We start from the raw sequence: 57,671 nt of genomic DNA on the forward strand, positions 1-57,671 counted from the left end.
AGGCAAATGTGCCTAATTTCGGGGTTTTTTGTTTGCTCAAAGATAGTGATAATAGCTTTTCCGTCAAAGAAATAGAGTATTTCGGAATTTCCCTAAATAAACCCTTTAAATAGTATAATAATTTATTATTCTTGTGTTTTAATGAACTTATTTGCTGAAAAAAATTCATAAGTCAAAAATAATAAATTATCGAAGAAAATCATCACACAACAGTTCATCAAGCTTTTTTACCATTCCCTGAATGGGAAAACTTTGTGATACAAATTGTTTGGCTTTTTGACCAATCTGAAAAATATCCTTTCTTTTATTTATGACGTTTTCTAAAGCCAAGAAAAGTTCTTGCGTATTTTCAGGATTTACCGTGTAACCATTCACGCCCGGATGGATAATTTCCGAAATGCCATTGACATTTGTTGACACTACAACCAATCCATGCGCCATAGCTTCAAGCACTGCATTGGGCATCCCTTCATAGAGGGATGAAAAAACAAAAACATCGGCACCTTCCAACAGGGGATGGATGTTATCAAAAAATCCTAGTAAGATAAAATTTTTGCTGATACCTAATTGATTGATTTGCCGCTTAAGTTTTTTTTCCAATTTTCCTTGACCGGCCAGGAAGAAATAGGCGTTGGAATGTTTTTTTATTATTTGAGCCGCCGCGTCTATAAGATATTTAAAGCCTTTTTGTTTGGCCAGTCGCCCTGTAGTCAATATTATCAGGGGATTTTTTTCGTTGGCCGGTAAGTATCGGGAATAATCGAATGGTTCTATGTTTTGCGGGATTTCTTCTACTCCGTTATAAACGACCTTCACAAAATCAGGTTCTACCGGAAGAAAAGAATCATAAACTTCCTTAATACTGTATGTATTTGTAATTATTCCGTGGCAAAACGTTTTTACCGACCATTTATACCACCATTTATTTTTTAACTGTTGCAATCCTTGGCGGGCATAAACTTTAGCTTCGGAACCGATAATTTTAAGAGCCAACGAAGCCACTCTCCAGTCTTTGTTTTGGCATCCAATAATAACATCGGGATTAAATGATTTAAAGAAGCGGCAAAACTTTATGCAGGCAATAAAATCCAGGTCAGAATTGTTGTCAATTTCTTTTACATGAATCTGTTGTTGTTTGGCCTTTTGTGCCAATCGGGATTTTTTTCGGCAAATAGCCACTACATTATGACCTAAAGAGATAAGCCCGGAGGCGGCCATAATCATCCATTTTTCTCCTCCCCCCCATTTGTTTTTTCCAATTGAGTTGATAAAAACAATGTTCATCCGGGCAAAACATTTTTGTTTTGTATTTTATTTAAAACCATTTCGGGGGTGATGCGCATCATGCAAGCAAAATCTTTACGGTGACAGGGTTTATTCCCAAAAACCGAACAGGGCCGGCATTCCAAGTCAATTTGTACAGCATCTTCGGGCGATTGTCCGTAACCATAAAATCCGGCATATGGATGGGTGGCACCCCAAATACTAACAACTCTGGTTCCAACCAGGCTGGCCAGATGCATGTTGGCCGAATCCATGGAAATCATCACATCGAGCTTAGCCATTAATTGTAACTCCTCCTCCAGATTTAATCTGCCTGCAAAAGTACATCCTTTTTTTAATTGCGAAGCCCATTTTTCCAGTGTTTTCTGCTCTTCTCCTCTTCCACCAAACAATATTAAGCTGTTGTTTCCATCGTCTAATTTTTGAATAAGCTGCTGCATTTTATCGGTTGGCCACATTTTCCATTTATGACGGGCAAATGGAGCTATGCCAATGAAAATTCCGCCATTATGGGGTAAAGGCGGAGAAACCAATGGTTCGGCCTTTTTATCAGATGCATCTTTACCCATTGGTTGCGTTACTCCAAAAATTTCTTTCCCGGGGAAAGGAATCAGATCAAAAGATAATCCGGCCCTCTGAAAGGTGTTTTGATATCTGGCAAAAGTTCCGGGGAGAGGATCAAATACCTTGTTGTGTTTCCGGGTTAAGGCTTTCTTTTCGTTGCGGCCTTTGTCTATTTTAACCGTTTTGATACCTGACAACCTGAAAAGAGTGGTTAAAACGTGAGTTCTGAGTACGCTATGAAGATCAATCACCGCGTCGAAGGGGCCATTTTTATTTAACTCCCTGAAGAGTCGAAAAAGGCCACGTAAACCTTTATGGCGACCATTCAAATCGACCGGGAAAAATTGAATATTGGGCAAAGGTTTTACCAGGTTTCCGGCAAATGGGCGCGAGACAAACAAAATTTCATATTCGGAATATTGTTTCGAAAATGACCACAGAACAGGAATTGTCATTGCTACGTCGCCCAGGGCGCTGAACCTGAAAACAAGAATTCTTTTTGATTGAGTCACAGGCTATGGTATTAAACAAGGTAAGCGATTACTTTTTTTGTTTGTACAGTACGGGGTTCAGCGACGGATCGTTGTACATTTTCATTTGTTTGTAGGTTTTCATGTACTTTTTACCCATTTCTATGTCGGCAATTAACTGGTCGATGGCCAGACTAAGATCTTCTCTTTGTTGAAGGAGTACCGATAATTTCATCCGGCATTTCTGGAGATGTTCGGCTGTGGCATCGGTACGTTCAACTTCCTGTTGCATATGATATATTTTAAGCGCCAGGATTGAGAGGCGATCGATGGCCCATGCCGGACTTTCGGTGTTGATGGTAGCGTCGGGCGCGACCGTGATATCTTTATATTTTTCTAAGAAAAAGTCATCAATCAATTCCACTAAATCGGTACGGTCTTGATTCGACCGGTCGATACGCCGTTTGATTTTTAATGCTTCTTCCGGCCGAATTTCCGGATCACGGATGATATCTTCAAGGTGCCATTGCACAGCATCGATCCAGTTTTTTTTGAAGAGCAGATATTCAATAGATCCTTCTTTATATGGATTTTGAGGGATAGCATCTACATCATCGAATTCATGGTAGTGCTCTGTTGTTTCGTTAAAAATCTTGTTGCAAATGGAGCTAATTGTCATAACTGATAATTTTTAGGAAAGCAGAATCCCTATATAGGCTGTAAAATATTGCTTCCCGGTTAATTGTTTACAAAAATAGGGAAAGTATGGACAATTAACAGTAAAAGTGGAAGGAAAAATAAATGACCGGCAAACAGGGTTTAACAATATAGAGACAGAAATGAACAGGCAAAAGAAGTGATTAGTCATTAGTCATTAGTCAACAGTGGGTTAGTGTTAAATAACTAACGACTAACCACTAATGACTACTTTTAAGAAACAATATATCAATGAAGTAAATAAAATCTATACGAATGTAACGAGTATGACTACAAAGGGTTGTGTGCCATATAGCACCTCAATGGGAAGTTTTTACCTATTCCTGGGCACGGGTGAATATCGATCTTTATTGTGCCGTTTATTTTTCATAGTGAATAATTTTCTGAATTCTTTTTTTTGGTTTTCGTCGCAAAGTTGGTAAATGTCCAGAAAATGATTCCAGTTGGCTTTTTGAATCATTCCGTTGATTAGGGTCATTTCCCTGAAGATGGAATCTGCTTTTTGTGATTCAAAGTCGGGGCTAATGATGAGAGAAATATATTCATCTCTGAGAAGCTTATATTGTTGATCAAATTTGCGCAATCGGGTAAAATGCTGTTTTTGCATTTTTTCGAATTCCTGAATTTGGGTTTCAGAAAAACCCAATCTTTTTATCAGAAAATTGCCCGGTCTGGAAAAGGTTGTTTCCTTTTTGGCCAAAGGTCTCTCATTTTGAGGTCTGTCTTGAGTCCATAACAATCCCCACGAGAAGATGTTTAAAACAATGAGAACAACAACGGCAACTAATATGTATCTATCTTTATTCTTCATTTGTAATAGTGGTTTCGAGTTCATCTACAGAAAAATAGTTTTGCCAATCGGATGCAGAGGTGAGCTGATAATTTTCCAGTATCTGCTCTATCTCTTGATCATCGATATAGCTGTTAGCAGGATCTTTGTAAAAGAATAGTGAGATATTGATGACGAACATTACCATTGCCGCCCATCCTACCAATTGACGTAAATAAGGGGAAAAGGTGTAGCTGTTTTGATTTTGAATTGCTGTCATAATTTTTTCATCCAAAGCAGCAGATCCACCATAATGGGGAGGATGAGTTAACTGATTCATTAAGCTTTCTACAAATAAATCTTGTTCTTTCTTCTTCATGACCGATTGTGATAATAGTTATAAAGTAATTCACGTAACCTCTTATTTGCCCTTGTAATAAGCGATTCAACGGCCGACTCGGAAGTGTTTAATATTGTACCGATTTCGGCATTGGAAAGCCCTTCGTTACGTGAAAGGATAAAGGCTTTTTGTTGACGTTCGGGCAATCGTGAAATAACAGTTGCCAATAATTCCGATAATTCTTTTTGTTCCATATTACTGGACGCATCCGAGTCGGTTGGTAACTGCCAGGTATTTTCATTATCTATGAAAAAATTTTTAAACCCTGACCATCTTTTTTTACGGGTCTTTGTTCGTATAAAATCAATACTTTTTTGCATAGATAAACGATAAAGCCATACATGAATTGGCACCTGCCCGTTAAATTTATCAATGCTTTGGTATACTTCCAAAAAAACATCCTGAGCCACCTCTTCGGCATCCTGTTCATTGCGGACAAATCCGAAGCAAGTATTTACCACCCTCGGCCGAAATCTGGCCAGGAGAGTGGTAAAGGCCTGTTCCCGCCTTTCTTTTAGACCTTTTATGAGTAAATCATCATTCAAAAACAGAAAGCTTTTTGCGTTTATGGCAGGATATTATTCTTCCACATTTTCGGGAATGGGTCTGTGAAATCTCTGAGGTTGTCTTGGCGGACGTTGGTGGAACCTTCTATTAAATCTTTCCGGACGATATCCGGGACGTCTGTGAAATCTAGAGTTTCCCCCTCGACCACTACGATTTTTTAGTTTTTTCTCAAATTCCTCATAAGTTTTAAGTTGTTCTTCAGTTAAAGTTGATTTAATGCCTTGGTTTAAAGCTTCTCGGTTTTCTTTCAGCTTTTCCCGGTGAGCCTTCAACTGTTCTTTAAAGGCTTCATTCTCTGCTTGCATCTCTTGTTGATGCTTTAGCATCAAATCTTTGATTTCGGCACTTTGTTTTTCAGTTAAATTTAATTTTTCGGCCATTAAATCAACTCTTTTTTGAATCATCTCTTCGGTGGTTGGTTTTTCTTTGTCCATTTCACCACCCTTGCGAGGTCTTTGAGCCGTTAAGGTAGTAAAACCAATAAAGATAAAAGCCAAAAAGAGTGTCAATCTTCTGATTCGAATAGTTTTCGATGATAAAATGAGCCGGGCGCTATTAGACCCCGAGTGTTTCTTGAGTTTGGAAATTGCTTGTTTCATCTTTCAAATATTTTAAATTAAACAATACTAATTGATGTTCTCTGTAATAAGTATCGACGAAAAAACAATTTCCCTGCGCTCAAATTGCAACTTTTTTCACCACAGTAGTTTTTGGGGATATATTTTGTTGATTTACCGGGTGGTTTGGTGAGCTAAGAATATTCGCTTTTTTGGTATAATTTTAAGTTTAGGTGAGATATCGGAGAAACTAAATTAATGGAAGTGCACAGGCAGAAGGCAGAAGAAGTCAATAGTCATTAGTCAACAGTCATTAGTGACTAGTGTTGATTAATTAACGACTAACCACTAATTACTAAATTTAAGTTCCATTCGGCTAATAGGATAGATAAACTTATATACGAATAAAAGTGTTTGTTTACAAATCGGCCTTATTTTCATCCGGTAGCTCATTCATAAGAATTACAGCGTGGTTATTATGACATTCAATAACCCCTTCCTTGCACGAAAAGAGGTGATCGTATCCATCTTTCCCAATAACTCTTACCTTTCCTCTAACCAAGGTCGAAATTACGGGGGCATGGTCGCGCAACAATACAAACCGGCCTTTGGCCCCCGGAACCTCTACTAGTCCTACAGGACCGTCATATAAAATTTTTTCAGGTGTGATTATTTCGAGATAGAGGTCATCCATAGCTAAATATTATTGTCTTGCTTCTTTCAACAACCTTTCACCTTTTTCAATGGCCTGTTCGATGGTACCAACCAGGTTAAAGGCCGCTTCAGGGTATTTGTCGGTTTCACCATCCATAATCATGTTAAAACCTTTAATGGTATCTTCAATAGAAACAAATTCACCTTTAATGCCTGTGAATTGTTCAGCCACATGGAATGGTTGGGACAGAAATCTTTGCACCCTTCTGGCTCGTGAAACAATTAATTTATCTTCTTCCGACAATTCCTCCATTCCAAGAATGGCGATGATATCCTGTAATTCTTTATACTTTTGAAGTATTGCTTTAACTCTCTGTGCCGTATTATAGTGTTCTTCCCCAACAATTTCAGGTGTCAGAATTCGAGACGTTGAATCCAGAGGATCTACGGCAGGATAAATACCCAGCTCGGCAATTTTACGGCTAAGAACGGTTGTGGCGTCTAAGTGGGTAAACGTGGTAGCAGGCGCGGGATCGGTAAGGTCGTCGGCCGGCACATATACTGCCTGTACCGAAGTTATGGATCCCGTATTGGTAGAGGTGATTCTTTCCTGAAGGGCACCCATTTCCGATGAAAGTGTGGGTTGATAACCTACTGCCGAAGGCATTCTTCCTAAAAGTGCAGACACTTCGGACCCGGCCTGGGTGAAACGAAATATGTTGTCGATGAAAAGGAGAATGTCATTTTTTCCTCCTTCTTTTGCTCCACTGTCACGGAATGTTTCGGCAATGGTTAAGGCCGACAAAGCTACTCGGGCACGTGCCCCGGGCGGTTCATTCATCTGACCAAAAACCATTGATACCTGTGAATTTTTTAAGGCATCCAGGTCTACTTTATCCAAATCCCAATGGCCCGCCTCCATGCTTTTTTTAAATTCTTCTCCATAATTTACGATGCCGGCTTCCACCATTTCCCGCAAAAGGTCATTCCCTTCGCGCGTGCGCTCACCAACGCCCCCAAAAACAGAAAAGCCATTATACCCTTTGGCAATGTTATTGATAAGTTCTTGAATAAGTACGGTTTTCCCTACTCCGGCACCACCAAACAGACCAATTTTTCCTCCTTTGGCATAAGGTTCAATAAGATCAATTACTTTAATGCCGGTGTAAAGAATTTCGGTTTCGGTGGATAGCGTGTCATACTTCGGCGCAGGTTTATGGATAGGACTACTTTGGTCGGTTTTTATCTCCGGCAGGCCGTCAATGGGCCGGCCTACTACATTCATTAATCGTCCTTTAACAATTTCGCCGGCCGGCATGCTAATGGGGTGTCCCGTAGCAATTACTTCCATCCCGCGCTTTAGTCCATCCGTAGAATCCATTGCAATGCAGCGGATAGTATGTTCGCCGATATGTTGCTCACATTCGAGAATTAAGACACTGTTGTCTTCCCTTTTTATTTCAAGAGCTTCATTGATTTTGGGAAGATGTTCGTCTTTTACATCAAAACTAACGTCAACAACAGGTCCGATTACTTGTGTGATGGTGCCTTTTATTTGAGTCATGACAAAATCTTTTTCAGTTTCGGTAATAAATGATACCCATCATCATCTGGAACGAGCCATCAATTTATGCACGAAATTTTCTATTTCTTGTTTCATTTCATGGTCTCCATTTATTTTTCCCAGATTTTCCAGCGACCGTGTAAAGTAATCGTCTCTTTTTTGGATTAATACTTCAGAAACACCGGCTTCCTGAAAGAGGCGAGTTACGGCATTGATTTTTTCATGGGCTTCATACTCTTTACGGTTTATCCAATGCAAAAGTTCCTTTTTAGAGGCTTTTTCCAATCTATTTAATGCAGAAATTAACAGGAATGTTTTTTTGTTATTTAGGATGTCGCTGCCGATTTTCTTTCCAAATGTTTCCTGGTCGCCAAAAACATCAAGCCAATCATCCTGAAGCTGGAAGGCCATGCCGATATCTAAACCAAACTTATATAAAAGTGCACAATCACGAAGACTGCCACCACCAAGAATGCCACCAATTTTCATACTTCCTCCTATTAAAACGGCGGTTTTCAGCCGGATCATATCGAGGTATCCTTCTTCTGTTACATCGCTGGTTTTTTCGAATTCCATATCAAATTGTTGGCCTTCACATACTTCTATTGCAGTTTTATTAAATACTTCCAACACTTGCGGCAGGACACCCACAGGGCTTTTGCTAATTAACTCGTAGGCTTTAATTAACATGGCATCTCCGGATAGTATGGCGGTATTATTATCCCATTTTTTATGCACGGTGGGATGGTTACGTCTGACATCCGATTGGTCCATGATGTCATCATGTAGAAGTGTGAAGTTGTGAAAGACTTCGATGCCCAGGGCTGGCATGAGCGCAGCGCTGTACTCACCAAATAGCGAGGCCGAAGCCAGACATAGAACAGGTCTTAGTCGCTTCCCGCCTAATGAAAGAATATATCTGACAGGGTCGTAAAGACCCTCCGGCCTTTTCATGCCACCAAGCATTTGAATCTGCTCATCTATTATTTGTCGATATTCTTCAATTTTCAACATGAGCTTCCATTTTTATTTCTTGCTCTTTAGGATCAATATTTTCAACCGGTTTCTTAATCTTTAACTCATCCATGTCAATATCTTCATCTTCGTCGTAGATGGTTAGCATAGGTTCTTTAAACGACTGGTTGGTAATAAGTCGTTCTAATCCGAGTAGCAGCGATGGCAATAATATGAGATTTGAAAAGAGTGCCACCAATAAGGTCAAAGCTACCAGGGCCCCTAATGCCACTGTTCCTCCAAAACTTGATACTGTAAATATACCAAAACCAAAGAAAAGAATCACGGAAGTATAGATCATACTTCGACCGGTTTCTTTCAAAGCCAGGACTGTTGCGGCCCGGATACTCCAATTGGTTTCCCCGAGTTCCTGCCGGTATTTGGAAAGAAAATGTATTGTATCATCTACCGAAATTCCAAAAGCAATGCTAAATACCAATATGGTTGAAGGCTTTATCGGTATATTAAATACCCCCATTAAGGCGGCGGTGGTTATCAACGGAACCAAATTGGGAATCAAAGATACCAGTACCATTCTTTTTGAGCGGAACATCCAGGACATAAAAGAGGCAATAAGCAGGATGGCCAATCCTAAGCTGATAAAAAGATTACGAACCAAGTATTCGGTTCCCTTAAAAAATACTACGCTTGAACCGGTGAGGGAGGTGACATATTTTGATGGTGTGAATACTGAATCAACTATTGCACCAATTTTGTTATTCAGTACTTCCATTTTGTTGGTGCCAACATCTGCCATCCTGAAGCTGATTCTGGTTTTTTGTCCGGTAGAGTCCACAAAGGAATTGACTACCCCCGGAATGGTTGTATTGCTTTGAGGTACATATGACATGATGAACTTATGTTCCATTGACCCGGGAAGCGAATAAAAACCGGGGTTCCCATTATAGAATGCCTGACGGGCAAATTTAACGACTTCAGCTATAGATAACCCTTTTGATATTTCCGGAAACTCTGTTAGCTTTTGTTGCAATGCATCAATTTTCCGTAAGTTTTGCGGCTGCATTACGCCTTTGGGTTTTTGTGTATCAATCATTATTTCCAAAGGCATCAGACCGCTAAAATGCTTCTCAAAAAAGTCAAGGTCTTTATATAGTGTATGGTCGTGCGGGATATCATCGAGCATGTATCCGGTAGTTTTCATTTGTGAAATGCCATATCCTCCAAAAATGATGAGTCCTAAGGCACCTGAGTAAACAACCTTTTTATGATTGAGAGAAATATGAACCAATTTATTGATAATTACTTCAAAAAACCGATTGTTCAGATGGCGGACATGCTTTTCGCGGGGATCGGAGAGAAAACTAAAGATGATAGGAATAAGCGTTAATGAGAGTATAAAAACTACCATGATGTTGATGGCAGCCATAATCCCAAATTCTATCAAGAGTTTACTGCTGGTAAAAACGAAGGTGGCGAAACCACTGGCTGTAGTCAGGTTGGTTAAAAATGTGGCATTGCCGATTTTCTGGATGACACGTTGCAATGATTTTATTTTGTTCCCGTGCTTTCGAAATTCATAGTGAAATTTGTTTAAGAAAAAAACCGAATTGGGAATGCCTATAACTATTATCAGAGGGGGAATCATACCGGTAAGGATGGTGATTTTGAATCCTGCCAATGCCTGAATTCCCAATGCCCAAATCACGGCCATGCCAACTACAAGCATGGAAAATATTACTACTTTAAATGACCTGAAAAACAAAAATATGATAACCGCCGTGATAGCCAGGGCCAGCCAAATAAACATATTAAGCTCTTTCTTTATCATTTCGGCCGTTTCGACACGTATATACGGCAGACCGGAAATATGGACCTTATTGCCTGTTGAAAGAGCATATGCGTTTGCACATTTTTTAATTTCATTTATTAGAGGCACTCTGGCTTCGCTTTCCAGCACTTCCCTGTCTAAGGTGATGGCCATTAAGTAACTATGCGTCTCGGGGTTGTAAATTAAATATTTGTAAAATGGTAGCGCATCGAATGTTTGGTAAAGAGAGTCAAGAACGGATTGATTGTTTATTTCCCGGAAAACAGGTGATAGTTCAAACTTTTTCTTTTGTAGGTTCTTTTTTAATGTAAAGGCATCAGACACAGAAAAAACTGAAGTGATACCATTTATCTTTTTTAAATTTTGGGTAAGCTGTTCCCAGGCACTAAAATGTTGTACCTCGAAAAAAGTGCTGTCCTGAATCCCAAGTACAATGAGATTTCCTTCATTGCCAAATTCTTTAATAAAATCCTGATAGTCCAGGCTTGCCGGATCATCTTCCGGCAACAAAGGTGCATATTGATATGACATCTCTATTTCCCGTGATTGAACCCCTAAAAATACTGTGAGTATGGTCAGAACAATCAGAATAGGGAATCTATTTCGAAGAATAAAACTGGCAGTACGAATCCACATAAATCAACCGGTTACCTCAACATTTCAAACAAACGGTGCGAATTTAGGAAAATTTCAGGAGTTTACGGCTCTTTTAAAACATCTGTTGTTTAAAGAGTCCGCGTTGCCTGTCTTGTTTCTTCCCAAAGTAAAAAGCAATATCCAAAAATGGCAGAAGTTTTAGAGAGTTGGGGCCTATATTACCAACCCCTAAAATATAACCGGCCGATACCGATAGGTTATTAACAGGAAAATATTCTAATGAAGATTGTTGCTCAAAGGTAAGGTTGGATGGAAAATCACCCGTCAGAAGCCTTATTTCGCCCCGGCCATATAGTTGTGTCACAATGTGCCAGTCGGCCCTAAACGAGAATGTGCCGAACCATCCGGTACCCGCATACGACATGCTCCGCGGCGTTTTGAAGAGATTATCTTCAAGATAAATTTCTTCGTCATCGAAGGGAATACCAAAATCCAATGCCAGGGATGCCGATAATATTAAATTGGGCTGATGGGGGTAACAAGACAATTTGTTGAAGAAAGGTTTGCTGATGATAATTTGATTTCGGAATGATACCACTCGCGGAACATTGGATACCGAGTCGGCAAGCAAAAAGTTTTTTTCATTATAAACCATTTTTAAGCCCGGCCAGGATGTATAAACACCATGCAGAGAGGATACCCATATTTTGCCTCTGCTTATTTCATTTTTTACAAAAATATTGGGTGCCCAGTAGTTTAAAATGGGGATGGTGGATAGTTCAAGGCCTTGTTTAATGCCATAGCGGGCAGGAGTGGTGACACTGATATTGCCTGCGTGGGGATACGAAGTTGCCGCAGTTGCTGCCGACCAAATGTAGTCATCTCTCATGTTCTCTCTTGATTGTCCGAAAGGCTGAAGTCGATTAAATTGATTTCCTTCACCCGCTTCCTGTTTTCTTTTTTCAAGGTCTTTGGTGGCTTTTTCAACCTGGCTTTTCTTTCTAAACGGCCATATCTGGGCTTGTGACCTGTCCGGCAGCGTGAAACATATTAAAATTAATACTATTAAATAATGCTTTACCATCAATTTAAGGGAATTTAAACCTAAACATTGTTAAAAATAATAAATTATCTCCCTTTTGGTCAAAGATATATGCGTTTTTTCCGTTACTTGTCTGTTTATAACAGATTAAACGTAAATTGTTCTTATTTATTCTTTTATCTAACTAATAATGAATGTAAACAAGATTTTATTTTCAGAACCTTAGCGCGGGTTCTTATAATTATTTGAGTATGATAAACCTAATTGGTTAATATAAAAGTTGTTGTGTGGTTCTTCCGGCCTGTGTTCATTGTCCCGAATTCGCTGAATGGCTGAATATCTTTCCCCGAAATTGAATTAGACCACTTCCGCCTCCTGACCGTGCACTTTCTGCATGCCCTTATCCAACAAATCTCATTTAAACCGGGAAATCCTTTTGCTTAATAGTACGAGTCTTTTTTTAAATGAGGTGAATTTTGGTTCCGGTTAGTAATGATTCGTTGTTTATCGTCCAATTTCGCTTGTTCGGCGGAAACTCAGGAAACTTTTTACAGTGCATGAGTTTTCGGTGCGCTATACTACTTACCTTTGCTGCAAAATCAATGGTTTAAAAAAATGATAACCTGAATATTGCAATGATTGGTTTTGGTTTTTGCCGACCATCTGTACATGATGAAGATGGCAACAAATGGGAATGCAGGTAGGAGATATGAGTTTTTTTGTCTCTCATTAATAAGTTGTTAACAAATAGTATGAATAAATAAAATAGGGAATGAGGTTTAAGAGTTTATTGTTAATAGTTGCAATTTTAAGTACCAACGTTTTTGCACAGTCGAATGCCGATACACTGTCATTTTCTTTAGAAGATGCCATGAGTTATGCATCTAAACATGCTTATCAAAAAATAAGCTCGGAACTTGATATTAAGTCGGCCAGGAAAAAACTATGGGAAACCATTGCTTCGGGATTGCCGCAAATTGACTTTTCGGCTCAATACAACCATTCTATCGATGTGCCTGTAAGTCTGCTTCCCGCCGAAATAATTCCTGAGGATATGCTTCCACCCGGAATCGGACCCGGTGATAAAGTACCAATATCGTTTTCTACGGCTTATGATGGTTCCTATTCTGTTTCGGCCATGCAAATGATTTTTAAGGGTTCATATTTTGTTGGTCTCGAAGCCACCAAAGTTTTTCTTGACCTTACCCGACATCAGGACGAAAAGACCGAAATTCAAATTCGTGATGCCGTAGCCAAAGCGTATTTTCTGGTTTTGGCGGCTCGTGAAAATTACAATGCCTTTAAAGAGAATCTGGAAATTAATAAGGGAACCTTAAAAGAGACCGAAGCCATGTTTGATAATGGTTTTCGTGAATCGATGGATGTATCGCAGATTAAACTAATGGTGCGGGAAGCTGAAAAACAAATTGTAGAGACGAAACGAAATGAAGAGGTGGCTTTAGCAGTTTTACGCTTTTCAATGGGATTGGATGAAGACCGCCAGCTAATCCTTACCGACAAGTTAGAAACTTTATCGCAAAGGTTAGTCGAACAGCAAGAGACTGAAAAATGGGCCCCCGTTGAACACATCGATTATAAAATTGCGAATACCAATGCCGAAAGTCAACGATTGCTACTCAAAAATGCTAAAGCACAGTACCTGCCCGAAATAAGTGCATTTTATACTTATCAGAAAAGCGGATATGGTGACAGCTGGAATATTTTTAAAGAACAATGGTACAAGGCCCAGTTTGTGGGGATAACCGTTTCTATGCCGCTATTCTCATCAGGGATGAGACATGCTCAGGTTCAGCAACAAAAACTGGCATGGGATAAAAGCCTCAATGAGCAACAACAAACTTTAAGGAATATTCAGACCCAAAGTTTAACCGCTCTGACCAATTATTATAGTGCCCTTGACCAACTTGATATTGCCAAAGAAAGTAAAGCATTAGCCGAAGACATCTATTCCAAAACCAGGGTGAAATTTTCTAATGGCATTGTGGGAAGCTTCGAGCTCAATCAGCTGCAGGGACAATTTGTTCAAGCACAAATAAATTACGTGAACGCCATTCTTAACCTAATGAATGCCAAAATCGATTACTTAAAAGCCATTGGGAAATTGTAGTCTGACGGCTTGACAAAACCGGATGCAACATTTTACCTTTCTCAGGTATCGATTGACCTATGGATTAGAAAAAATAAATTATCAGTTAATTATGAAACATCTATTATTTGTATTTCTACTTTTTTCATTGGTAATTGCCGGGGTGGGTTGTAGTGCCGATCTTCCTGCCAATGAACGTGAGATAAAAAAACAGCAATTAGAAACATTAAAGAAACAACTCGCCGAAATAAAATCCAAGATTGATGAGTTGGAAGCAGAATTGAGAAATGAAGAAAAATTGGACAACCGTGTTAACGTTGAAGTGCTACGGTTAAATCCTACACGGTTTGAACAATTTATTGAAGTTACCGGGAATGTGGCTACCGATCAAAATATTATTGTAAGCCCCGAAACAGCAGGAGTTATTGAATCTGTTTCCGTAAAAGAGGGTCAGGTTGTTAGCCGGGGGCAGGTGCTTGGCCGGTTAAATACCGATATTATAGAACAGTCTATTGATGAGGTTAAAGTGAATTTGCAGCTGGCACGTACACTCTATCAGCGAAGAAAAAACTTATGGGACCAGAATATTGGCAGCGAAGTAGAGTTTTTGCAGGCAGAGTCAAATATGAAGGCTTTGGAAAAGCGCTTGCAAGGCCTGGAGGCTCAATTGGAAATGGCGGTTATTAAAGCACCTATCAATGGTGTGGTGGATGAGCTTATTCAAAGACAAGGTGAAATGGCCGGACCGGCTATCCCTTTTGCCCGGATTGTCAACCTCAGTGATGTTTATATCACTGCCGATGTATCGGAACAATATTTGGGAAAAATTCATCAGGGTGATACGGTTTTAGTTAGTTTCCCGGTGTTGGGCATCAATACCACGGAAGCCATTTACCGGACCTCTTCGGTTATCGACCCGGATAGCAGAACTTTCTCGTTGCGGGTTAATTTGACCAATCAAAATCAAAAATTACAGCCCAACCTGATGGGTGAGTTAAAAATCAGAGTAGCTGAAATCACCAAGGCTCTGGTTGTCCCTTCACTTTTTGTTAAGAAAGATTTTAAGGGTGAATTCCTTTTTGTCGCCGAGAATGATTCCAATAATGTTTTCATTGCCCGAAAAAAATACATTACTACCAGTTTCCGGGATAATAATCAGTCGGTTGTTGATAGTGGCCTGGTGCCCGGAACTTTAGTTATTTCAAGTGGGTATGACCAGGTTACTGACGGAACGTTTTTGAATATTGATAAACAACTTTGATTTATAATTAGAAATGCAAGAATATTCCGAAAACAATTTGAAGAAAGTAGTTGAGAGAAAATTTGGCCCTACCCTGGCGGCACTAAAGAATAAAAATACAGTCTTTGTTCTTACCATTTTTCTCTTTATAGCAGGTCTGATTTCCTATAATAGTATGCAACGAGAGTTGTTCCCCGAAATTGTTGTACCCTATATCATGGTTTCAACACCTTATCCGGGGAACAGTCCCCTCGATATTGAAAATCTTATTACACGACCTATTGAAAAGGAGCTGAAAGATTTGACAGGGGTAAAGCGTTTCTCTTCTGCCTCTTTCCAGGATATTAGTTTGATTTTGGTGGAATTCGAAACCGATGTGGAAGTTCAAAAGGCGTTGCAGGATACAAAAGACCAGGTAGATAAGGCAAAAAGTGAACTGCCCGAAGATTTGGATACCGACCCCATTACTGAAGATATTGATTTTTCTGAATTTCCTGTGCTCAATATTAACTTGTCAGGCAATTATAGTATTGTAGAATTAAAGAAGTTTGCAGAGGAGCTGCAAGACGACTTTGAATCATTGCGTGAGGTGCGTGAAGCCGACATTAAAGGTGTTGACGAACGAGAAATAAAAGTTCATGTAGACCCTCTGAAATTAGAGAATGCCAATTTGGAATTCAGTGATATTGAATTCGCCCTGAGGTCGGAAAATGTTACCATAGGTGCCGGCGAAGTCGTTGTTGACGGTACCCGACGATCGGTACGTACCGATGCCGATTACAAAAACATGGAGGAGATTCGAAACACAATCGTGAAAAGCGAAAACGGTAAAGTGGTCTATTTGCGCGATGTGGCAGAGGTAATTGACGGGTTTGAAGAGCGTTCTTCCATTTCGCGCCTTGACAAACAACCGGTGGTTACTCTGTCGATTGTGAAAAAAAGTGGTGAAAACCTGTTGGATGCTACCGATAAAATATTCAATATCATAAAACAAAAACAAGCAACTAAATCATTGCCGCCCGACTTGAATATTACTATTACCGATGACCAATCGGTTTATATCCGTGACCAAATCAGCAATCTGGAGAATTCCATAATTATGGGGATGCTCTTTGTTATGGTGGTGCTGTATCTTTTTATGGGCTTGCGTAATGCACTTTTTACGGGTTTGGCTATCCCTATGTCTATGTTCATTTCTTTTTTGATATTAGGGGAGTTAGGATATACTATTAATACCATGATTCTTTTTGGATTGTTGATGGCTTTGGGAATGTTGGTCGACAATGCCATTGTAGCCGTTGAGAATACTTATCGACATTTTGAAGAGGGATATCCTCGCTTTAAAGCTGTTCAGAAAGGGGTTAGTGAAATAGCCATGCCCATAATTAGTTCTACAGCGACAACCCTTGCAGCTTTTTTCCCGCTATTGCTATGGCCCGGCATAATGGGTGAGTTTATGAAGTATCTGCCCATAACCTTAATTATTGTATTATCATCGTCTCTTTTCGTGGCTCTTATTTTGAATCCTGTGTTTGCTTTGCAGTTTATGAAGCACGAAAAAGCCGTTAATGAGAAAGGGAATAATCGTCGATTGTTTTGGATATGCGGTAGTTTGGCTTTGATTGGGATAATAAGTTATATAGCCGGCAGTATTCTGTGGGGTAACCTGTTGATATTACCTCTTCTGTTAACCCTTTTAAATCTTTATGTCCTTAAACCGGCGGCATATCACTTTCAGCACAAATTATTGCTTCAATTAGAGCATTTGTACGAATTGACACTGAAAAAAGCGTTGGGGCGGCGTACTTCTAAGTGGTTGTTTGGCGGAATGATACTTCTTTTATTCTTTTCAATTGTATTTTTCGCCATGACCAAACCTTATGTTGTCTTTTTCCCTGAGAATGAACCTAAAACCGTTTTTGTTACCATGGAGTTGCCTTTAGGCACCGACATTGATAAAACCAATGAAATCTCTGTCGAAGCTGAGAAAATTATCGACAAAGTACTCGAACCCTATCGACATATCGTACAGTCGGTAGTCGTAAATGTGGGAAATGGGAAAGGGGGATTTTTCGAGTCTAACCGAAGTCCTAATAAGTCTTTAACTACCATAACATTTGTCGATTATCAGTATCGGGAGGGTATTAATACCTCAAAAATTATGAAAGAATTAAGTGATTCGCTTCGAAATTTTACAGGTGCTAAATTCTTTGTTGAGAAAGAAGAAAATGGCCCGCCGGTTGGTAAACCCATCAATATTGAAATTTCGGGTGATGAATTTGAAAAGTTGGTTGAGGTGGCTTCTCAAATTAAAAACACTATTGATAACAGTCATATCGAAGGTATTGAGAATCTGGAGATGGATATTAACATGAATAAACCTGAAATGGAGATACACATCGACCGCGATAAGGTGCGGCGAATGGGCCTCTCTACTCAGATGGTTGCCGGTGCCCTTCGGACAGCCTTGTACGGTTCGAAGGCCGATACCTATAAGGATGGCGAAGACGAATATGATATTATGGTCAGATTGGCGGATCGATTTCGTCACGATGTTTCTGCTTTGATGAATTTTAAAATCAAGGTGGAAAAGAATGGGAATAGTTATCATATCCCCATATCATCGGTGGCCGATTATTCGTATGGGTCTACTTATGAGGATATTAAAAGAAAGGATAATACGAGGGTCATTACTCTTTCTTCCAATCTTATTGAGGGTTATAACGGCAACCTGATCAATGCCCGGATTCGGCAACTTTTGAACAACTTTGAAATGCCACCGGGCTATCGTTGGGAAATGACCGGGGAGCAGGAAGACCAGAAAGAAACTTCCGATTTTTTGTTTAAAGCCTTGCTTATTGCCATTGCGTTGATAGCAATGATTCTTATTACACAGTTTAATTCAGCAGCCAAACCGGCCATTATTCTCACAACTGTAGTTCTTAGTACCATCGGTGTTTTTATGGGTCTTGGAACTTTCGGAATGGACTTTGTCATTCTGATGACCGGTGTGGGTATTGTTTCCCTGGCAGGGATTGTGGTGAACAACGGAATTGTGCTGATTGATTATATTGACATTGTAAGGAAAGAAAAGAAAATGGAAAGAAATATCGGTGAAGGAGAGCGACTTTCACCTCAGGAGGAAATCGACAGTGTTATTAAGGCCGGGAAAACACGTTTACGACCCGTCCTTTTGACGGCCATTACAACGGTTTTAGGATTGTTGCCTTTAGCTACTGGTATGAATTTCGACTTTTTCGGATTATTCACCCGCCTCGACCCAAACATTTATTTTGGTGGCGACAATGCCGACTTTTGGGGACCCATGGCTTGGACCATAATTTTTGGACTTACTACTGCTACCTTCCTGACTCTGGTGATGGTGCCCGTTATGTATAATTTGGCTGTGCGGGTAAGAAATAAATTTTCCAATACCGGCCAGAGATGATTCTTCCCAAAGCGAAGAAAGGACATCTGTTTTTAAGCCAAAGATATTCGTGTCGAGAAAAGGGAGACCTTCCCTGGCCGGCTAGGGAGAGTCTCCCTTCGGGGCTAGGGAGAGTTTCCCTTCGAGGCTAGGGAGAGTCTCCCTTCGGGGCTAGGGAGAGTTTCCCTTCGAGGCTAGGGAGAGTCTCCCTTCGGGGCTAGGGAGAGTTTCCCTTCGAGGCTAGGGAGAGTCTCCCTTCGGGGCTAGGGAAAGATTCCCTCCGAGCGGAGTGAGAGGTTCCCTCCGAGCGGAGTGAGAGTCTCACTCCGAGGGGAGTGAGAGGTTCCCTCCGAAGGGAGTGAGAGTCTCACTCCGAGGGGAGTGAGAGGTTCCCTCCGAGGGGTGGCGACATTTCTTCCGAAGCAAATGGTCCCCACTTCTCCCGACATAAAAGAGCCTCTTGCGATGGTAAGGGAGATCTTTTTTCCGGGTGAGATTGGTTTTAGGTTAAAAGTACTGTTCCCAAAAATTATCGAGAGGAAAGGGGGTACTTGATAAGTAATTAGTCTTTATAATCTATTAAATGAAATAGGGTTGTTGTGGCATAAAAAAGGCTGTCTGCAACCTTGGGGACAGCCTTTGATTTAATGATTTTCTAATAAAAAGGATATCTCATTATTGATTAATAGCTTTTCGGATTGCATTCACGCCCGGAAATCCGGTGTATCGGGCGGTTTGTTTGCCCTCTTTATTAATAATCATAAAGGTGGGAACGCCTTTTATTTCGAAGGTTTCATACCAATATTTCCACTGGGCATCACTAACTCTGAAATGATGTCCGTGGATATCGGGTATCATTTTGTTCCATGCGCCCTTTGTTGTGACAAACTTTTTTGGTCATTCTCGTTTCATTTCAAAATGTGATGTACCTTTGTAGCATTCATTCATACCCAAATCGATGAACCATCGTATCAAAGTATTTGCAGCCCTGACGGGCGCCATGCTCTTTTGGGCTTTTTCATTTGTGTGGACAAAGGTGGCTTTTACCGTTTTTACCCCGGTATCCACCATCTGGCTTCGGTTGGTAATCAGTTCTGTTTTTATTTTTGGCTATTTGTTTTTGACCGGTCAGTATCAGCCGTTGCGAAAGCATGACCTGACGGGAATGATTGCCCTCTCATTTTTTCAACCCTTTCTTTATTTTATGGGTGAGAGTAATGGATTGAATTACCTCTCTTCTACGATGGGTTCGGTTATTGTGAGTACTATTCCGTTATTTTCACCTATCCCGGGGATGATTTTTATGAAAGAGCGGTTTTCATTTCTTAACCTGGTTGGATTGGTGATTTCGTTTGTTGGGGTGGCATTGATATTGTTTGAGAATGGGTTTGAACTTTCTGCACCAATCGAAGGGCTTCTTTTTATGGCTTTGGCTATTTTTGCAGCCTTGTCGGCTTCGGTGATGATAAAAAAGATGGCAACACGCTATTCGCCTGTAAACCTTACTGCCTGGCAAAATTTATTCGGGATAGGGTTTTTCTTTCCTTTCTTTTATTTTAATGAGTTGGATGGTCTGGTTTCTAAGCCTGTAAGTGGTGAGGCGATAAAGGCTCTTTTGTTGCTGGCCATTTTTGCATCTTCTTTTGCTTTTATCTTTTTTGCTTACGGCATATCGCAGGTAGGTATAACCCGGGCTAATGTTTTTACCAATATGATTCCGGTCTTTACTGCGGTGTTCGCGTGGATGATTTTGGATGAGGTCCTTACTGTCAGAAAACTGGTTGGTATAGCCATTGTTATGAGTGGTTTGTTTATCTCTCAGTGGCAAACACGAAAAAGTCATTGATGATTTCCGGATTTAACTTTTTAGTTGGGAATGAGTTATTTGTTTAATCTTCGTAAGTAAGAGTAGTCTTTTTTATAGCCAAAACTATTTTTTCTGTATATCATATAGTATGTAGAAGTTATGAACCTGGAGAAATTTAAAACTATATCTCGCAATCAGTCAGAAGAAAACAAGGCGTTTTTAAAAAGGTTGGGTCGCCGAAAGCCAAAAAATCTGGATGAAGTAGTGCATCGACTGCATGAGGAAACTTTTCAGGAGGTCAATTGTCTGGAATGTGCCAACTGCTGCAAGACAACCAGTCCGATTGTTATCGACAGAGATATTGACCGCATTGCCAAACACCTGAAGATGAAACCTTCCGAATTGATAACCCAATATCTGAGATTGGACGAAGAGGGTGATTATGTGTTCCGTCAGGCCCCTTGTCCCTTTTTAATGGGCGACAACTATTGTATGATTTATGAGGTTCGTCCCCGCGCCTGCCGTGAATACCCGCATACCAACCGTAAACGGTTTCATCAAATATTGAATCTAACGTGGCGGAATACGCTGGTATGCCCGGCAGTACTCGATATTGTGAATGGATTGAAAAAAGAGTATTAAACCTCGGTCACTTTTTTTCCAATACCAATACTACTTTGTTAAAGTCGGCCTAAATAACATATTTATAGTAATTTTACCGGCAATAAAGCCCAATGGCATAGCGTTTATTTAAAATTGTAAATATTACGGTTGGATGCGAATTAAAGAGTACATCGTTTTTTTCTTGTTTGTAATGTTATTGCCGCTTTCATCGCCAGGGCAAATTGGTGGTGAAGCAATTTTCGGGATACTGTACCTTACACCTTCTGCGCACATGAATGCTTTGGGGGGCTATCAGGCAGCCCTTTACGACCGTGACCCATCGTTGGCTTTGTTTAATCCTTCTCTGGCCGATTCTTCAATGCATAATAATACCGCCCTGGGCGTTTCACCTTATATTGCCGATATTAATTATGGTTACGTTTCATATGTATGGCATAAGGCAGGAATAGGAACCTTTTTTGGCGGCCTTAATCATTTAGGATATGGGAATATGATAATGGCCGACCAGGCCGGGGTCATTAGCGGGAATTTTAGTGCTTCGGAAACAGTAATGTTTTTGGGATATTCGATGGCTCTTTCACCACGACTATCGGCAGGCATCACCTTTAAACCGGTCTTTAGTACTATTGAAAGTTATCATTCCTGGGGTTTGGCGGCCGATGCCGGGATACATTACCATCATCGCAACGGCCGTTTTCGTGCCGGATTGTTGTTGCGTAATGTTGGTCGTCAGCTCAGTTCTTATAGCGATAGTCCTACCGAGTCAATACCGGCCGATTTGCTTGTAGGCGCCTCTTTAAAGCTGGCCCATGCACCCTTTCGGTTCTCGTTAACAGCCAGAGATTTGCTGTCAGGTTCCCTGGATTTTGAGATACCGGACAACGAATATGGAATCACTTTGACTCAACCCGAGAGTGCCAATGCCGGATTTGGGGAACTTGTACTTAGGCATTTGGTTTTTGGTGTTGAGTTTGTTCCAACCGATAATTTTTATATAGCAGCAGGATTGAATGCCCGGAGAAGACACGAGCTTAAAATCGATTCAAACATGTCGACAGTGGGCTATTCCTGGGGCTTTGGGTTGCGAATTTATAAGTTTCGTTTTGGATATAGCTCAGCACGTTATCATTTGGCATCTTCATCCAATCATTTTTCCATTTCAACCAATATTTCCGAATTTTAATCAGGAAGGTAAAAGCCTTTCATTATCTTTGCCTACTATTATGAAAAAAGATATTCGTTCCATTATAATAGCTATAGATGGTCATTCTTCATGCGGGAAGAGTACTGTAGCACGTGATTTGGCAAAGATGTTAAACATTGCCTATATCGATACCGGTGCCATGTACCGGGCTGTTACTTTATTTGCCTTACGTCAAAATATGATTGTCGACGGAAAAATAAATGAAGAACAACTACGGAATAATTTAGAGAATATTGTAATTGATTTCCGTCTTAATCCGGATAAAAAGTTGAATGAGACTTATCTGAACGGGGAAAATGTAGAAGAAAAAATCCGGAGTTTAGAGGTTAGTAACAATGTGAGTCCGATAAGTGCATTGGGTTTTGTACGAAAGCATTTGGTGGCGTTGCAGCGACGAATGGGAGAAAAAGGAGGTGTTGTATTAGATGGCCGTGACATAGGTACTGTTGTCTTTCCCAATGCCGACTTAAAAATTTTCATGACAGCATCACCTGAAATCCGTGCTAAAAGACGGTATGATGAGATGGTCGCAAAGGGACTTACCCCTAAGTTTGAAGAGATACTTGAAAATATCAAAGAACGTGATAAAATTGACAGCACACGTTCTGAGAGCCCCTTAAAACAGGCTGATGATGCATTAGTTCTCGACAATAGCCATATGACCCGCCGGGAACAATTGGAGTGGATTTTAAACAAGATAAATGATATAGATAAAAGTGCACAGACAGAAGGTGGAAAAAGTTTTTTGTGATTAGTGTACAGTCAAAAGTGCAATTATCACAATGACTATCGATTAACCACTAAAAACTAATTTTAAGTTACATTTGGGCAATGAGTTAGGTAAATATTGTGCGAATGCAACGAGCATGATTAAGAAGTTTTGGTACAATATGTACATGTATAAACTTTTGCCATGCGCGTTCCATCAGACCAATTAATTTGATATACCGATGAATTTTTTTGCCGGAAGGGAAAAAAGTAGACCAATGCATGTAGAGATAGATGATAAGTCGGGATTCTGTTTTGGTGTAATAAGAGCCATCACCAAGGCAGAAGAAGAACTGGGTAGTGGTCGTCCTATATATTCTTTGGGCGATATTGTGCATAACGACAGGGAAGTGGCAAGGCTTAATTCAATGGGACTGGCCGGAATTGGTCATAATACATTTAATGAATTACAGGAAGGGACAGTATTGTTTCGTGCTCATGGCGAGCCACCAGAGTCCTATGCCACCATCCGAAAGAATCAGCTCAAACTTATTGATGCTACTTGTCCGGTTGTGCTTCAGCTTCAGAAAAAGGTGAAACGCGCTTGGGAAGAGATGAAAGAAAAAGGTGGTCAGGTGGCCATATACGGGAAAAAGGGACATGCTGAAGTAAGAGGTTTGGCGGGACAAACCGATTATGAAGCGATTATAATTGAGAGTGAGGAAGATATTAAGAGGGTCGATGCCGAACGTCCGGTGGTATTGTTTTCACAAACCACCAAAAGTCCTGCCGGATTTAAAAAAATTGCCGAAGCCTTAATACAACAGGCCAGGAAAGGTGTTGAGGTTAGAATTCATGATACTATTTGCCGGCAGGTATCCAATCGGGCACCTCATTTACAAAAGTTTGCATCCCGACATGAGGTAGTTATCTTTGTGGGCGGTACCAAAAGCAGCAATGCAAAATCACTTTATCAGGCGTGTGTGGCTGTTAATCCGAAAACCTATTTTATTACGGGCCCGGAAGAACTGCAGGCTGCCTGGTTTGATATATATCCGGCAAGTGTGGGCGTTTGTGGTGCTACCTCTACGCCCCAGTGGTTAATGGAAAAAGTGGCCGAAAAAATAAGGTCTTTTTAATAGTAAAGAAACATAGAATTCACAGATTCGGACCAAAAAATATTACTATGAGTTCAATTAAATGTGTTGGTGTATTAACATCGGGAGGTGACGCCCCCGGTATGAATGCAGCCATCCGTGCGGTGGTAAGAGGCAGTATCTATAATAACTTAAGAGTTATCGGAATTAAAAAAGGGTACCAGGGCCTGATAAATGATGAAATGGAGGAGATGTTTTCCAAATCGGTTAGTAATATTATTCAGACCGGTGGAACCATTTTGAAATCGGCCCGAAGCATGGAATTTAAAACCAAAGAAGGACGAAAAAAAGCTTATGAAAACCTTCAGAAAAGAGGAATAGATGCTTTGGTGGTAATAGGTGGCGATGGAACCTTTACCGGTGCCAGAATTTTTGGTGAAGAGTTTAACATCCCCATTGTTGGCATCCCCGGAACCATTGATAATGACCTCTATGGTACCGATTATACCATAGGATATGATACCGCGCTGAATACCGTTGTGCAGGCTGTTGATAAAATAAGGGATACGGCAACTGCTCACAGCCGGTTGTTTTTTATTGAAGTGATGGGGCGCGATGCCGGCTTCCTGGCACTTAGAAGCGGAATTGCCTCAGGTGCAGAAGCTATCCTTGTGCCTGAGATTAAGACCGATTATTCACAGTTGGACCGTTTCTTACAAAATGAATACCGAAAGACCAAATCGAGTAGCATTGTTTTGGTGGCTGAGGGCGATGAAATAGGTGGTGCCATTAAAATAGCGGAAAGAGTTGGCAGAGACCATCCTGAATATGATGTACGTGTTACCATTTTGGGTCATATACAACGAGGGGGCTCTCCTTCTGCTTTTGACAGAGTAGTGGCCAGTCAGTTGGGGGTTGCTGCGGTATCGGCTCTTCTGGATGGTCAACGAAATATTATGGTAGGATTATCTGACCGCAAAGTGGTGCATACACCTTTCAACCAGGCATTGAAAAATAAAAAGTCATTGAATCCTCAATTATTAGAGTTGACCAATATTCTTTCAATTTAGGTTCGTCTTGCCGGCCTTGATTTGAAATTTTCCCTGATAATGTGAGTACCATTGGCAGAGGGGTTTTTTTAATTAGTGAAAAGTCAATAGTCATTAGTTATGGCTATACCAAAGACTATTGACCGAAGGCTAATTATCTGTTTCATCAGGCCAATGAGTTAGATAAATTTTATACTGATGAAACGAGCATGGCGGCTGTTGCCACAAAAGGACATGTATAAATTTTATTAAGCCATGCGAGTTCCATTCGGCCAATGAGTTAAATAAATTATATACGAATGAATTATCTGGCACATCTATATTTGTCGGGGGATGATAGCGGATTGCTTGTTGGTAATTTCATTGGCGACTATGTAAAAGGCCGGCAATTTACCCGATATACCGGGACAATTCAGCAGGGGATTCTTTTACATCGTCATATTGACACATTTACCGATTGCCATCCTGAGGTATTGAAAAGTGCCGCGCTTTTTAAAGAGGGGTATCATCGATATGCGGGAGTGGTGTGTGATATCGTTTATGACCATTTTCTGGCGGCTAACTGGTCGAACTATTCAAACATCCCATTGCATGATTTTGTGAACCGTGCCCACAGGATTTTATTGAGGCACTATTTTTCCCTGCCTTTAAAGGTTAAGCAGTTTCTTCCTTTTTTAATTAAAAGCCGAAGACTGGAAAATTATCAATATTTGGAGGGTGTGGAGAAAACTTTGCGCATTATGTCGTCGCACTCATCCCTGCCCGATAAATCGGATTATGCACTTGAACAACTTCAAAATCATTATACCGACCTTCAACAACAGTTTTTCAAGTTTATGCCTTCCATAGAAGCCTCAGTGACACAATTTCTGGCATCACACCAACGGTTTACGGACTTTAACCATGCGGCACTTTCCGGATAGGTCGTGACGAAGTTCTATTTTATCGAAGCCATATTCGGTTAATAGTTTTTTTACTTCTTCCCCAAAAGCGCTGTTAATTTCAAAAAAGAGGGTCCCCTGTTGGGTTAATTTCTTTTGCGCAAATAAAGTGATTGCACGATAAAATATTAAAGGGTCCGAATCTTTTACAAAAAGTGCCAGATGAGGTTCATAATCCAATACATGAGGTTGTATTAATTTTTTCTCTGATTCTCTCACATAGGGAGGATTACTTACAATTATATCCCATTTATGTTCAATGTTTAGTAGTGCCGGACTTAAGATATCTTTTTGTTCGAAATTTACCTTTACCCCGTTGATTTGTGCGTTATCACTTGCTGTTTTTAATGCCTCTTCAGATACATCCCATGCAAATACGGAGGCATTGGGCAAAGCTTTGGCCAATGCTATGGCGATGCATCCGCTTCCGGTACCTATGTCCAAAATAGCAGGTGCCATACTGCCCGATTCCCATGCACTTTGAATTATCCATTCAACCAGCTCTTCGGTTTCGGGACGGGGTATGAGTACCGAAGGATTGACCCGGATGGGGAGACCATAAAATTCTGTTTTGCCAAGAATATATTGAATGGGTTCCCTCTTTTTTAATCTTTCCAGTGCTTTTTGAACAAATAAGTAATCCGAATCGGTTAATTTTGTGTTATCATTTAGTAATAGTTCTGTTTTTGACCAGCCGTAGAGGTGCTCAAAAATCAGCCATGCCATTTGAAACGCTTCGTGAGAGGAATATAACGCAGAAAGTTCCTTTCGGATGGTTTTTACAATATCTTTTACTGTTGATGGCATAGGCATATTTTTCTGCTGTAAAATTAGTGAGATGGAACAACAACACCAAGATGAATTTTATATGAGACGGTGCCTTCAACTGGCCCGTATGGCCGAAGGTAATACATATCCCAATCCTATGGTGGGCTCGGTGATTGTACACGACGGGAAAATTATTGGGGAAGGATATCACCATAAGGCTGGTCAGCCCCATGCCGAGGTTAATGCCATTAATGCCGTAAAAAACCAGTCACTGTTGAAGGAGTCTACGTTGTATGTTAACCTCGAGCCTTGTGCTCATTACGGAAAAACACCACCTTGCTCACTGCTGATACGTGAAAAAAAGATTCCCCGTGTCGTAGTGGGATGTCAAGATACCTATTCGGAAGTATCGGGGAAAGGTATCGAGATGTTACGTTCATCAGGAGCTGAGGTGGTGGTAGGCGTTTTGGAGAAAGAGAGCAGGGAATTAAACCGTCGGTTTTTTACTTATCATGAAAAGAAGCGTCCATATGTTTTATTGAAATGGGCTCAAACACGTGATGGATTACTGGATGTCGACAGACCTATCGGGGCAGATGCACGTCCAACATGGATTACTGACACGTGGGCCAAGCGAATGGTACATAAATGGCGGAGTGTTGAGCAAGCCATTCTTGTTGGAACAGTTACGGCAATGAAAGATAATCCTTCATTAACAGTAAGGGATTGGACAGGACCAGACCCTCTGCGACTGGTAATAGACAGGTATGGAAAATTGCCACACACCCTTTCACTCTTTGACGGAAAAGTACCCACGTTGGTTTTTACTTCAAAAGGTCAATCTTTTCCTGCGGGGGTAGAGGCAGTCCCTGTTTCTTCACAGGGAAATATCCCCTCTCAAGTATTGGCAGAATTATATCGACGTAATATACAATCGGTAATGATAGAGGGTGGTAGTCTAATCCTAAAGGCGTTTTTAGATGCCGGATTATGGGATGAAGCCCGCATTTTTGTGGGTGAGAAATGGTTTATTTCCGGTGTTAAGGCACCGGTGATTCATCAAAAACCTGAGTGCGAAGAGAAATTTGGCAACAGTAGGCTGTTTGTTTTTCGAAACAAATAGTTAATTTACATTCAAATTATTATAATGAAATTAGCATGGCTACTTTGGATACAAAAGTATAAAAGATAAAGGCAGAAGAAGTTTTTAGTCCTTAGTCAACAGTCATTAGTGACTAATGTTGATTAACTAATGACTAATGACTAACCACTAATGACTGCTTTTAAGGGTCAATATATCAATGAAGTAAGTAAAATTTATACTGATGAAACGAGCATGACAATGAGAGATTTTCACAAAAGAGAATGTATAAAACTCTTTGTCATGCGAGTTCCATCCGACCAATGATTTAAGTAAATTTTATACGGATGAAACCGTAACGGATTCAGAACGCAATAAAAGTCTTCCGGGTATGGATATTATTAACGGTATTTTTTCCAGTCGTATTTTGTCTTATTTATTATTGGGTTATGCCATAAGTATTCTTGTGGTTGTGATTATGATTGTGCTGGAAAACCGTAGTCCGTTAAAAACCATTTCGTGGATACTTGTACTACTTTTGTTACCGGGATTAGGCTTTCTGTTTTATATCTTCTTTGGACAAAACTTTCGTAAAGAGAAGATTATAGCCCGCAAAGGCATGCGTAATCAACACCGGTTGCATTACCTGGCTCATTCGCAAATTATACAACTTACCGAGGGGAACTTAAAAGGTAATGAAATTGCATCCGACACCACGGGTATTGTCCGTTTGTTATTGAATAACAGCAGTTCTATAGTGACTTCCGGGAATGATGTTACTTTTTTAAATAACGGTAAAGATAAGTTTGAAGCTCTACTTAGGGAACTAAATAATGCCCAAAAATTTATTCACCTGGAATATTATATTTTTGAGGAAGACAATATTGGTTATCAAATTAAACAAATTCTTAAAGAAAAAGCTCGAGCCGGTGTAGAAGTTCGTTTGATTGTTGATGATGTGGGAAGCTGGAAATTGAAACGTTCTTTCTTTGACGAGATGAATGAGGCGGGAGTAGAAGCTTATTCCTTTTTGCCGGTTCGGTTTCCGCTGCTTACCAGCAAGGTGAATTATCGTAATCACAGAAAAATTGTAGTTATTGACGGGCGTGTAGGGTTTATTGGGGGTTATAATATTGCCGACAGGTACAAGGATGGGGATATGAAATCTTATGGCATTTGGCGCGATACCCACATAATGATACGAGGCAGTGCTGTAAACTCTCTGCAATCTATTTTTCTGACCGATTGGTTTTTTGTGAGTGAGACCGAATTGACCGACCCCGGTTATTTCCCTGTATCTGAACCGGTCAACAATAAGGTTATTCAAATTGTGGCCAGTGGTCCCGACTCTGACTGGCCCGCTATTATGATGGGCATTTTTCATACCATTGTGAGAGCCCGCGACTACCTATATATTGCCACACCCTATTTTATGCCCAGCGAAAGTGTTCTTTTTGCTTTAAAAACAGCGGCATTGAGTGGCGTTGATGTTCGAATCATCATTCCTGAAAAGAGTGATGCTTTTATCACCCTTCTTTGTTCAAGGTCCTATATACGTGAACTGTTGGAGGCCGGTGTTCAGGTATATTTTTATCAAAAAGGATTTTTACATGCCAAGACCATTGTTTGCGATGATAAGATTAGTATCGTTGGTTCGGCAAATATGGACTTCCGAAGCTTTGAGCAAAATTTTGAAGCTACCGCTTTTATTTATGATAAGGCTACAGCTCAGGAAATGAAGGAAACCTTTTTGGAAGACCAACGGAATAGCGAAATTATTCTTCTTCCCGAATGGATTGAACGCCCATATATTGAAAAAGTAAAAGAATCCTTTGCCCGCTTGTTTAGTCCCCTGCTTTAGTCAAACTGTCGAAAGTTTCTTTAGTTATATTACCACCGCTAAGTATCAGCCCAATCTTTTTATTTTTAAAGATTTCTTTGTTTTCCATTATTGCGGCCAGAGGTACTGCCGACGATGGTTCGGCCAACATTCCGGTATGTTGTTGTAGCAACACCATTGCTTTACGTATAGCCTCTTCGGAAACAGTAATAATTTTATCAACAAATTGGTTGATAATTTGGAAGTTTAGTTTTCCGAGAGAGGTTTTAAGGCCATCCGCTATGGTGTCGGGATTTTGCGAGGGGATAATATGTCCGGCATTTAAAGAGCGAAAGGCGTCATCGGCATTGGCAGGCTCTCCGGCAATAACCTGAACATTACGAAGCATGCTTTTTGCAGCCAACGCTGTTCCACTGAGGAGCCCCCCTCCACCTACAGGCGTCATTATTATATCAAAAGAACCATAATCCTCAATCATTTCCATGGTTGCGGTGCCCTGTCCGCAAATCACTTCAGCACAATCGTAGGGATGAATAAATGTTGCATCGGTCTTTTCAACTACCTTTTTAAGCTCTTCTTCTCGTGCCTGAAGAGTAGGTTCACAAAAAGTAATTTTGCCACCATGACGTTCTACATTTTCAACTTTAGTTTTCGGGGCATCACGAGGCATGACAATATATGCCGGGATGTTGCGTTGCATAGCTGCCATTGCAAGGGCCGCAGCATGGTTGCCCGATGAATGGGTGGCCACGCCGTTTTTTGCCTGTTCCGGAGTAAGGGATTGGACGGCATTGGTTGCACCCCGGAATTTAAAAACCCCACATTTTTGACGGTTTTCGCACTTAAAATAGATAGTTGTTTCCAGCAGGGTGTTTAAAGATGCATTGGTTACCACCGGTGTACGGTTAATAAATGGGTGAATGCGTTGGTATGCCTGCTGTATTTCCCGAAAAGTAATTATTGTTGACATAGAACAATTGTTAAGCCTAACATATATTTAACGGCATACAAAGGTAAGATTGGCATTAGATTTATAAAATTATGTCGCATCTTCATAGTGATTGTTTAGGCTTCAATCACCCGAAGATGCGACACCAAAATTATTATTCAAAAATATTTAAAATAAAGAAAAGGCTACCGTTAAACCGGCCATTACTACCGATACCATTGACATCAATTTAATAAGAATGTTTAATGATGGACCGGAAGTATCTTTAAAAGGGTCACCAACGGTATCACCAACCACTGTAGCACGGTGTGCATCACTATTTTTACCGCCATGATTTCCTTTTTCAATGAACTTTTTGGCATTATCCCATGCACCGCCGGCATTATTCAGCATAATGGCCAGCGTAAAACCTGCTGTTAGTCCTCCGGCTAAGAGACCCACAACACCCGGAACACCAAATATTACGCCAACAATAACAGGCACAGCAATAGCCAGTAGTGAGGGTAATATCATTTCGCGTTGAGCACCTTTGGTTGATATTTCAACGCAGCGGGCATAGTCGGGTTTGTTTTTGCGTTCCATAATACCGGGTATTTCCTTAAACTGGCGACGCACTTCGTCAACCATTTTACTGGCGGCACGTCCAACGGCTTTCATCGTCATTGAACTAAAAACAAAAGCCATCATGGCACCGGTAAAGAGCCCTGCCAGCAACAACGGATTAAAGAGCGATAAATCATAGGCTGCGGCAAAGTCACGAATGGTAGCTGCTGATATTTCTACGGCTTTTTGTCCTTTTTCCACAACGGGTTCCGGGTTATCAGCCAGGTAGAAGATGTAATTACCTACTTGTTGGATGCCTTCAACCGAAGCTTTTGCCAGTTTTCCCAGCCACAAGCGTATCTCTTCCATATAAGCTGCCAATAGGGCCATGGCTGTTAACGCTGCCGACCCAATTGCAAAGCCTTTACCGGTGGCAGCAGTTGTATTACCTAACATATCCAGTGCATCGGTGCGTTCGCGTACTTCGGGTGGTAGTTCCGACATCTCAGCATTACCCCCGGCATTATCGGCAATTGGGCCAAATGCATCAGTAGCCAGAGTGATACCTAATGTTGACAACATTCCTACGGCCGCAAATCCAATACCGTAAACTCCCATGGCGAAATTGGAGAATCCACCGGCAAAACCAAATGAACCAACAATACCTGCAACAATGGTGACTACCGGTATCCAGGTTGAAAACATCCCAACGGAAATTCCTTCAATGATAGTGGTTGCCGGTCCTTGAAGTCCTTGGCGTGCTATCCCTTTTGTTGGGCTGTATTCATCAGAAGTGAAATATTCGGTTCCCTGACCAATGATAACACCTGCCAACAGACCTACTACTACCGAACCAAAAATTCCCCAGGTTATCCAGCCCAAATAAGCCAGTATTGCCAAAGCTATTAGTATCAGGAATGAACTACCGCCTGTCCCCAACAATAAAGAAGTGAGCAGATTTTTTTGCGTGGCCGACTCTTTGGCCCTAACAAAGAAGATTCCTGCAATAGAAAGTAATATACCTACAGCTGCCACAATCATCGGGGCCAACACCACTTGCATTTGTTCTGTAGGTGTAAGTGCCGGGAGAGAAGCCCCTAATGCTGCTGTGGCAAGAATAGAACCGCAATAAGATTCATAAAGGTCGGCACCCATACCAGCTACGTCTCCAACGTTATCACCAACGTTATCGGCAATGGTAGCAGGGTTACGCGGGTCATCTTCCGGTATGCCGGCTTCTACTTTCCCTACCAAATCGGCACCAACATCTGCTGCTTTAGTGAAAATTCCGCCACCTACACGGGCAAATAAGGCCTGAGTGGAAGCACCCATACCAAAGGTTAGCATTGTTACGGTTATCTCAATCATTTTCTCTCTTTCGGTGATACCCGGGTGAACAAAGGTGAGTCCGGCAAATTCTAACCCCGTACGCATGTGTTCAGGGGTAAAAATCCATTCGTTGAGAACGTAAAACCACATTGCTATGTCGAGAAGACCAAAACCTACGACCACCAGTCCCATAACGGCACCACTACGAAAAGCGATTTTAAGCCCTTGATTTAGCGATTTTGAAGCACCATGCGCTGTTCGGGCTGAAGCATAAGTGGCGGTTTTCATCCCTAAATAACCACAAAGTCCCGAGAAAAAACCACCGGTAAGAAATGCCAAAGGCACAAAGGGATTTTGAACGTTAAAATAAGCCAAAATGGCCAGCAAAATGACCAATACAACAAATACCTTACCCACAACTTTGTACTGACTGCGCAGGTAGGCATTGGCACCTTCCCTTACATGGCGGGCAATCTCTTTCATGGTATCATTGCCTTCGGAACTCTTCATCATCTGCTTGAAGAAGAACCAGGCAAAAAACAACGCTATCAAAGAAGCGAGAGGAACAAACCAAAATACTGGATTTAGCATAGTTCTAAAATTTATTGGTTATTATAATTAATACTGATTTTTATCTTTTGGTTAAAAAGGTGAACCCTTTCCCCTCTGTTATTTTATTTATTATTCTCCTCTAATCGCCTCAGGTATTCTTGTTTTATTGGGTGGTTGGCTTCAAAAAAAGACAAAACAGCCACAAGATAAAAAATTTATCGGTTTGTCGGTCCGGGTTGAATGTTTAAATTTTTAGTGGATAATTGATTTTATTTTCGAATTTCAGTGGCGGGATTATTGTCTTTTGCTTAATTAAGACGTGTGAGTTATCCGGAAAATCCCTATTTCAAAGTCGGTTGGTTGGTATGTATTGGCAGGTTTGGGATTATGTTCCGTTGGTTAGCTGGAATCTCTCCCTGTTTGGCATTTATCCAATGGTTGTATCTGGCAAAAAGTGTGTAAAAGGGTTGCTGACTTATTGATGCAGATGGTAGTGTCTCATCGATGCAAGCGACTACGTCGACATTATGCAGGTGACTGAATCGACTGTAAGCAAGCGATTCAGTAGATTTATGTCAGGAAATGATTTTAGCCTTTTGCTCACAAATGCCAAGTTTAACTGGTCCGGTTTTATGAGATGTGCCTATATGCTATTCGGTGTGGGACAGAGATATAAAAAAGGTTGGCTACAAAATAGTCAACCTTCAAATAAATGTAGTTTTTTTAATCTGGTTAAGATTCTGCTTTGAACTGTTTTATGAAGCGAATATCGTTTTCAAAAAAGAGTCGAATGTCATTAATCTGATACTTTAACATGGCAATGCGTTCAATTCCCATTCCGAAGGCAAAACCTGTGTATTCGTGCGGGTCAATTTTGCAATTGGACAAAACAGCAGGGTCGACCATTCCGCAACCTAATATTTCTACCCACCCGGTGTGCTTGCAAATATTACAGCCTTTGCCACCACAGAGGGTACAAGAGATGTCCATTTCGGCCGATGGTTCTGTGAAAGGGAAATAAGAAGGCCGCAGACGAATGCGCGTATCTTGACCAAACATTTCTTTTGCAAAGTAAAGTAAAGTTTGACGTAAATCAGCAAAAGAAACATCCTTGTCAATGTATAGCCCTTCAACCTGATGGAAGATACAATGCGCCCGTGCCGATATGGCTTCGTTACGGAAAACCCTGCCCGGGAAGATTGCCCTGATAGGTGGCTTTTGTTGTTCCATGGTTCTAATCTGAACCGAGGAAGTATGGGTTCTAAGTAAAATGTCGGGATTTTGAGTTATGAAGAAGGTGTCTTGCATGTCACGGGCGGGATGTTCGGGTGGAAAATTAAGAGCCTCAAATACATGCCAGTCGTCTTCTATTTCGGGTCCTTCGGCAACCGAAAAACCAATACGACCAAATATATTTGTAATTTGTTGCCGAATGATGGAAAGCGGATGTCGACTACCCAATGGCACCACGGTTCCCGGAAGGGTAAGGTCGGTTACATCAGAAACCGGTTGTGATTGTTCAAATTGTTCCTTCAGATTATTTATTTTTTCCAGCGCAAGGCTCTTCAACTGGTTAATGGCCTGACCTATTACTTTCTTTTGTTCGTTAGGAACGGTTTTGAATTCGTTGAATAATTGTGGTATTATCCCTTTCTTACTTAGGTATTTAATTCGTAACTGTTCGGCTTCTTCAGCTGAAGCGGCTGAGAGTTCTTTTATTTCTTTGAGTAAGTCGTTGATTTTATCAAGCATTGTATCTCTTTTTTGGAACAATTTTTGGGCCTGACTGAATGGGTTACAGGACTATTAAAATTTATAAATCACAAAAGTAATAAATTTTTTGGGGCTTGTTTCAATTCTTTACTTTTTGATAATTTCAATCGTTTTTATTCTGATATCGTCTACAGGTCTGTTCTCACCATAGGTTTTAACGGCCGCAATTTTGTCGACCACATCCATTCCGCTGATAACTTCGCCAAAAACTGTGTAGTCACCGTCGAGGTAAGGAGCACCACCTATAGTTGTATAGGTTTCGCGTTGTGAAGGTGTGAATTTAAATCCTTTTTCCTGTTCTATTTCATCCAATTCATCATGAGTAAACCGTCGTCCTGAAATGATATAAAATTGTGAACCATCGGAACGGTTTCGTGGGTTTCTTTCGGGCGGTAGTTTGGATGCAGCAACAGCACCTCTTTTGTGATAAAGAGAAGGTACAATATGGGTTGGTAAATTATATCCCGGGCCTTGCCAACCAACAACATCATCTTTTCCTGCATATTTAGAGTCGGCTGCCCCCATTTGAATGAGAAAATCTTTTAATACGCGGTGGACAAGGAGGCTGTCATAAAACTGGTCACTCACCAGCTTTATGAAATTGTCACGGAATTTGGGTGTTTCATTGTACAATCGTATAGTAATATCGCCCATTGTTGTTTTAATTCGGAAACCTTTCACCTTTTTGTAAGAGATATAAGTTTTATTGGTTTTGGTACGTAACTCCCAAATTGATTTGGGTTGAGAAGACTGTCGGCTCATTAGTGTTTTAATATATTTCAACGGGAGGATTACTTTTTTCAGTGAATCATTAATATTCCGTTGTTGTACAATTCCTAAGAGTTGATGGTCGTAACGAAATGCGGGCTTTCCGGCAACCATTGGGCCGGGAGCTTCCCAAAAAGAGATTGAATCCCGGTTGTGAAAAGGTCCCGTTTTACCTTTGCGAACCAAGAGTTTTCGAGAGGGTCTGAGTAAAGTGTATATTGAATCAGGAGGTTGATTATTGGTGTTTAGTTTTAGATACTTGGGGTTGTTTCGATTTACTTTAAGTATTAAGATGTTAAGGTTGTGGTCGTAAATGGTATAGCCTCTTACATCACGAAAATCTTTTGTTCCGGGTGGGGCTATTTTGGCTTTGTAGCTTCCCTTTAGCCAATTGAAGTTAGTTACAACCAGGTCTCGGTCAATAAAAAAACCAAAACCTTTTTTTAAGGGTCGGTTGTAATGGTCGTAGGTGTATATTTCAACCATCCCTTTTATGTTGTCCTGATATGAGCCTTTGAAAATGGGAGTAGATGTTTTTTTGGAAGCGGTGTTTTGACAGGCAGGGAGCCATAAGGCCAGTATCGTAATCAAAGATGTTGTTTGTAAAAGAATTTTAGTTTTGACACTACAGAATGGCTTCATGAATTAAATGTTTATTTGGCGAAAATATTTCCTAATGCCAAGGCCTTAAATATTCTAACTGAGTGATGTTTATTTATGGATAAGTTTAAAACAAGAAAAAAATTAATTTGATACTTCCTCAATTTTAATAACCACATCAGTAAAGGGTCTGTCGTTTTTATCGGTTTTAAGGTTGGCAATTTTATCAATAACATCCAGTCCTTCAACAACCTCACCAAAAACGGTGTATTCACCGTCGAGGTCAGGCAGTCCGCCTATGGTGGTATAGGCTTTTCTTTGTTCTTCGGTGAATTTTAAATAGTCGGATAAAGAATATTCGAAATTGATTTTTTCTTTAATTTGGCGAAGCAGTTTATTAAATTCTTGTGGGTCTTCTTGTTTGAGTTTTGCCAGTTCTTCTTTTCGCGGCAAATAATATTTTCGTTTGAGTTCGTTTTTGATAGGTATATTGTTGTTTTTTTCAAGAATATCCAGTTCTTCATTAGTCCATACCCGTCCTTGAACAATATAGAACTGAGAAATATCCGACATTTTAAACTGATTGATATTTTCAGGTTGGCGTGGGGCACATAGAGCACCTTTTTTATGGAAGTGGTTTTCGCGGTATTCGGCATCAATATTAACGGCAGAGGTTCCATAACCGATATGTTTTCCCGGCGGGGCATTACGCGAGTCGGAGGAACCACCTTGAATGACAAAGTTTTTAATTACACGATAGAAGAGTGTGCCGTCAAAGTGGCCGCTATTGACCAGTTTTAGAAATTCGTTACGGTGGTTGGGCGTATCGTTGTAAAGCATCACCTTCATGTTGCCCATGTTGGTTTTGATAAGCACGTAGTATGTATATTCTTGTGCTTTTAAAGAACCGGCTAAAAAAATAATTACAACAAGTGATTGAATGAACTTTAGCATGGTTTTTATACTTCAGGTTATTATTGCCCTGAGGCGTTTTTTAGGCAGTGAAAGGCTGAAAAGACTAAATAAATGTTGGTGAATGTTGATTTATATTGGGCTTCTCAACCTTTCACGGTGTATTAGTGCTAATTGGTTACTTTTAACAAGTGTCTTATGTTGATATTCAAGACATGGAATCTTGACAATTGACTATTCTTCAATAATTTCCATAGTCATTTCAATGTTTTCGAGAGGACGGTCCATGGGGTCGGTGGCTACTGACGCGATAGAGTCGATAACCTCCAGCCCTTCCTCTACTTCACCAAAAACGGTGTATTCACCATCCAGGAAAGGTGTCCCGCCAATGGTGGTATAAGCTTCACGAATTTGGTCGGGGAAGGAGAAATTGGCCGAATCGCCCAGTGTTTCGATGGCACTTTGTTCGATTTGCGAAATGAGAGCATTAAATCCTTCACGGTCGTTTCGTTGTCTCATGGCCATTAATGAATCCTGGTAAGGGGTGAGCATTTCAAACATTTTGGACTGAATGCGACGTTGCGATAATTGTTCTTCCATAGAGCTTAATTCTTCATCAGAATAGGTCTTGCCTTGAACAATATAGAACTGAGAACCTGATGATTCCTTTTCCGGATTTACCTGGTCGCCCTGGCGGGCAGCGGCAAGAGCTCCTTTTTTATGAAAATGTGTTGGAAAGTTAATTTCTGCCGGGATAGTGTATCCCGGGCCACCGCTTCCCAAGCGCGCGTTTTTAGGTGCATCTTTCGACTCAGGGTCACCACCTTGAATCATAAAGCCATCGATAACACGGTGAAATAAAAGATTGTCGTAAAAGCCTTCCTCTACCAGTTTGAGAAAATTATCGCGGTGTTTGGGAGTGTCATCATAAAGCCTGATTTTCATGTTCCCATAAGGGGTTTTAATGAGCACCTTTTTTTCCGGTTTATCACATTGAACCAGTATAATCCCTAAAAAAAGCACCAAAAGGGGCAAAAAAGATTTTCTACATTTTACAAATGAGGTCATAATAAAAAGTTTAAAGATTAAGTTGTTGTTTAAGATATTCGAATGCAGACTTTTTTAGCATATAATTAATAAGTGAAGGCGTTAAATTTTTAAGTGTTTTAATTTCTTTGAATTTGGGCCATCCCTCGATGTCAATTCCATCGGGCTTTAGATATCCTTCGCGGCATAGAAGAGTGCATTTCCCAAGATTGATGAGGTCCATCTTTTCTTGCCGTGAATAGCTGCGCATTCCCTGTCCCAACTCTTGAATGCCAATCAAAAAAAGTATAAAATCAAAATCGGCTGTAACTTTAAAACGTTTACTTAATTCCAGCACCAATCGGTCCCAATTCTCTTCGTTATAAATCATTTCGTTTTGTCTTGTGTTGGGTTTTGAGACTACTACAACAAATCTGCGAAAATTCAAAAATAATAAAAGTTACAGATATGCAACAGATCAATAAGTTTTAAGACAGTACTAAATTATTACCCTATGACTAATTTTTGTTTGGATAGTTTGAGGAAATTTTAAGGATGTACAGTGATGTGAGATTTGCCTATTTTTAGATTACTTTAAAAGAAAAAAGCCGGACAGAATATCTCTGTCGGCTTTTTGTGGGTTGTACTGGATTCGAACCAGTGACCCCTACCCTGTCAAGGTAGTGCTCTAAACCAACTGAGCTAACAACCCGTCATGGGCTTGCAAAAATACAAAAAAACATAAATCTGTATCAATTTTTTGATACATTTTATGACCCTGCGGTTTTAACTATTGTTTATAACCAATTAATCCCTGTTGTAAGTGATAGATTACAGCCTTTTTATGGAAAGGTTTTGAAGGAAATTAATAGGCAGTTAATTATTTATCAGGCGACAAAATTAATCAGTAAAAAAGGTCCGAAACACATCGAACCTTTTTCTGGATTTTCTGATTTAAGGGAAAGGCTTAATTTTCTGTTTGCAAATATAGACAAAAATTAACAAATAATGCAAGAGTTATTTTTTTCGATGATATTCCTTTGGCGACACACCAAATTTTGCTTTAAAACTTTTTGAGAAGCTTGACAGGCTGGTGAAACCGACGGCATACATCACTTCAGTGATATTGACATCCTTGGTTTTAAGCATATTGGCAGCTTTTTGCATTCGATAGTTGTTGAGAATATCTCTTGTTGATTGTCCAGTAATGGTTTTCAGTTTGCGATACAGATGCGTGCTGCTCATTCCCAGGGTTTTGCTGATCACTTCTACCGAGAAGTCGGGATTTTCTATGTTTTGTTCGATGATTGACATTACCTTTTTCAGAAATAATTTGTCCGGATCTTCTTTAATATCCTCTTTTTTCGGTGAGAGCATCAAACGTGTTTCAATATAGCGTGTAAGTTGTTCCTCGCGTCTGAAAATACTTTGGATGCTTGATCGAAGATAATCAATATCAAAAGGTTTGGTAATGTACATGTCGGCCCCTTTTTTCATGCCTTCGGTTTTGTCGATATCGAGCGTTTTGGCAGTTAGCAAGATGATTGGGATATGCGAAGTTGCCGATTCGGATTTCAAGGTGCTGCATAATTCCGTACCGCTCATGCCAGGCATCATCACATCGGATATTACCAGATCAGGTAAAGTTTTTTGTGCCAGAGCTAGGCCACTTGTCCCATCGTATGCATATTCCACTTGATATTCTTGCCCCAGATTTATTTTAAGGTAATCCAAAAAATCGGGGTTGTCATCCACGATCAGGATCTTTTTTGCACTGGTTGATATTGAAGGCATTTTGTCTTTATATTCAGGCTGTTTATGTGGGGAACTGCTAATAATTTTAGATTGGGGATCTTTCGATGGAGTATTAACAAGTGGTAATTGCAGAATGAATCGGCTTCCTTTGCCTGGTTCACTCTCTAGTTTAATGTTACCTCCATGTAGTCGTGCATACTCCAACGACATAGTGAGACCTATTCCCGATCCGGAGTTGGTATTCTTTCCGGCAGGAGATTGATAGAAAAGATCAAATATCTTTTTTTGATCAGCCTTCGATATGCCCATTCCGGTATCGGTTACACTAAGTTCAATTGTTTTTTTACTGTTGTTGGTTTTTATATTCAAACATACTGTAATTTTTCCTCCTTCTTGAGTAAATTTAAATGCGTTGGAGAGAAGGTTAAAAAGAATGGTTTCAACCTTTTCGCGATCAATACTGCAATCAAGCGAAGATACTTCAGATTGAAACTGAAATTCTATCTGGTGTCGGGTGGCCAGATCATTGAATGATTCAAAAATTGAATTAATAAAGCTGACTAATTCTGTGTTCTGAAGATGGATCTGTAATTCTGATGATTCAATTTTTCTAAAATCGAGAAGTTGGTTGATGAGTTTGTAGAGTCTTCCGGCATTGCGATATGCCAATTCAATCATGTGTTGCAATTTGGCATCACCAAGTCCCGCATTAACCAATTGTTTGAGTGGGGCCAGTATTAATCCGAGAGGGGTTCTGAATTCATGTGAAATGTTGGTAAAGAATTGTATTTTGGCCTGGTATAGGGCTTCGCTGTGCTGCTTTTCGATCTTAACGATTTGCAATTCGTTACGTAATCTTTGACGGTAACTGTATATTCTGAAAACAATATAGGTCATTGCGACCACAAGCAGTGCGTAAAGGAAGAAAAATCCCTTACTTAACCAGATGGAGGGCGCAATATGGATGTGAAGTTCTCTGGTTTCGCTCCAAATTCCCAAATGATTTGTTCCCTGAACTTGTAAAATGTAGGTGCCGGGTTTAATATTGGCAAAAACGGCGAAATTATTATTCCCGCTGTTATAAATCCAGTCGGTTTGAGCAGGTGTTAGCCGGTAACGGAATTGCCCTTTGTCCGGGAAAAGATAATCCAATGTCGAAAATTCGAATGTGAGTGAATTTTGATAATGGCTGAGGTTGATAGAATTGGTAAAAGCTATATTACTCTTTAAGGTGCCCAAAGAAGCAGGAAGTATGTTTTGATTATTGATTCTCAGTCCGGTAATGTGAACCTTCGGTTTCATCTTGGGAGTATCTATCTGTCGTGGATCAATTTCCAGAAAGGCATTGTCTCCGCCAAACAGAATGTGTCCCGTATTGGTTAAGGCACTGCAGAAGGGATAGAAGCCTCTGAAGGGAGAGCCTTGATTTACGGGGATGGTAATCATGCTATTATTGACCACATCGATACGTACGATGACGTTTTGTGTGGTTCCCCATATATTCCCGGCCAAATCTTTTTCCAGATTGATTAATTTTTGAGGACGTGTAAGGTTCAATTCAATTGAGGATATACTATCGGAAAGGATGTTATATTTAAAAAGCATATCTTCGGCTGCAATCCAAATGTAATTGTTTTGTCCCGAAAGTAATGCTGTAATGTTCTTCCCGTTAATTATTTGGTTGATTTTTTTTAGTGATGTTTTTTCGAGGGTGTTTTTGTTTATCCTCCACATACGATCACCACTGGCATAATAAATTTCACCATTGTGTGCCAGTAATCTGCCATCCCCATCGTTGTCAACTTTTAAAAATTGTATTTTCCCGGGGGATAAATCCTTGTTCATGATTTTAAAAACACCGCCTTCCCAGGCGCTTACCCAAAAGTTTCCCTTTTGGTCTTTTGCAAAGCTACTTATATAATTAGAAGTTAATCCGTTGAGAGGTCCTGCTGTTATGGCAAGCATCTTATTCCTGGTTGGATCCCAGATATTAATGCCTCCGGCGGTACCGATCCATATTCGTCCGAAATTGTCTTCTTCGAGGGTATAAACATTATCCAGCAGTAATCGTCTGGGGGGATCCGAAGTGGTCGAGAAATACTCTCTTTCGTTCGAGAGGGAGCGCTTGACTACTCCGTGAATGGTGGCCAGCCAGATGTTTCCTTGATGGTCGGTCAGGATGTCACGAATCTGGTTTCCAATCCTGGGTTCTTCAAATTTAAAAAATTCTTCATGAAGATAGTAATAGGGAGCCCCTCTGCCTATCAGGCTAACTCCTCCCGAAGTAATGAGCCATATTCGTTCCTGACGGTCTTCATAAATTTCCCAAACCACGTTGCTGGCTATGGTATTGTCGACCATAGGATCGTGAAAAAAAGCGGATGCTTCACCTGTAATGGTGTTAAAGATATTTAATCCGAAATCGGTTCCGAGCCAAAGTATTGAATCATTCTGAAGATAGATAGTTTTGATAACTTCATTACTTAAAGTGGTATTGGATGCATTGTACAATTGGTACTGCCCGGTATGTGTGTTGAAGCTGGCCAGGCCGGTCTCTGTGCCAACCCATATCAAGGAGTCCTTTGTTTTGGGATTTCCATTAATGGAAAGCACAAGGTTATTTTTCAACAGGGGTTTATAATTGCCCTTTACATCAAAAGCCTTGATGGTATCGTTGCGATATCGGTTTAGGCCATCGTAAGTACCGATCCAAAGGTCCCCGTTTTCTGCTTCATAGAACGAACGGATGGTGTTGTGTGACAACCCTGAGTTGAAAGTGTCGTAAAATTGGTAAGTGTTGCGTTTGACATCAAACTTAAGTAATCCGCTTGCCGTTCCAATCCAGACATTTCCCGATCTATCGGTATACAACGTTCTGATGATCCGATGGTCGCCTACATTAATCTGTTTGATTTGAAAGGTTCTTACATTGATGGTGCATAGCCCGTCCCATGTGCCAACCCATAATACATCGTTGTTACAGGTTAGTGCGGATATATTGTTGGAGGGTATTGAGCCGGGAGTGGCTGATTCCTGGAAAGTAATCATTTTAAAACCATCGTATCGACACAATCCTTCGGCGGTACCAATCCAAATAAATCCATAAGGATCCTGAACTATTGAGTTGGTGATGTTGGAAGGTAGGCCTTGCTCAATGGTCAGATTGGTGAAATAGAGTGGATATGATGGTTGACTTCTCGCAACGTAAGGTAATAACCAAAGAAAAAACAGAATTAATGGAATAAGGGCAATATAATCGATTTGAAAAGAACTAGATTGATGGGTCTTTCGATTCAACATTGATAGGGGTTTTTGTTTTTTCGGATTATTAAGTTGGTCGTACCTGAAATCAAAATTAGAAATATTTTAACAATAGTAATGGGTTATGATTGATTAGAGCTAATTTTTGTAAGAAACAGACAAGTTCTGTAAAAGGCATAAAATCAAACAAATAATAATGATTTGTGTCTTTTGTTTCCAAAAATGTAAGAAACGGACAAATATAGGAACGAACAGAATAAATACACTTTTTAATGCTTTTTTATATTTGAGACTAATAATTAAAATGAAAATAGAATGAGAAAGTTTCCAATATTGTTAGTCGTATTTTCTTTAATTACTATTCTAACGTATGGCTGTTCAGGAAAGGAACAACCGGATCCAACGGGCAACGAAGAGCAGGATATTGAACTCAAACCTTATATTTTGGGAGTGGATCTTTCATACGTCAACCAGATTGAAGACCATGGCGGAATTTATAAAAGGGATAATAAGCCGGAGGATCCCTTTATGCTACTGGCAGCCAAAGGTGCCAATCTTGTCAGGGTTAGGTTATGGCACAGCCCCAATTGGATTAAAGAGATATATGGTGAGAGTACCGTTATTTACAGTGGTCCCGAAGATGTGGCAAAAACCATCAAGCGGGCACATGATGCAGGAATGTCGGCATTGCTCGATTTCCACTATTCCGACACCTGGGCCGATCCCGGATATCAGGCAGTTCCTGAGGCCTGGGAAAATATTCAGGATATAGAAACATTGGAGGATTCGGTTTATAATTATACCTATCGCATCTTAAACTGGCTGAACAATCAGGATTTGCTTCCCCAGATGGTGCAGATCGGCAACGAAACCAATTGTGGAATGATGACTACCGATTCCAATCCAAATTTTCCTAACCTGAACCTTTGCGATGGACATTGGGGTAATTTTGGAAAGGTTGTGAATGCCGGCATACGTGCTGTTCGTGATATGGAAAACGAAACAGGCCAGCCAATAAAAGTCGCCCTTCATGTGGCCGATCCCAAAAACCTGGATTGGTGGGTGAAAGATGCCATTAATCTGGGAGAAATTACGGATTTCGATATTATAGGTTTCTCTTATTATCCGCTATGGCATACCGATATTGCTTTTGAGAACCTGCCTCAAATGGTTTCGGATGTAAAGAGTAAATACCAAAAAGAAGTAATGATTCTGGAAACGGCTTATCCCTTCACCACCGAAAATAATGATCACTACGGAAACCTTTGGTCGGCCCAACATCCTCCTCTTGAAGGATATCCATATACAATTGAGGGACAAAAAAACTTCCTCATCGATTTAAACCAAAATATGGCAGATGCCGGTGCTATTGGGGTAGTGTATTGGGAACCGGCCTGGATAACCAGTGCTATGAAGGATTTATGGGGAACCGGTTCCAGCTGGGAAAATTGTGCCTTGTTTGATTTTCAGGCCAATTTATCTGTTGCAGCTGACTATTTGAGTGAGAAGTATAAATAATTTTAATGATTTAGATAAGAAACTATGCAAAAAGTCATTACCTCTTTTCTGTTTCTGTTGATAATGCTTTCATGCAAAAATCAAACAGGTCAAATTGAAGGGTTTCAACGTGAAAATCTTTTTAACCATGATTGGGAATTTGTTAAAGATCTTTCCCCAGAAGATGTTTTGAAGCCTTCTTCACATTCTGCCCAGGTAAAATGGGAAAAAGTAACTCTGCCTCATACTGCCAATATTGAACCTTTGGTGATTAAAGATCAGCAATGGCAGGGCAATTGTTTTTACCGGAAAGTTTTTACACTTCCCGAAACTCTTAGAGGAAAGCATATCGCCCTAAAGTTTGAAGGGGCTATGCAAGTAGCAGAGGTATTTCTAAACGGTGAAAAAATAGCTACACATTACGGAGGATATCTCCCTTTTTATGTGGTCATCAGTGACAAAATAAAGTACGACAGGGAAAATATTTTGGTTGTTAAGTTGAACAATGAAAACAATCCTCAGGTTCCGCCCGGAAAGCCTATAGAAAATCTGGATTTTAACTGGTATAGCGGATTATATCGTAACGTATGGCTCATTGTTAAAGAACCGATACATATATCTGATCCCATAGGTGCCGATCGGGTTGCGGCAGGTGGTATTTTAGTTCGTTATCCGGAAGTAACGAAAGAACAGGCAACTGTCTGGGTGCAGACAGATGTAAATAACGAGACTAATCAGTCGGTTTCAACCAGGATTGAAGTGGAACTGTTCGACGAAAATGGCAACAAGGTAGCCGAACAAAGCTCAAAAGGACAAAAAATCGGGGCAGAAACCAATAGGCTTTTTATTGTATCATTGAAAGTGAAGAATCCCCAATTATGGTCACCTGATTTTCCTCATCTGTACCAACTTAGGGTATCACTGTTTCAAGGAAATAAAGAGTTGGATCGTGTGACAGAAAAAATTGGGATAAGAACCGTTCGTTGGGAGGCCGGTCAATTCTATCTTAATGGCGAACCATTATTTTTGAGAGGGACCAATCGACATCAGGAATACCCCTATATTGGCTATGCATTGTCTGACAATGCCAATTATCGGGATGCCTATAAGATAAAGCAGGCGGGTTTCAATTTTGTGCGGTTGTCGCACTATCCTCAATCCAAATCTTTTATGAGGGCCTGTGATGAGTTGGGGTTACTTACCATGAATGCCATCCCAGGCTGGCAGTTTTTTGGCGATGAGACGTTTCAGGAAAATGCCATCAAGGATGTTCGTAACATGGTTCGTCGTGACCGCAATCATCCATCTGTTGCAGTATGGGAAGCATCGTTAAACGAATCCGGCATGTCACGGGAATTTATGCTACGAGCACATAATGCTGTGCATGAGGAATTGCCGGGCGATGATGTTTATACTTGCGGATGGATTGATGATGTTTATGATGTATTTATTCCGGCCAGGCAGCATAGCAAACCTCCCCACTACTGGAATCGGTATAAAAAGAATAAACCTCTCTTTATTGCTGAGTATGGCGATTGGGAATATTACGCTCAAAATGCCGGATTTAATCAAAAAGCCTTTAAGGACCTTACCCCTGAAGAAAGGAACTCACGTCAGCTTCGGGGTTACGGACAAAAACGTTTGGCACAGCAGGCCCGTAATTACCAGGAAGCTCACAACAGCAATCTTCAAGGACCTGCTTGTGGCGATGCAAACTGGCTTATGTTTGATTATAATCGCGGATACGCACCTGATATCGAAGCATCAGGTATTATGGATATCTTTCGATTACCCAAATTTGCCTATTATTTTTATAAGAGTCAGGCGGATATTAAGCCCCATGTAAGCGAAGAATTTTACAAGCCTTTTATTGAAATCGCCAACTATTATAATGATCCCTCTTTTACCGAGGTGAAGGTATACAGTAACTGCGAAGAAGTGGAACTGTTCGTGAACGGGCGGTCGGTAGGCAGACAAAAGCCCGACCGTGATCGCATGAGTACCCACTTGAATCATCCACCCTTTACGTTTCATTTAAAGGCTTTTGAACCAGGGGAATTGACTGCCAAAGGATATGTCAATAATCAGGAAGTAACTTCTGTTACTCGCCGAACGCCCGGAGAGGCCGCCAAACTGAATGTTTGGATCGATGAAAGCGGGAAACCATTGGAAAAAGGGGTGAATGATGTGGTGTTTGTATATGCTTCCATCGTAGATGATGCCGGGACTATAGTTCCCGATGCAACTCAAAGTGTCGTATTCAATGTTGAAGGTGATGCCGAACTCATAGGAACTAATCCTATAAATGCTGAGGCCGGTATTGCAACTGTATTGCTTAAAGCCGGAGACATTGGAGGTATTCTAAAACTTTCTGCTCGTACTAATGGACTGAAAACCGGGTATATTGAAGTTACCGTTGATTGATTCATATAAAGGTATAAATGCATCAACTTATTTGATAAGTAGATTAAAATTCAAAAAACCAAATAGAATTCCTATGAGAAAGAAAATAACAAAAATGATGTCGCCGGGTATTTTAATTCTGCTTTGGTGTGTAACCACCATGGTCAATGCCCAGCAATTAACCGTTGAAGGAACGGTACGGGATGCAAAAACAGGAGAAACGATACCCGGGGCAACCGTTCTTATTCAAGGAACGACTCAGGGGACCGTAACCGATGTGAACGGGTCATTTATTCTTAACTTAAATGAATCGGATGTATTGAGAATTTCCTACATCGGATACAAAACGCTTGAAGTGCCGGTTAACGGACAAAGAAAACTTGTATTGGAACTGGAGCCCGATGTAATCAGCTTTGATGAGGTGGTTGTCATTGGATACGGTCAGCAGCGTAAGGGTGATCTAACCGGATCAGTGGCAAATGTCAATAGCAAAGATTTTAAAAAAGGGATCATCAGTACGCCCGAACAGTTAATTAACGGAAAGGTTTCAGGGGTACAGATCATGTCGAACAGTGGCTCACCCACCTCGGGAAGCACTATTAGAATCAGAGGGGGAGCTTCTCTTAATGCCAGTAACGATCCTCTGATTGTTTTGGATGGTGTTCCGCTTGAACCGGGAGGAATTAGTGGTAATAGCGGAAATTTTCTAAGCCTGATTAATCCTAATGATATAGAAAGTATGACGGTTTTGAAAGATGCATCCTCTACGGCGATTTATGGGTCACGAGCCTCAAACGGCGTTATTCTTATAACGACCAAAAAGGGATCGCAAGGGGCGTTGCAGATCAATGCCAGCACCACCCATTCATTGCAGGTTAAAACCAAACTGGCAGATATGCTTTCTACCGAAGAGTTTCGTAACGTCGTCGAAACGCAGGGTTCTGTTGCTCAGAAAGCACTATTAGGTGATTATAATACCGATTGGAACGATGAAATCTTTAAGATCGCTTACGGGACCGACAATAACTTCAGTATGTCGGGGACTTTTAAAGATATTCCATTCCGTTTTTCCACCGGTTATTTTAATCAGGACGGAATATTAAAGACTGATAATGTTAAGAGAATGACTGGAAACCTGTCGGTTTCTCCCTCTTTTTTCGATGAAAATTTGAAGCTTTCTGTTGGTATAAAGGGATCCTTGAACAAAAACAGATTTGCAAATACCGATGCCATATGGGGCGGAGCTACCTATAATCCAACAATCCCTGTTTATTCGGGGGAAAATGATTTTGGCGGATACAATGAAGCCATAGACAATAATGGTATCCCTGTTACTAGTGCCGTTCTAAATCCGGTGGGATTATTAAAACAGAATGAGTCAACAAGCAGGGTTAGCCGGATTATTGGGAATTTTGATATGGATTATATTATGCCATTCCTTCCCGAGCTAAAATTTCATGCTACTCTGGGCTATGATTATGCACAGGGAGAGGGTAAAGTATATGTTCCGGAAACGGCCGCACAATTCTACCTTTCAAATGGACGTGATTATGAGTATGGTCCTGAGAAAAAAGAAAACAGATTATTGACCACTTATCTGAACTACAATAAAGATCTGGAATCCATAAACAGCACCTTGGATGTTACTGCAGGATACGATTATCAATACTGGAAGAGTACAACTCCCTACTATGAAGAACTGAATGTTTTAGGGGAGGTGCAAAATTCTTCTGCAGCCACAGATCAAAGGCATGCATTAATCTCTTATTATGGCCGGATTAATTATTCATTGGCAACAAAGTATATGTTAACTGCCACCATTCGCCGTGACGGAACATCCCGTTTCAGTGATGCCCAACGGTGGGGAACATTTCCCTCGGTAGCGTTGGCCTGGCGACTTTCGGAAGAACCATTCCTTAGCAATCTTGATATCCTTTCCAATTTAAAGCTTCGGGGTAGTTATGGAGTTACCGGGCAGCAGGAAGGTATTGGAAACTATAATTATATTCCGGTATATACCATCAGTCAAACGGGTGCACAATATATTTTTGGTTCGGATATCATTAATACCTATCGTCCTGAAGCCTATGTTGCCGATTTGAAATGGGAAACTACCAAAGCATGGAATTATGGGCTTGATTTTGGTTTCTTCAATAATCGTTTCTCAGGATCCGTAGATTATTATACCCGTCAAACCGAAGACCTGCTGGCAACAGTACCATCACCTGCCGGAACCAACTTTGACAAAAACATTCTTACCAATGTTGGTAATGTGGATAGTGAAGGGCTCGAAGTCTCTTTTAATGCAATTCCTGTCGCTAATAATGACTGGACATGGGAAGTAAGTTTTAATGCGGCATGGCAGAAACAGAAAATTAAAAATCTTTCTCTTTCAGAGGATGCTGAAATCACCAATACTTCAGTTGGACCAACCATTGACAGCTATTATTTTCAGGTGCTGACAGAAGGCTATGAACCTTACATGTTTTACGTTTATCATCAATTGTATGATGAAAGTGGAAAGCCAATTGAAGGTGCTTTCGCCGATGTTAATAATGACGGACTCATCAATTCCAAAGATTTGTATCGTTACCATTCCCCAACACCTGATTATATTCTGGGATTTAGCACTTCAATTCGTTATAAAGATTGGACCTTAAGCACAAATCTTCGAGCCAATATCGGGAATTATGTCTATAACGGAATGGCCATGAATACCGGCGCTTTTGGAACCATGTCCTATAATGCCTATCAGCTCAATAACCTTCATTCAAGCTATCTGGAAACAGGATTTCAGAGCAGACAATACCTCTCGGACTATTATGTCGAGAATGCCTCCTTCCTGAAAATGGACAACCTGGTTTTAGACTATAATTTGGGTGAGATATTCCCGGGATTTGCGGTTAATGCTTCTGCTATGGTTCAAAATGTTTTTACCATCACAGAGTACACAGGAGTCGATCCTGAAGTCCCTAATGGGATGGATCTCTCTTTTTATCCGCGTCCAAGGATATTTTCTTTAAGTCTTGGTTTGCAGTTTTAACCGAATAAAAAGAATTTAAAATGAGAAAGTTAATTTATATTATACTGGGAATAATATTTGGCGGAGTAGTTGGTTGTACCGATGACCTGGATCAATATCCAAAGATTCAGGAGACATCCCAATCAGTTTATTCCGATCCCGACAACTATGTTTCGGCTCTGGCTAAATGTTACGCTTCTTTTGTTACAGCCGGACAAGAAAAGGGGGGTGGTAACCCTGATTTGGTTAGTAATAATGGTTACGACTATATGCGTTGTTATTTTAATATGCAAGAGGCCGGAACCGATGAAATTGGTTCTACCTGGATTGAGGGTGATAATACCGCAGATCTCACGTTCCTGACCTGGGATGCCAATGACCCATGGGTAGCCGATATGTACTATCGCTCTTATTATACCATTTCGCTGTGTAATGAATTCCTGAAGAATTCTACCGATGAGAAAATAGCAGGATTCACCGAACAAGAACAGACGGAGATAAAAACGTACCGAGCCGAAGCACGATTTTTAAGGGCTTTGGCTTATTATCATGCGCTTGACCTCTTTGGCGATATTCCTTTTGCGAATGAAGAATATATCGGCAGTTCCAAACTACCTGAACAATGGGAAGCATCAGAGATATTTGACTTTATTGAAACCGAGTTAATTGAGTGTAGTCAAAATATGCTTAGTGCCGAAAATGCCGTTTATGGGAGAGCCCCAAGAGCAGCTGCATGGATGTTGCTGGCACGTCTATACCTGAATGCTGAAACCTATAATGCAGGTGAACATTATGAGGAATGTATGACCTACTGTCAGAAAGTGTTGGATGAAGGCTATGCTCTGGAAGCGGATTATGCCAAATTATTCAATGCAGACAACCACAAGCGGGTAGGTATTGGAAATGAAATTATCTTCCCTTTGGTAGTAGATAGCCGATATGTGGTATCCTGGGGAGCTACCACCTACCTGGTTTGTGGTGAAGTAGATACCGATTATGGTCCCCCGGCCGATAGCGTAGGCTGTGCCAGTGCATGGAGTATGTTTCGTATCAGGGGAGAAGTGCCGGCTTTGTTCGATATGGAAAATGATGACCGTGCCATGTTTTATACCGAAGGACAAAATCAATATATGGATGGGGGGGTTGATGATCGAACAGGTGGTTATTTTGTGTTGAAGTGGAGTAATCTGACCGACGACGGTGCCGTTGCCTCTAACACTAATAACGATGGCGTTGACACTGATTTCCCATTGTTCCGCCTGGCCGATGCTTATCTGATGTATGCCGAGGCGGCCGTGCGTTCGGGTAACGATATCGATGGAGCGCTTCAATATGTGAATGAATTGCGAAGACATCGTAATGCCGCCGAAGTTACAGAAAGTGAAATAACGGCTACCGTGGATGGCATACCCTTTAAGTTCTTTCTCGACGAAAGAGCTCGTGAATTGTACTGGGAAGGGGTTAGACGTACCGACCTCATTCGGTTCGACGCATTTACCACCGATAAATACATCTGGCAATGGAAGGGAGGAATAAAAGACGGTAAGGCCGTCGATGATAAATATAATCGTTATCCTATCCCGGCAACTGAGTTGTCGGCAAATCCCAATTTGTCCAATCAAAACTATTAAATCGATAGATCTATGAAGAGTATCAAGCAATATATGATCATTTTTATGGCTGTGCTGGCCCTTTCATCCTGTGAAAAAGATGGGGATATGATCATCCTTAAGGGACATGAAGCATCAGAACTGACAGCATCCGAAACTTCGGTTGTTCTTTCCAAAGATAATGATGATGAACCTGTTCTCTCCTTGAGTTGGTCGGGCAGTACCCTCTCAGTAACCGATGAATCCATGGGTGTTCCGTCCGGTGTTCCGGTATTCAGGCTGCAGGCTTCTGCTTCCGAAGATTTCCAATCTATTGTTGAACTAGAGCCCGACTTCTCATACTATACCTTTAGCGGAGCAAAACTCAATACCTGGGCGAAGGATGCCGGTTTGGAACCCGATGTTGCGTCACCTCTTTATTTTAGAGTACAGTCTCAGCTTGGCGAAAACATAGCCCCTATATTCAGCAATGTGGTTTCGGTGAATGTTACCCCCTATGTGATTGATATGTCACAACTTTTCTTAATTAGCACCGATAAGAGCGATACTTTGGGCATATTATATTCTCAGGACTGGAATGGTGAGTATAGTGGTTTTGTCCAGGCTACTTCGTGGATGAATTTCTATTTTCTGGAAGGAGATGATACCCTATGGGGTAACGACTCGGATCCGGGAACGGCCTTTGAATTGTCCAATGATGAAGCAACTATGTGGAATTGCTGGTTCCCAGGGAATGGTGGTGCATACTTTGTTACCATGAGTACCAACGAGTTTACCTGGAGTGCCACCTGGTTGCCCGAGATAGTGGCAACAGGTGATTTGGAAGAAAACGATACCCTCTCTTACTATAAATCGTTTGATCAGTGGGCCGGATTAATTGATCCTTCAACCGAAAACGCGCAAATCACTTTGTATTGCGATGGCTTGTTCTACAACGTTTCAACCGGTACCAATGATGTCGATGCCATTGCCACAACGTTGTACTTTGCCGATGCAGGTAGCGGTCTGTTGGCTATCGCCGAATCCCCGGGAACCTTTACAATTCCTACTGCTGAAACCCATACTTTAATACTGGATTTCAGCGACCCGACGCAATGGACCTTTAGTCTTACTGAGGGCAATCATCTGCCTCAGGAAGAGGAAGAAATTCCCTATCTCTATTTACCAGGATCTAAGGATGGTGAAACAGGTGGAGGATGGACCTTCGACAATTACATCCCTCAGGTCAACGATACTCTCTATGCCGGAGTGGTTTATGTGAACTCACAGTGGGGGTTCCAGATGTTTACTGCGGCCGACTGGGGCGCTGACTATTATACCATGGGTGAAACAGAAGGTTCATTGGTGAAAAACGGTGATGGAAATATTCCTGCACCGGAACCGGGTTTCTTCCTGATAACAGCCGATTTAAAGAACCTTACTTATTCATTGATTCCCTTAGGAGATGAAATATACCTTTCCGGCCTTAATGATGTTTGGGATTTTAATACTTCCATACCCAAAACCGGAGATGGGGTCTATTCCGGATCCATTGTCGTCACAACACCCTCCACTTACGGATTCCGAATTTATCCTGAGGTAGATAACTGGAATGATTATTTTGGGGGGGCAGATGGAAGTCTCTATTTTCTGGGAAGTAGTTTAACCGACGATTCGCAGGTCGGAACTTATACCCTCACCATCGATCTAATCAATATGACCTACCAGATGACCTTGAATTGAGGTATGGTTGACTTACAGTAAGAATTGTAGTGTGTTTCTCAAACAATAACCCCTGGCATCCCATTCATTTTGCCAGGGGTTTTATAATTTTCTAAAAAATTATTCTCATGCGAACTAAACTTTTTTTATTGATTTTGCTTTGGAATTGTTTCACTCTTTTTTCTCTCCTTGCTCAAAATAATAGCCACGCCTTTGTGGATGGGGAAGGTATATTGCGATGGAGTAACGACAGTTCGGAAATCCATGGCTTCGGTATCAATTATACCGTCCCCTTTGCGCATTCTTTTCGGATGGCCATGCGGATGGGGATTTCGCATGAAGAAGCGATCAGACAGGATGTTTATCACTTTGCCCGCCTGGACATGGACCTTTTTAGGGTGCATGTGTGGGATACCGAAATTTCTGATTCCGTTGGCAATCTTTTGGAGAATGAGCATCTACGTCTCTTTGATTTTGCCGTAAAGGAGATGAAAAAACGGGGTATGAAATTTATTATCACCCCGATTGCTTTTTGGGGTAATGGCTGGCCGGAGCCAGATGAGGAGACCCCCGGTTTTTCCCACCGGTACGGAAAAGCAGCCTGTTTAACCGATCCGGATGCCATAATGGCTCAGCAACGTTATCTGAAACAATTTCTTAACCATGTGAATCCCTATACCGGATTGGCTTATAAAGAGGATCCTGACGTAATTGCCTTCGAAATATCCAATGAGCCTCATCATCATCAACCTAAGAAGGAGGTTCGGGAATACATAAATAAAATGGTGCAGGCCATGAGATATACTGGCACACAAAAACCGATTTTCTATAACATGAGCCACAGTATCCATTTGGTGGATGCCTATCTGGAAGCCGATATTCAGGGCGGAACATTCCAGTGGTATCCTTCCGGGTTGGTGGCCGGCCATGCACTACGGGGAAACTTTCTTCCTTATGTTGATAAATATGTTATTCCTTTTGCCGGACATCCCGGATTTAAAAACAAGGCCAAAATAATTTACGAATTTGATCCTGCCGATGTGTCCGGTAATTATATCTATCCTGCAATGGCGAGAACCTTTAGGGAGGCGGGGTTTCAACTGGCCACTCAGTTTGCTTACGACGCCATGTTTTTGGCACCTTATAACACCAACTACGGAACCCATTTTATGAGCTTGCCTTATGCTCCACAAAAGGCCATTAGTCTGAAAATTGCTTCAGCCGTATTTCATGAAGTGCCTATGAAGAAGGATTTTGGCAGCTATCCCGAAAACACGCGATTTGAAGGCTTCAGGGTCAATTATGAAAAGGATCTGGCGGAATATTTGTCGGAAACCCGTTTCTTCTATTCCAACCACACCCGTTCCGAACCTCCTGCGCCGGAACATCTGAAGGAAATTGCAGGTTTTGGATGCTCTCCTCTGGTGAAGTATTCGGGGACGGGCGCCTATTTTCTTGATAAATTGGGGAATGGCATTTGGCGACTCGAGGTAATGCCAGATGCTTACTGGTTGGACGACCCTTATTCTCCGGTTAGCCCTAATCATCAAAAAGCTGCGGTAAATCATTCCTTACATGAGATGCAAATTATACTTCCCGATTTGGGAGAAAACTTTTCGGCTCAAAAAATTGCACCTTCCGCCAATAATGAATTAAAATGCGTCAACGGTAAATTGATGGTTTCACCGGGTGTATTCATCCTTCAAGCATGGGGTGCAAAGAGGAAGATTAATCCAACCGACTCCTACAAAAACATTCTTATCAATGAATATGTGGCGCCTGATACCAATTTAGATACAATCGTCATTAAAAACCTGACGCCACCCAGGGCAATAGTTGCTGATTCTGCATACATATCCTTTAAAATCATTGCCTCACAATTGCCTAAGCAAGTAAAGGTTTTTATTAAACGTCACAGGCGTACCATCGAGATATCGGCTTTTAAAACAGGAAGCAACACTTATCAGGCCATGTTACCGGCAGAGTTGACCCAGGCGGGAAGAGTGGACTATTTTATTTCAATAAAAACGGAAGAAAACCGTTGGTTGACATACCCTTCGAACTTGGAGGGGAAACCGGATGACTGGGATTTTGTTGCGAAAAAAAACTTTCATATAGATTTTTTGCCAGCCACAACCCCGATTCTTCTTTGGAAAGCCGAGAATCATTGGCCTAGAACCCTATCCGACGGAGTGGGGAATGTTGATCTGAAACCCTCGTTCAACGGCGATTATCTCCTATACCAAATTTCATTGCCTGAAACGAGGGAATTTGATGGATTGCCGCTTCATACTTTGAGATATTATTTCGGCAACGACATTAAGGGCTTAAGGACTCTTCTTAATGAAAAAGGTTATTTGATGGTTGAAGGACAGAACTTAGGAGACGATCAACCCGAATTGGAAATTGCGTTGGTCACAAGCGACGGCTCTGTTAGAAGTAAAGTGATAAAATTGAATCGTTCAGATCAGAAATACAAAATCCCCCTTCAAACTATGCAGCCCGGAAAATTTGTTCTGATACCTCGTGCCTTTCCTTCTTTTCTTCCCTATTATGTAAATATAAATGAGCAGGTGCCATTTGATATTCATAATATTGAAATTGTAAGGATCTCTCTTTTAAATAATGAGTCTACAAATCTGCAATTTGGATTGCATAAGATATGGTTGGAGTAGTTTTGAACAAAACAATCTTTTTTTAGTTCTTTTGAAGAAATCTAAAAAATTAAAGGTTATGAAAACAATAATCAAAAAAGACAAAGATTTGGCAGCATTGATATTGCGGATTGGATTTGGATTCTTTATAGCTTTTGGTCATGGCTTAGGTAAATTGCAAATGCTTTTGTCGGGGAATATCCAGTTTCCTGCACTTTTCGGCATTAGTCCAACAGTTAACCTGGTATTGGCAACACTGGCTGAATTTGTGGCCGGAATAATGGTGCTTATCGGGTTTAAAACTCGATTGGCTACTATTCCTTTAATGATTACCATGGCTACAGCTGTTTTCATTGTTCATTTGAGTGATCCGTTATTTGCCGGCAGTGGCGGTGCCAGTAAAGAATTTGCCTTTTTATACCTTTTAGGTTTTGCCGCTATATTTTTCCTTGGATCAGGAAAGTATTCGGTTGATGCAATTGGGGGACGACGTAGATAAGTGGTTGAATTAATTAAAAATAAATGTTTTAATTCTTGGTGGTAAAATGAATACCACGAATAATTTGGCCTTGGAAATACAGTTATTAATAGGTTAAATTAATGAATTATAAGCCTTGAGGCTAAATGCATGTCGATTAAGAAATAGGTTATTCGGAGAAATTCCGGATGACCTATTTTGTTATTGTTTTAATTTGTATATTATTTGTTAATAATGCTCTAAAGAGATTTTTTGGGTGAAGGAAAGATGTTTTGAATTTTTGACCTACTAATTCGATTGAGTCTAAGAGGTTATAACACTATAGTCTTTTTGGTGAATCCAATTAAAAAAAGATATCTTTGCCCGCTGAAATTATTAAAAGTTACTTCGTTTTGGTGCAGAAAAAAAACATATACTTTGCGTCAGATGTGCATTTGGGAGCACCGACCATAAAAGATTATCGCCAACACGAAAAGCGATTTGTAAGATGGCTCGACCAAATTAAAGAAGATGCTGATGAAATCTACCTTCTGGGTGATATTTTTGATTTTTGGTTTGAGTATAGACACGTTATACCTAAAGGTCAAACGCGTTTTTTAGGAAAGCTATGTGAATTGACCGATGCCGGGATATCAGTTCATTTTTTTACCGGCAACCATGATATTTGGGTTTTTGATTATCTGCCTCGGGAAATGGGAGTTGTGGTTCATACTGAACCCTATGTTACGACTCTTCACAATAAAAAATTCTATATGGCTCATGGTGATGGTTTAACACCTGATGAGAAAAGTTATAAACGTTTGAAAGCGGTTTTTACTAATCGCATGGCTCAACGATTGTTTCGGTGGTTACATCCCGACCTGGGGGTTGCTTTGGCGCGTTTTTGGTCACGTAAAAGCAGAGAGCGTAACCAACATTCTGAATTGGCCAAATTCCAGGGCGAGGAAAATGAATGGT

42 protein-coding genes and 1 tRNA gene (1 of these 43 running past the window's edge) are annotated in these 57,671 nt (G+C 40.7%); 20 read left to right on the plus strand and 23 right to left on the minus strand.

Annotated features, from left to right (window positions below):
• Positions 1–186: 186 nt before the first annotated feature.
• The 12 genes from BM130_RS10285 to BM130_RS10340 form a co-directional block, all read right to left on the minus strand.
• Positions 187–1,284: a glycosyltransferase gene (locus tag BM130_RS10285; protein WP_010527639.1), complete on the minus strand. Its 1,098-nt coding sequence runs from the start codon at positions 1,282–1,284 to the stop codon at positions 187–189.
• Complete coding sequence (locus BM130_RS10290; protein WP_010527638.1) at positions 1,281–2,360, minus strand: glycosyltransferase family 9 protein; 1,080 nt, start codon at positions 2,358–2,360, stop codon at positions 1,281–1,283. The genes BM130_RS10285 and BM130_RS10290 overlap by 4 nt, the downstream gene beginning before the upstream one ends.
• 28 nt (positions 2,361–2,388) lie before the next feature.
• Positions 2,389–2,997 (minus strand): DUF4254 domain-containing protein, encoded by a 609-nt coding sequence (locus BM130_RS10295; protein ID WP_010527637.1) that lies wholly within the window; start codon positions 2,995–2,997, stop codon positions 2,389–2,391.
• Between the two features lie 351 nt (positions 2,998–3,348).
• Complete coding sequence (locus BM130_RS10300) at positions 3,349–3,846, minus strand: Spy/CpxP family protein refolding chaperone (RefSeq protein WP_010527636.1); 498 nt, start codon at positions 3,844–3,846, stop codon at positions 3,349–3,351.
• On the minus strand, positions 3,836–4,183 hold the full coding sequence (locus BM130_RS10305) for a hypothetical protein (protein ID WP_010527635.1): 348 nt from the start codon (positions 4,181–4,183) through the stop codon (positions 3,836–3,838). The genes BM130_RS10300 and BM130_RS10305 overlap by 11 nt, the downstream gene beginning before the upstream one ends.
• Positions 4,180–4,749: an RNA polymerase sigma factor gene (locus tag BM130_RS10310; protein ID WP_010527634.1), complete on the minus strand. Its 570-nt coding sequence runs from the start codon at positions 4,747–4,749 to the stop codon at positions 4,180–4,182. The genes BM130_RS10305 and BM130_RS10310 overlap by 4 nt, the downstream gene beginning before the upstream one ends.
• Before the next feature lie 33 nt (positions 4,750–4,782).
• Positions 4,783–5,370: a DUF4890 domain-containing protein gene (locus BM130_RS10315; protein WP_010527633.1), complete on the minus strand. Its 588-nt coding sequence runs from the start codon at positions 5,368–5,370 to the stop codon at positions 4,783–4,785.
• Positions 5,371–5,746: 376 nt separating this feature from the next.
• Complete coding sequence (locus BM130_RS10320) at positions 5,747–6,022, minus strand: FoF1 ATP synthase subunit delta/epsilon (RefSeq protein WP_010527632.1); 276 nt, start codon at positions 6,020–6,022, stop codon at positions 5,747–5,749.
• Between the two features lie 9 nt (positions 6,023–6,031).
• Positions 6,032–7,546, minus strand: a complete 1,515-nt coding sequence (gene atpD / locus BM130_RS10325) for a F0F1 ATP synthase subunit beta (RefSeq protein ID WP_010527631.1) — start codon at positions 7,544–7,546, stop codon at positions 6,032–6,034.
• A 42-nt stretch (positions 7,547–7,588) separates the two neighbouring features.
• Complete coding sequence (locus BM130_RS10330; RefSeq protein WP_010527630.1) at positions 7,589–8,560, minus strand: polyprenyl synthetase family protein; 972 nt, start codon at positions 8,558–8,560, stop codon at positions 7,589–7,591.
• A complete protein-coding gene (locus BM130_RS10335; protein WP_010527629.1) occupies positions 8,547–10,985 on the minus strand; it encodes an efflux RND transporter permease subunit in 2,439 nt (812 codons plus the stop codon). Before BM130_RS10335 ends, BM130_RS10330 begins: the two co-directional genes overlap by 14 nt.
• A gap of 73 nt (positions 10,986–11,058) precedes the next feature.
• The gene (locus tag BM130_RS10340) at positions 11,059–12,030 is read right to left on the minus strand and encodes a hypothetical protein (protein WP_010527628.1); all 972 of its coding nucleotides are present in this window, start codon (positions 12,028–12,030) and stop codon (positions 11,059–11,061) included.
• 730 nt (positions 12,031–12,760) lie between these two features.
• Here BM130_RS10340 and BM130_RS10345 point away from each other — a divergent pair.
• From BM130_RS10345 to BM130_RS10355, 3 genes are all read left to right on the plus strand, one after another.
• The gene (locus BM130_RS10345; RefSeq protein WP_010527627.1) at positions 12,761–14,116 is read left to right on the plus strand and encodes a TolC family protein; all 1,356 of its coding nucleotides are present in this window, start codon (positions 12,761–12,763) and stop codon (positions 14,114–14,116) included.
• Positions 14,117–14,207: 91 nt separating this feature from the next.
• Positions 14,208–15,356: an efflux RND transporter periplasmic adaptor subunit gene (locus BM130_RS10350; protein WP_044138671.1), complete on the plus strand. Its 1,149-nt coding sequence runs from the start codon at positions 14,208–14,210 to the stop codon at positions 15,354–15,356.
• Between the two features lie 37 nt (positions 15,357–15,393).
• Complete coding sequence (locus BM130_RS10355; protein ID WP_237706132.1) at positions 15,394–18,783, plus strand: efflux RND transporter permease subunit; 3,390 nt, start codon at positions 15,394–15,396, stop codon at positions 18,781–18,783.
• Positions 18,784–19,437: 654 nt separating this feature from the next.
• Here the strand turns inward: BM130_RS10355 and BM130_RS10360 are convergent.
• Positions 19,438–19,620, minus strand: coding sequence for a TlpA family protein disulfide reductase (locus tag BM130_RS10360; protein WP_010527624.1), 183 nt, complete (start codon positions 19,618–19,620; stop codon positions 19,438–19,440).
• Positions 19,621–19,720: 100 nt separating this feature from the next.
• Here BM130_RS10360 and BM130_RS10365 point away from each other — a divergent pair, with 100 nt between their 5' ends.
• From BM130_RS10365 to BM130_RS10395, 7 genes are all read left to right on the plus strand, one after another.
• Complete coding sequence (locus BM130_RS10365; protein WP_010527623.1) at positions 19,721–20,608, plus strand: DMT family transporter; 888 nt, start codon at positions 19,721–19,723, stop codon at positions 20,606–20,608.
• A 120-nt stretch (positions 20,609–20,728) separates the two neighbouring features.
• On the plus strand, positions 20,729–21,211 hold the full coding sequence (locus tag BM130_RS10370) for a YkgJ family cysteine cluster protein (RefSeq protein WP_010527622.1): 483 nt from the start codon (positions 20,729–20,731) through the stop codon (positions 21,209–21,211).
• 133 nt (positions 21,212–21,344) lie between these two features.
• Entirely contained in the window at positions 21,345–22,376 is a 1,032-nt protein-coding gene (gene porQ, locus BM130_RS10375) for a type IX secretion system protein PorQ (protein ID WP_010527621.1), read from the plus strand.
• Between the two features lie 40 nt (positions 22,377–22,416).
• A complete protein-coding gene (gene cmk / locus BM130_RS10380; RefSeq protein WP_010527620.1) occupies positions 22,417–23,148 on the plus strand; it encodes a (d)CMP kinase in 732 nt (243 codons plus the stop codon).
• Between the two features lie 235 nt (positions 23,149–23,383).
• Entirely contained in the window at positions 23,384–24,244 is an 861-nt protein-coding gene (locus BM130_RS10385; protein ID WP_010527619.1) for a 4-hydroxy-3-methylbut-2-enyl diphosphate reductase, read from the plus strand.
• Positions 24,245–24,291: 47 nt separating this feature from the next.
• Positions 24,292–25,272 carry a 6-phosphofructokinase gene (gene pfkA, locus BM130_RS10390; RefSeq protein WP_010527618.1) on the plus strand — a complete coding sequence of 327 codons (981 nt, stop codon included), beginning with the start codon at positions 24,292–24,294 and terminating at the stop codon, positions 25,270–25,272.
• Positions 25,273–25,550: 278 nt separating this feature from the next.
• Positions 25,551–26,174: an acyl carrier protein phosphodiesterase gene (locus BM130_RS10395; protein ID WP_010527617.1), complete on the plus strand. Its 624-nt coding sequence runs from the start codon at positions 25,551–25,553 to the stop codon at positions 26,172–26,174.
• Here BM130_RS10395 and prmC read toward each other — a convergent pair.
• Positions 26,127–26,999, minus strand: coding sequence for a peptide chain release factor N(5)-glutamine methyltransferase (gene prmC, locus BM130_RS10400; protein ID WP_010527616.1), 873 nt, complete (start codon positions 26,997–26,999; stop codon positions 26,127–26,129). The two genes, BM130_RS10395 and prmC, sit on opposite strands and share 48 nt — an antisense overlap.
• 31 nt (positions 27,000–27,030) lie before the next feature.
• Here prmC and ribD point away from each other — a divergent pair, with 31 nt between their 5' ends.
• Positions 27,031–28,083: a bifunctional diaminohydroxyphosphoribosylaminopyrimidine deaminase/5-amino-6-(5-phosphoribosylamino)uracil reductase RibD gene (gene ribD / locus BM130_RS10405; protein WP_010527615.1), complete on the plus strand. Its 1,053-nt coding sequence runs from the start codon at positions 27,031–27,033 to the stop codon at positions 28,081–28,083.
• A 256-nt stretch (positions 28,084–28,339) separates the two neighbouring features.
• Complete coding sequence (gene cls, locus BM130_RS10410) at positions 28,340–29,902, plus strand: cardiolipin synthase (protein ID WP_010527614.1); 1,563 nt, start codon at positions 28,340–28,342, stop codon at positions 29,900–29,902.
• On the opposite strand, the gene BM130_RS10415 is transcribed toward cls, so the two are convergent.
• The 9 genes from BM130_RS10415 to BM130_RS10455 all read right to left on the minus strand — a co-directional run bounded on the left by BM130_RS10415 (position 29,886) and on the right by BM130_RS10455 (position 43,388).
• A complete protein-coding gene (locus tag BM130_RS10415; RefSeq protein ID WP_010527613.1) occupies positions 29,886–30,851 on the minus strand; it encodes a pyridoxal-phosphate dependent enzyme in 966 nt (321 codons plus the stop codon). The two genes, cls and BM130_RS10415, sit on opposite strands and share 17 nt — an antisense overlap.
• A 147-nt stretch (positions 30,852–30,998) precedes the next feature.
• Complete coding sequence (locus BM130_RS10420; RefSeq protein ID WP_074964377.1) at positions 30,999–33,293, minus strand: sodium-translocating pyrophosphatase; 2,295 nt, start codon at positions 33,291–33,293, stop codon at positions 30,999–31,001.
• A 693-nt stretch (positions 33,294–33,986) separates the two neighbouring features.
• Positions 33,987–35,006, minus strand: a complete 1,020-nt coding sequence (gene pheS / locus BM130_RS10425; RefSeq protein ID WP_010527610.1) for a phenylalanine--tRNA ligase subunit alpha — start codon at positions 35,004–35,006, stop codon at positions 33,987–33,989.
• 108 nt (positions 35,007–35,114) lie between these two features.
• Complete coding sequence (locus BM130_RS10430) at positions 35,115–36,437, minus strand: peptidylprolyl isomerase (protein ID WP_010527609.1); 1,323 nt, start codon at positions 36,435–36,437, stop codon at positions 35,115–35,117.
• A gap of 102 nt (positions 36,438–36,539) precedes the next feature.
• Complete coding sequence (locus BM130_RS10435) at positions 36,540–37,349, minus strand: peptidylprolyl isomerase (RefSeq protein ID WP_010527608.1); 810 nt, start codon at positions 37,347–37,349, stop codon at positions 36,540–36,542.
• A 192-nt stretch (positions 37,350–37,541) separates the two neighbouring features.
• Positions 37,542–38,375: a peptidylprolyl isomerase gene (locus BM130_RS10440; protein WP_010527607.1), complete on the minus strand. Its 834-nt coding sequence runs from the start codon at positions 38,373–38,375 to the stop codon at positions 37,542–37,544.
• Between the two features lie 10 nt (positions 38,376–38,385).
• Entirely contained in the window at positions 38,386–38,724 is a 339-nt protein-coding gene (locus tag BM130_RS10445; protein WP_010527606.1) for a hypothetical protein, read from the minus strand.
• 246 nt (positions 38,725–38,970) lie between these two features.
• Positions 38,971–39,045 (minus strand) — tRNA-Val (locus BM130_RS10450).
• Between the two features lie 305 nt (positions 39,046–39,350).
• Entirely contained in the window at positions 39,351–43,388 is a 4,038-nt protein-coding gene (locus BM130_RS10455) for a two-component regulator propeller domain-containing protein (protein WP_010527605.1), read from the minus strand.
• A gap of 276 nt (positions 43,389–43,664) precedes the next feature.
• On the opposite strand from BM130_RS10455, the gene BM130_RS10460 reads away from it, so the two are divergent.
• The 8 genes from BM130_RS10460 to BM130_RS10495 all read left to right on the plus strand — a co-directional run.
• The gene (locus BM130_RS10460) at positions 43,665–44,867 is read left to right on the plus strand and encodes a glycoside hydrolase family 53 protein (protein ID WP_010527604.1); all 1,203 of its coding nucleotides are present in this window, start codon (positions 43,665–43,667) and stop codon (positions 44,865–44,867) included.
• Between the two features lie 24 nt (positions 44,868–44,891).
• Positions 44,892–47,270 carry a glycoside hydrolase family 2 protein gene (locus BM130_RS10465; RefSeq protein ID WP_010527603.1) on the plus strand — a complete coding sequence of 793 codons (2,379 nt, stop codon included), beginning with the start codon at positions 44,892–44,894 and terminating at the stop codon, positions 47,268–47,270.
• Positions 47,271–47,343: 73 nt separating this feature from the next.
• Positions 47,344–50,292: a SusC/RagA family TonB-linked outer membrane protein gene (locus BM130_RS10470; RefSeq protein WP_029626595.1), complete on the plus strand. Its 2,949-nt coding sequence runs from the start codon at positions 47,344–47,346 to the stop codon at positions 50,290–50,292.
• A gap of 20 nt (positions 50,293–50,312) precedes the next feature.
• Positions 50,313–51,902, plus strand: a complete 1,590-nt coding sequence (locus BM130_RS10475) for a RagB/SusD family nutrient uptake outer membrane protein (protein ID WP_010527601.1) — start codon at positions 50,313–50,315, stop codon at positions 51,900–51,902.
• 12 nt (positions 51,903–51,914) lie between these two features.
• The gene (locus BM130_RS10480) at positions 51,915–53,603 is read left to right on the plus strand and encodes a DUF8037 domain-containing protein (RefSeq protein WP_010527600.1); all 1,689 of its coding nucleotides are present in this window, start codon (positions 51,915–51,917) and stop codon (positions 53,601–53,603) included.
• A 107-nt stretch (positions 53,604–53,710) separates the two neighbouring features.
• Positions 53,711–56,257, plus strand: a complete 2,547-nt coding sequence (locus tag BM130_RS10485) for a cellulase family glycosylhydrolase (RefSeq protein WP_010527599.1) — start codon at positions 53,711–53,713, stop codon at positions 56,255–56,257.
• A 58-nt stretch (positions 56,258–56,315) separates the two neighbouring features.
• A complete protein-coding gene (locus BM130_RS10490; RefSeq protein ID WP_010527598.1) occupies positions 56,316–56,735 on the plus strand; it encodes a DoxX family protein in 420 nt (139 codons plus the stop codon).
• A gap of 338 nt (positions 56,736–57,073) precedes the next feature.
• Positions 57,074–57,671, plus strand: partial view of a UDP-2,3-diacylglucosamine diphosphatase gene (locus BM130_RS10495; RefSeq protein ID WP_010527597.1) — the 5' portion only. 191 nt of this gene lie beyond the right edge of the window; 598 of the gene's 789 nt are visible here — the first part of the coding sequence; the start codon lies at positions 57,074–57,076; its stop codon lies off the right edge, out of view.

It is taken from the genome of Thermophagus xiamenensis (assembly GCF_900112795.1).
GTDB lineage: Bacteria > Bacteroidota > Bacteroidia > Bacteroidales > Marinilabiliaceae > Thermophagus > Thermophagus xiamenensis.

Bases quoted from the DNA above. Each gene is read 5' to 3' on its own strand.
- BM130_RS10285 (WP_010527639.1), bottom strand. From the start codon at position 1,284: ATGAACATTGTTTTTATCAACTCAATTGGAAAAAACAAATGGGGGGGA.
- BM130_RS10295 (WP_010527637.1), bottom strand. From the start codon at position 2,997: ATGACAATTAGCTCCATTTGCAACAAGATTTTTAACGAAACAACAGAG.
- BM130_RS10300 (WP_010527636.1), bottom strand. From the start codon at position 3,846: ATGAAGAATAAAGATAGATACATATTAGTTGCCGTTGTTGTTCTCATT.
- BM130_RS10305 (WP_010527635.1), bottom strand. From the start codon at position 4,183: ATGAAGAAGAAAGAACAAGATTTATTTGTAGAAAGCTTAATGAATCAG.
- BM130_RS10315 (WP_010527633.1), bottom strand. From the start codon at position 5,370: ATGAAACAAGCAATTTCCAAACTCAAGAAACACTCGGGGTCTAATAGC.
- BM130_RS10320 (WP_010527632.1), bottom strand. From the start codon at position 6,022: ATGGATGACCTCTATCTCGAAATAATCACACCTGAAAAAATTTTATAT.
- atpD (WP_010527631.1), bottom strand. From the start codon at position 7,546: ATGACTCAAATAAAAGGCACCATCACACAAGTAATCGGACCTGTTGTT.
- BM130_RS10330 (WP_010527630.1), bottom strand. From the start codon at position 8,560: ATGTTGAAAATTGAAGAATATCGACAAATAATAGATGAGCAGATTCAA.
- BM130_RS10335 (WP_010527629.1), bottom strand. From the start codon at position 10,985: ATGTGGATTCGTACTGCCAGTTTTATTCTTCGAAATAGATTCCCTATT.
- BM130_RS10340 (WP_010527628.1), bottom strand. From the start codon at position 12,030: ATGGTAAAGCATTATTTAATAGTATTAATTTTAATATGTTTCACGCTG.
- BM130_RS10345 (WP_010527627.1), top strand. From the start codon at position 12,761: ATGAGGTTTAAGAGTTTATTGTTAATAGTTGCAATTTTAAGTACCAAC.
- BM130_RS10350 (WP_044138671.1), top strand. From the start codon at position 14,208: ATGAAACATCTATTATTTGTATTTCTACTTTTTTCATTGGTAATTGCC.
- BM130_RS10360 (WP_010527624.1), bottom strand. From the start codon at position 19,620: ATGATACCCGATATCCACGGACATCATTTCAGAGTTAGTGATGCCCAG.
- BM130_RS10365 (WP_010527623.1), top strand. From the start codon at position 19,721: ATGAACCATCGTATCAAAGTATTTGCAGCCCTGACGGGCGCCATGCTC.
- BM130_RS10370 (WP_010527622.1), top strand. From the start codon at position 20,729: ATGAACCTGGAGAAATTTAAAACTATATCTCGCAATCAGTCAGAAGAA.
- porQ (WP_010527621.1), top strand. From the start codon at position 21,345: ATGCGAATTAAAGAGTACATCGTTTTTTTCTTGTTTGTAATGTTATTG.
- cmk (WP_010527620.1), top strand. From the start codon at position 22,417: ATGAAAAAAGATATTCGTTCCATTATAATAGCTATAGATGGTCATTCT.
- BM130_RS10385 (WP_010527619.1), top strand. From the start codon at position 23,384: ATGCATGTAGAGATAGATGATAAGTCGGGATTCTGTTTTGGTGTAATA.
- pfkA (WP_010527618.1), top strand. From the start codon at position 24,292: ATGAGTTCAATTAAATGTGTTGGTGTATTAACATCGGGAGGTGACGCC.
- BM130_RS10395 (WP_010527617.1), top strand. From the start codon at position 25,551: ATGAATTATCTGGCACATCTATATTTGTCGGGGGATGATAGCGGATTG.
- prmC (WP_010527616.1), bottom strand. From the start codon at position 26,999: ATGCCATCAACAGTAAAAGATATTGTAAAAACCATCCGAAAGGAACTT.
- ribD (WP_010527615.1), top strand. From the start codon at position 27,031: ATGGAACAACAACACCAAGATGAATTTTATATGAGACGGTGCCTTCAA.
- BM130_RS10415 (WP_010527613.1), bottom strand. From the start codon at position 30,851: ATGTCAACAATAATTACTTTTCGGGAAATACAGCAGGCATACCAACGC.
- BM130_RS10420 (WP_074964377.1), bottom strand. From the start codon at position 33,293: ATGCTAAATCCAGTATTTTGGTTTGTTCCTCTCGCTTCTTTGATAGCG.
- pheS (WP_010527610.1), bottom strand. From the start codon at position 35,006: ATGCTTGATAAAATCAACGACTTACTCAAAGAAATAAAAGAACTCTCA.
- BM130_RS10430 (WP_010527609.1), bottom strand. From the start codon at position 36,437: ATGAAGCCATTCTGTAGTGTCAAAACTAAAATTCTTTTACAAACAACA.
- BM130_RS10435 (WP_010527608.1), bottom strand. From the start codon at position 37,349: ATGCTAAAGTTCATTCAATCACTTGTTGTAATTATTTTTTTAGCCGGT.
- BM130_RS10440 (WP_010527607.1), bottom strand. From the start codon at position 38,375: ATGACCTCATTTGTAAAATGTAGAAAATCTTTTTTGCCCCTTTTGGTG.
- BM130_RS10445 (WP_010527606.1), bottom strand. From the start codon at position 38,724: ATGATTTATAACGAAGAGAATTGGGACCGATTGGTGCTGGAATTAAGT.
- BM130_RS10455 (WP_010527605.1), bottom strand. From the start codon at position 43,388: ATGTTGAATCGAAAGACCCATCAATCTAGTTCTTTTCAAATCGATTAT.
- BM130_RS10460 (WP_010527604.1), top strand. From the start codon at position 43,665: ATGAGAAAGTTTCCAATATTGTTAGTCGTATTTTCTTTAATTACTATT.
- BM130_RS10465 (WP_010527603.1), top strand. From the start codon at position 44,892: ATGCAAAAAGTCATTACCTCTTTTCTGTTTCTGTTGATAATGCTTTCA.
- BM130_RS10470 (WP_029626595.1), top strand. From the start codon at position 47,344: ATGAGAAAGAAAATAACAAAAATGATGTCGCCGGGTATTTTAATTCTG.
- BM130_RS10475 (WP_010527601.1), top strand. From the start codon at position 50,313: ATGAGAAAGTTAATTTATATTATACTGGGAATAATATTTGGCGGAGTA.
- BM130_RS10480 (WP_010527600.1), top strand. From the start codon at position 51,915: ATGAAGAGTATCAAGCAATATATGATCATTTTTATGGCTGTGCTGGCC.
- BM130_RS10485 (WP_010527599.1), top strand. From the start codon at position 53,711: ATGCGAACTAAACTTTTTTTATTGATTTTGCTTTGGAATTGTTTCACT.
- BM130_RS10490 (WP_010527598.1), top strand. From the start codon at position 56,316: ATGAAAACAATAATCAAAAAAGACAAAGATTTGGCAGCATTGATATTG.